The following is a 54,904-nucleotide window of genomic DNA, read 5'->3' as shown; positions in this document are numbered from 1 at the left end:
GACGCGCGGCGTCGATGTCGGCGCCATCGAATTCATCCACCGGCGCATCATCGAGATGCGTGATCAGGGCAAGGCCGTGCTGCTGGTCTCCGTCGAGCTCGACGAAATCCGCGCGCTCTCCGACCGTATTCTCGTGATGTTTGCCGGCCGCGTCGTCGGCGAGCGCGCCCCGGATGCCACCGAAGGTGAACTTGGTCTGCTGATGGCCGGTGTGGAAGGTCCGAAGGAGACCGCGGAATGAGTGTTCCCTATGCAAAACTGCCGGCCTGGGCCGAATATGGCCTGATCCCGCTCGTCAACCTCGCCGTCGCCTTCCTGATTTCCGGCCTCGTCGTGCTGGTCGTCGGCGAAAGCCCGCTGGAGGCCGCCTATCACATGATCAACGGCGCCTTCGGCCGGGGCGAATATATCGGATTCACGCTCTACTACACGACGACCTTCATCTTCACCGGCCTTGCGGTCGCCGTCGCCTTCCATGCCGGTCTGTTCAACATCGGCGGCGAAGGCCAGGCCTATGTCGGCGGCATCGGCGTGGCGCTCGCCTGCCTTGCGCTCGACCGCACGCTGCCCTGGTATCTCGTCTTCCCGATCGCCATCCTGGGTGCGGCCTTCTTCGGCGCGCTCTGGGCGATGATACCCGGCTGGCTGCAGGCCAAGCGCGGCAGCCATATCGTCATCACGACGATCATGTTCAACTTCATCGCCGCCAGCCTGATGAACTACCTGCTCAACAAGGTGTTCAAGCCGCTCGGCTCGATGTCGCTGGAAACCCGCACCTTCGATGCCGGCGGTCAGTTGCCGAAGCTCGACTGGCTGATGTCGATCTTCGGCCTTTCGGTCGGCAATGCGCCGTTCAACATCTCCTTCCTGCTCGCGCTCCTCGCCGCCTTCGGCGTCTGGGTGCTGATATGGCGCACCAGGCTCGGCTACGAGATGCGCACGATGGGCCACAGCCCCGCCGCCGCGCGCTATGCCGGCATCAAGGAAGCCAAAATCATCGTCATCACCATGATGATCTCGGGCGCTCTCGCCGGCATGATGGCGCTGAACCCGATCATGGGCGAGCAATTCCGCATGCAGCTCGAATTCGTGCAGGGCGCGGGCTTCGTCGGCATCGCCGTGGCGCTGATGGGCCGCTCGCATCCGGCCGGCATCATTCCCGCCGCACTGCTCTTCGGCATGCTTTATCAGGGCGGAGCGGAAATCTCCTTCGAGATGCCCTCCATCTCGCGCGACATGATCGTCATCATCCAGGGTCTGGTGATCCTCTTTGCCGGCGCGCTCGAACACATGTTCCGCCCCGCCATCACCCGTCTCGTCATGGGCCTTTCGCCGAAGACGCGCGACGTCGCGGCCACCAAGGGAGCCTGATGCATGGATTTCTTTCAGGTCTTCATCGAACTTGCGCAATCGACCGTCCGCGTCTCGACCCCGCTGATCCTCGCCGCCCTTGCCGGCCTGTTCACCGAACGCGCCGGCGTCTTCGACATCGGGCTGGAGGGCAAGATGCTCGGCGCGGCCTTCGCCGCCGGCTGCGTCGCCTACATCACCCAGTCGGTCACCATGGGCCTGCTGGCGGCGATCCTCGTCTCCGTGCTGCTTTCGCTGGTGCACGGTTATGCCTCGATCACCCAGCGCGGCAGCCAGATCGTCTCGGGCGTCGCCATCAACTTCGTCGTCGCCGGCTCGACCGTCATTCTCGGCGAGGCCTGGTTCAAGCAGGGCGGCCGCACGCCGGCCCTTTCCGAAGACGGCCGCTTCGGCACGGTCCACCTGCCCTTTGCCGATGCCGTTCGGGACATACCGATCCTCGGTCCGATCTATTCCGGCCTGCTGTCGGGCCATTCGCCGCTGACCTATCTCGCCTTCCTGATGGTGCCGGCGAGCTGGTGGATCCTCTACCGCACGCGCTTTGGTCTTCGGCTGCGCGCCGTCGGTGAAAATCCGGGTGCGGTCGATACGGCCGGCATCTCGGTCATCTGGCTGCGCTACCGCGCCGTCATCTGCTGCGGCATTCTCTGCGGCATTGCCGGCGCCTATCTCTCGCTTTCGGCCGGCGCCGGCTTCACCAAGGGCATGACGGCGGGCAAGGGCTATATCGCGCTCGCCGCCCTCATCTTCGCCAAGTGGCGGCCGAAGAACATCCTCTTCGCCTGCCTGCTCTTCGGCTTCCTCGATGCCTTCGCCATCCGCTATCAGGGCTTCGCCTTCCCGCTGATCGGCAAGGTGCCGGTACAGTTGATGCAGGCGCTGCCCTATATCCTCACCGTGATCCTGCTTGCGGGCTTCATCGGCAAGGCCATTCCGCCGAAGGCCGGCGGCGTGCCCTATGTCAAGGAACGATAACATGTCCCACGACCTCTTCGAGGCGGCCCGCGCGGCCATGGCCTTCGCGCATGTGCCCTATTCCCACTTTCCCGTCGGCGCGGCCATCCGCGCCGAGGACGGCAAGATCTATACCGGCGCCAATATCGAGAACGTGTCCTTCCCGCAGGGCTGGTGTGCCGAGCCGACCGCGATCAGCCACATGATCATGGCCGGCAACAGGAAGATCGTCGAAATGGCCGTGATCGCCGAAAAACTGCCGCTCTGCTCGCCCTGCGGCGGCTGCCGACAGAAGATCGCCGAATTCGCCACGGCGCAGACCCCGGTCTATCTCTGCGACGAGACGGGCGTGAAGAAGACCATGACCATGGACGCGCTTTTGCCGCACAGTTTTACCACGGATATTCTCGGATGAGCGTTCAGACCACGGACTTCCTGATCTCGCGCCTTGCCGGTGTGCTGCCGCGCTACGGCATCGTGCTCGGTTCCGGCCTGGGCTCCCTGGTGGAGGCCGTGCAGAACCCGTTGCGCATTCCCTATGCCGACTTGCCGAGTTTTCCCGTCAGTTCCGTCTCGGGCCATGCCGGCGAACTCGTCATCGGCTATCTCGGCGCGGTGCCCGTCATCATGCTGTCCGGCCGCGTGCATTACTACGAAAGCGGCGATGCGAACGCCATGCGCGCGCCGATCGAGGTGCTGAAGGGGCTTGGCGTGACCTCGCTGATCCTCACCAATTCGGCCGGCTCGCTGCGCGAGGACATGCCGCCCGGCTCGGTGATGCGCATTTCCGACCACATCAATTTCTCCGGCACCAATCCGCTTGTTGGCCTCGACAGCGACGACCGCTTCGTCGGCATGACCAACGCCTATGACGCGGATCTTGCCGCGCGCATGGAAGCGGCTGCGAAGAAGCTGGAGATCCCGCTGTCGTCCGGCGTCTATATGTGGTTCTCCGGCCCGAGCTTCGAGACGCCGGCGGAAATCCGCATGGCACGCGTCTTCGGCGCGGATGCCGTGGGCATGTCGACCGTGCCGGAGGTATTGATCGCCCGCCATCTCGGCCTGAAGGTCGCGGCCGCCTCGGTCATCACCAATTTCGGCGCCGGCATGACGGGCGGCGAACTCAGCCATCACGAAACCAAGGACATGGCCCCGATCGGCGGAAAGCGGCTCGCCGCCATCCTCGCCGAGATGATCGCGGGCGGAGGCAACGACCATGCTTAAGGACACCGCGCGAAAGGCGCTCTCGCTGCTCGACCTGACCGACCTCACCGACACCTGCGACGCGGCGGCCATCGAAAAGCTCTGCGCGCAGGCGCAGACCCCGTTCGGCACGACGGCCGCCATCTGCATCTGGCCGCGTTTCGTCGCGCAGGCGCGCGGCATTCTCGGCAAGGGCCATGCGGTGAAGATCGCAACCGTCGTCAACTTCCCCGCCGGCGATCTTGCCGTTGAAGAAGTGATTGCCGAAACGAAACAGGCAATCGCCGACGGCGCCGACGAGATCGACCTCGTCATCCCCTACCGCGATTTCATCACCGGCGATGAAGCGGCGGTGACGGAGATGGTCGAAGCCGTAAAGGCCGTCTGCACGCCGCCGGTGCGTCTCAAGACCATTCTGGAAACCGGCGAACTGAAGGACCCCGCGCTGATCCGCGAGGCCTCGGACCTTGCGATTGCCGCCGGCGCCGACTTCATCAAGACCTCGACCGGCAAGGTTGCCGTCAACGCCACGCTGCCGGCCTCCGAGATCATGTTGAATGCCATCAAGTCCAGCGGCAGGCCTGTCGGTTTCAAGCCGGCCGGCGGGGTGCGCACGGTGGGCGACGCCGCCGACTATCTCGCGCTGGCCGCGAAGATCCTCGGCGAGGGCTGGGCGACGCCGCAGACCTTCCGCTTCGGCGCCTCGGGCCTGCTCGGCGACATCCTCTCCGTGCTCGGCGACCAGGCCGCGCCGTCGGCGCCCGCGAGCTACTGAACGATGCTGCCGCAGGAGACGATCCTTCGCAAGCGCAGCGGCGAGCCCCTCACTCGTGATGAGATCGCCCGCTTCATCGCCGGCGTGACGGATGGCAGCGTTTCCGAAGGCCAGGTGGCGGCCCTTGCCATGGCCATCTGGTTCAACGGCATGGCGCGCGACGAGACGGTGGCGCTGACGCTTGCCATGCGCGATTCCGGCGATGTGCTCGACTGGTCGGATATCGACCGGCCGATCGCCGACAAACATTCGACCGGCGGCGTGGGCGACAATGTCTCGCTGATGCTGGCACCGATCGCGGCGGCCTGCGGCCTTGCCGTACCGATGATTTCGGGCCGTGGGCTTGGCCACACCGGCGGCACGCTGGACAAGCTGGAATCCATCCCCGGCTATACGATCATGCCCTCGGCCGACCTCTTTCGCCGCACGGTCAAAAATGTCGGCTGCGCGATCATCGGCCAGACCACCGCACTCGCTCCCGCAGACAAGCGCATCTATGCGATCCGCGACGTGACGGCGACGGTCGATTCCGTGCCGCTGATCACCGCCTCCATTCTCTCCAAGAAACTCGCCGCCGGTCTGCAATCGCTGGTGCTGGATGTGAAGGTCGGCAACGGCGCCTTCATGACGGATACGGCGGAGGCCGAGACACTCGCCCGCTCGCTGGTCGAGGTGGCGAATGGCGGGGGCGTGACGACCTCGGCCCTCATCACCGACATGAACCAGCCGCTGGCCGATGCCGCCGGAAACGCCGTCGAGATCGCCAATTGCATCGCCTTCCTGAAGGGCGAGAAGGCCGGCACGCGGCTGGAACACGTCGTGCTCGCTTTCGCCGCGGAGATGCTGGTGCTGTCGGGCCTTGAGCCGAACAGGCCGGCTGCCGAAAAACAGGCGGCAAAGGCCCTTTCCAGCGGCGCGGCCGCAGAGGTTTTCGGGCGCATGGTGCACGCGCTCGGCGGTCCCGCCGATATCGTCGAGAGATCGGAAACCTATCTGCAACCGGCACCAGTCATCCGGCCCGTCCTCGCAAAACAGGCCGGCTATCTCAGCGCCTGCGACACGCGCGGCGTCGGCCTTGCCGTCATCGCGCTGGGCGGCGGGCGCAGCCGGCCGGACGACGCAATCGACCACCGCGTGGGCTTCGACCGACTTCTGCCGCTGGGCACGAAGGTGGAAAAGGGCGACGAGATCGGCCGCGTACATGCCGCCAATGCCGAGGACGCGTCGCGGGCGGCCGAACGGCTTGCGGCACTTAACACGATTGCGCCGGAGGCCCCTGCGCTGTCGCCGGATATCCTGGCGCGGATCAGCGCGTGAGGTGCAGGCGGCCGTCCTCGACCTTGTAAGAGGCGAGGCCTTTCAGGAAGCTCATGCCGATCAGCGTGCCCGAAAGGGCCTTGTCGTCCATCACCATGGCGCCGACATTCTCGACCCTGATCGGCCCGATCTCAACCTTATCGAGCTTGACATAGGCCGCGCGCGCCCGCCCGTTCGCCGTGTCCACGGCGTAGCGGAAATTGAGGTTGGCCTTGTCGATGCCGAGCCGCTGAGCGGTCGTGACATTGAGCGCGATCATGCTGGCGCCCGTATCCACGAGGCCCTCTTCCTTGCGGCCGTTGATGGAGAACAGGCCGGTAAAATGGCCGTTGGCATCGGCGTCGATCACGGCGCTGCGATTGCCGGTGTAGCGCGCGGCATCCTGGCCTGCCGGCACGGACGCCTTCTCGACCGTCGCTTCCGGCGTCTTGCTGTTCGTTCCCTCGAGATAACGGGTCGCAACGCCGGGCACGACGGTGGCCGCGACGACAACGGAGCCGACGAGAAAAACGAGGCTGCGAACAAACATGGACAAGTCTCCGGAAGGATCTGTCCCGAAATAACACGCTTGCGGCTAACGGACGGCAAAAGGGGCGCTCGATGGCGCCCCTCTCCACGATCTTCGATTGGTGTGGTGAACAGCCGGTTAACGGCTCACTTCGTGCCGTACATACGGTCGCCGGCATCGCCGAGGCCCGGCACGATATAACCCTTCTCGTTGAGCTGGCGATCGATGGAGGCCGTATAAACAGGCACGTCGGGATGGTGGGCGCGGAAACTCTTGATGCCCTCGGGGGCGGCGAGCAGGCAGAGGAAGCGGATATTCGTCGCGCCGCGACTCTTCAGCGTATCGATTGCGGCAATTGCCGAATTGCCGGTCGCCAGCATCGGATCGACGACGATGACGAGGCGTTCGTCGATGCTGTCGGGCGCCTTGAAGAAATATTCGACCGCTTCCAGCGTCTCGTGATCGCGGTAGACGCCGATATGGGAGACGCGAGCCGACGGCACCAGCTCCAGCATGCCTTCGAGCAGGCCGTTGCCGGCGCGCAGGATCGAGGCGAAGACCAGCTTCTTGCCCTCGAGAACCGGCGCGTCGATCTCCTCGAGCGGCGTCTTGATGCGCGCGGTCGTCAGCTCCAGATCGCGCGTGACCTCGTAGCAGAGCAGCGTCGAGATTTCACGCAGCAGGCGGCGGAAACTGCCAGTGGACGTCTCCTCCTTGCGCATGATGGTCAGCTTGTGCTGCACGAGCGGGTGATTGATGACTGTAACGCCGTCCATGGCCAACCTTCCGAAAGTAAGTAAGTGCGTACTTCTTCCACGGAACGGCCGGGACCTGCAAGAGAAGACAGCCGACCGCGGGCAACATCCCCACAGCCGGCTCGTCTCCTAGAGCTTGGCCAGCAGCTTTTGCCGCGTCGGCTCGTCGACGAAAGCCGCCTCGATGGCCGTGCGCGTCATGCCGAGGATGTCGGCGTCGCTGAAGCCCATCACGGTCGAGGCAACCTCATATTCGCGGGCAAGCGACGTGTGGAAGAACGGCGGGTCGTCGGAATTGAGCGTGACACGCACACCGGCTGAATGGAGAGCGCGCAGCGGATGGCTCTCGAAATCCTTGAAGACGCCAAGTGCCACATTCGAGCCGGGGCAGACTTCCAGCACCGTGCCCTCATCCGCCAGACGCTTCACGAGATCTGCATCCTCGATGGCACGAACGCCGTGGCTGATGCGCGACGGCCTGATGTGATCCAGCGCATCGCGTACGCTGAACGCGCCCGACAATTCGCCGGCATGGATGGTGATACCGAGGCCGGCATCGCGGGCGATGTCGAAGGCGCGGGTGAAATCGGCGACGCGGTGCAGGCGCTCCTCGCCGGCGAGGTTGAAGCCGGTGATCAGCGGATGCGGCCGCCGTGCGGCATATTCGGCCGCCTTCACCACCCGCTCGGGGCCGAAATGGCGGATGCCGACGACGAGAAGACGCGTCTCGATGCCGGTTTTCACCTTGGCGCGTTCGGCACCCTCGGCCAGCCCGCGCATGTAGGCATCCGCGCCGATGCCCACGGCATCGCCCTGATCGGGCGAGGCGATCAGCTCGCTATAGATGGCGCCGGCCTCGGCGATCTCGGTCAGATAGGTCTCGGCGAGCAGCGCATAATCCTCCTCCGTGCGGAAGAGGTTGGCCGTCGCGTCGTAGCTCTGCACGAAGCTCGTGAGATCTTGCCAGGAATAGGCGCCGTCCTCGATGAAGGCGGAGGTGTCGATGCCGTAGCGTTTTGCCTGGGCGACGGCGAGTGCGGGCGGGGTGGCGCCTTCGATATGGCAGTGCAGCTCGGCCTTGGGCATGGATCTGGTCACAAAAAGCTCCTTCCGTGCGGGCCGGGCGCGATGGCGAGATGGCGGGCAACGGTTTCGCCGATATCTGCGAAGGTCGTGCGGGTTTCGATGAGGCGCGAGCGCAGACCCGGCCCGAAACTCAGGATCGGTACGCGCTCGCGCGTGTGGTCCGTGCCACGCCAGGTCGGATCGCAACCGTGATCGGCGGTGAGGATGACGATGTCGCCCGGCTTCAGCTTGCGGTCCACTTCCGGCAGGCGCCGGTCGAAGGCTTCCAGTGCTGCGGCGTAGCCGGCGACATCGCGGCGATGGCCGTAGAGCATGTCGAAATCGACGAAATTGGTGAAGACGAGATCGCCATCCTTGGCCTCGTCCATCACGGCGAGCGTCGCATCGAACAGCGCCATGTTGCCGTTCGCCTTGGTTAGCGTGCCGATGCCCTGGTGGGCGAAGATGTCACCGATCTTGCCGACGGCATGCACCGTGCGGCCGGCCTCCGTCAGCCGGTCGAGCAGGGTCGGCTCCGGGGGCAAAACGGAATAGTCGCGCCGGTTGCCGGTGCGCTCGAAGGTCTCGGGCGTCTCGCCGATGAAGGGCCGCGCGATGACGCGGCCGATGCGCCCGCCCGGCCGCTCATCGAGGATCTTGCGCACGGCCTCGCAGAAGGAAAGCAGCCGGTCGAGGCCGAACGTGCCTTCATGCGCGGCGATCTGGAAAACGCTGTCGGAGGAGGTGTAGCAGATCGGCTTGCCGCTGCGCCGATGCTCCTGCCCGTGCCGGGAGATGATATCCGTGCCCGAGGCATGGCAATTGCCGAGGATGCCGGGCACGTTGCCGGCCGCGCAGATCGCCTCCACCAGTTCGGGTTCGAAAGCGTCGCCCTCCGACGGGAAATAACCCCAATCGAAAGTAACGGGCGTGCCGGCGATCTCCCAATGGCCCGACGGCGTGTCCTTGCCGTTCGAGACCTCGCTCGCCGCACCGTGATAGCCGAAGACGCGCGGCGGCACGTCCATGCCCTCGGGAAAGCGGCCGGTCGCCGCGCGAGCGGCGTGCAGCAGGCCGAGCGCCGACATGTTGGGCAGCTTCAGCGGGCCTTGCCTGAGGCCGGGCCTGTCGGCGACGCCGGCGGCGCAGAATTCGGCGATATGGCCAAGCGTGTCGGCACCGAGATCGCCGAAGGCCGCCGCATCCGGTCCACCGCCGATGCCGAAACTGTCGAGAACGAAGAGAAAGGCTCGCGCCATCAATCACCTGCCGTCTGTCCGCATCCCCTCGCGGGGCGATGGGAATGAACCGCCAGACATGGCACGGGCGGCAAGACGGGTTCAAGAAAAATCGCGAAAGCGCGCGCCTCAGCAATCGCTGCAGGTGATCTTATCGCCGGTCCGCTGACGGAAGTAGCTCGTCTTGGAAAGATTGATTTTGTTGAAGGAAGAGGCAAGGCTGGGCATCATCGAGAGCAGCGTATAGGGTACGACGAGTTCCGTGCGCACGATGAAAGTGCTCCTGGCTTCCAGCGTCGAAGGCAGCGTGACAACGAGGCCAGGCGCATAGGGCTGCTGCGCATTCTGATCCCGCGACCAGGCGACCGTCGCTTTACCGTCCGCCGCAATAGCAATGCCGGTGATCTTCAGCGAATAACCGTCCTCGGAGAAGGGTGCGATCACGGTCTTCGTGACCGTCTTCATCGTGTCGAGCGTCGCCTTGTTTGTGCTCTGGCTCTGCGTGAGAAGGTCGGACACCGTCGCAGAGGCGCGGTTGACCTTGCGCGACATCGTCACGGCAACGGAAATCTCGAAGGAGCAGACATAGAACATGATCAGCAGCGGAGCGGCGATCGCAAACTCGATGGCGCCGACACCGCGGCGATCCATGATAAAGCGGCGAAATTGGCAAATCACGCCCCCCTTGACCGGCCGCTCGTTGCGGATGACATCCCTGCTCGTGACCAGGCTTTCCATCTCTAGTAAGCCTCGTTCTGGATCACGACGTTCGCGACCATCAGGTAGTTCTGCCGCGAACCGTCCGCCGACTTGATGTTCGAGAGAAAGGGACGGACGAGGTCCGTGACGATATCCCACCGATAATAGGCTCTGACGATGTTGATCGACTTGCTGCCGCCGGGCGCGAACTTGAAATCGTTGATGTTCAGATCCGTACCGCTATGCGGGATCGTTTTCGGGATGTCCGTGAATTTCGCGAAGGTGCGCACGTCGAGATAGAGTTTGTCCGGCGTCTTCAGCTCATTGGCCGAGCAAGGCATCAGGAGTGCGATCTCGTCGCAGAAAAGCTTTCGAAACTGAACCGGGGTCTTATCCGTGTTGATCTTGCCGAGGTTAAAGGTGATCTCGCCGGTGCGGATCTTGCGCGCCATCGTCTCCGTGGCATTGGCGAGGAGCTGCTCGGCCGAGAAGGCAATGAACGTCTCGATCGAGGCAATGACAATCAGGAAGAACGGCAGACTGAGCAACGCGAATTCGATCGCCGTCGCACCGTCGCGCCGAACGAGGAAGCGACGGAGCAGGCCTTTCATCGACCGCCGTCGAGTGTCTGTCGTATGATCGAATATCATCGCGATCCATTCCCATATGCTGGATGGCCCACATGCTGGATGGAAGGAGACTAGACCGTCGACCGTTTATTTTTCGTATGTATGCATATGAAGAATTGAAGGGTTTCCCGCTTCTGGCCAACCGAAGCGGCCCACCCCGTCACCCGCCCGTCTGGTCGCTGCTGGCATGCTCTTCGCAATTGGGCGTGCAGGAAAGGACGGAGCGCTCCGTCTGGCGGAAGACGCGCACGGTGTTGCCTTCGTCGATCGACACCAGAATCCGTTCATCGACGATCGCATTGCCGTCGGCGTCGAGCAGAACGATGTTAGTGGTGCCGAAGCTGCGGCCCGTCAGCACGATCGTCCTGGCATCGGCCACCGTCGCATCCGCCACCTTGGCATTGCCGACGATCACCTTGCTGACCGGGCGATCCAGGCGAAGTACCCGCGCATGATCCATGTAGACGCGCATGAAGGGCTCCTCCGCGACAGCCGTACCAGCCATCGGCAGCACAATGCAGGCGCCCGTCACAAGCCATGTGGCCCTCGCGGCAAAGTTCCAGTCGCGTCCCATAATCACTCATCCCGGCAAGAATACCAGGACAGCATCGCCGGGAATGGTGAATGAAGACTTAAGGCAAGACACCGTATTTCAATCTGCGGGAGCCGCAGGATGACACACTGTCCCGAGGCAGGCCTTTCAAATTAGGCAGAATACGCGTGTAAGGAGATTAACACTTTTGACACCCTATTTCCGGGAGCCGAAGATATAGGAAAAATTAACTGACTTCCTTAAGTCGATAGCAATCGCCCGACGCTAGGTTGCAGTCATCCGAACAACGGAAACAGTTGGCGGACGTGCTGAACCAACACTCGTGGAGCTAGGAGAATACCATGACCAAGATTTTTGCTCGCCTTATGAAGGACGAATCTGGCGCAACCGCCATCGAATACGGCCTGATCGCAGCCCTGATCTCCGTCGCCCTCATCGGCGGCGCAACCGCCCTCGGTAGTGGCCTGAACGCCCAGTTCAACTTCCTGAACGAGCGGCTGACGGAATCCCAGAACTAAGATCCGTTCGGGACGTTTCGAAACGGAAGCCGCCATCCTCGGAGGGCGGCTTCTTCATTCCAGGATTTCACCGGTCGCAGCCAGACCGACTGGCAGGAGGACGTCGCGTGACCCAGGCTCTGATCTTCGTGATCTTTCCGTTCTGTCTTGCAGTCGCAGCATTTTCCGACCTGTTCACGATGACCATTCCCAACCGGGTCTCGGCCATTCTGCTTGGCGCCTTCCTCCTCGCCGCGCCGCTCGCCGGCCTAGGCCCGTCGGCTATCGCGATGCATCTCGGTGCCGGCCTGCTCATCTTTTCGGTCGGCTTTGCGCTCTTCGCGCTCAATGTCATGGGTGGAGGCGACGTGAAGGTTCTGTCGGCAAGCGCCGTCTGGTTCGGCCTTAACGCATCGCTTCTCCAATACATCGTTCTGGTGTCGTTCTTCGGCGGACTTTTGACCGTGGCCATTGTGATGCTCAGGGGAAAAAGCACTCAGATTTACGCTGCGGGCCTGCCCGTGCCGACACATGTCCTATCCGGCAATAAGGTGCCTTACGGCATCGCGATCGGTGCTGCGGCCTTTGCCGCCTACCCCTCTTCGCCGCTGATGCTTGCCGCTCTCGGCTGACGGTCGTTCCTTAAAAAGAACATGTATTGACCGGGATGGCCTTGCCTCCCGGTTTCTCTTTGGGCTGCGGCAGCATTACTGCCCGCCCATTAGCCTGGCGTTAACCATACCCGTAAGGCGCTTATTAACCATAATTATACCATTGCCGGTCAATGTGGGTGGATAGAAGTGTCCGCAGCCCCAGGGAATCCATATGAGACCGGCGCGAATCATCATTCTGGCAGTGGCCGTCGTCTCCGCCGGCGTCGCGGGGTTGCTTGCGCTGCAGGTCGCCCGCGGCGGCAAGACGACCATCGTCCAGGGCGATCCCGTCATCGAGCGAGAACCGACCATAAACGTGCTTGTCGCACGCGAAAGCCTGCCGGTCGGCTCGCGCCTCAAGCCCGATTCGCTCAGCTGGGTGGCTTGGCCGCAGGGCTCCGTCGTCGAAGGCTTCATAACCGATCAGAACCGGCCGGATGCGATGGAAAGCCTCGACGGCGCCATCGCCCGCATGCCGATCTTCGACGGGGAACCGATCCGCCAGGAAAAGATCGCGGATTCGAGCAACCGCATCATGTCCTCGTTGCTGCCCGCCGGCAAACGGGCAGTCGCCACCGAAATCTCCGTTGCGACGGGCGCCGGCGGCTTCATCCTGCCGAACGACCGCGTCGACGTGATCATGGTGCGTAAGGCCGACACGGGCTCGTTCCTCACGGAGACCGTGCTGTCGAACGTGCGCGTGCTCGCTATCGACCAGCAGATCCAGGAAAACCCCGATGGCTCGAAATCGGCCGTCGGCACCACCGCCACGCTGGAACTGACGCCGGACCAGACCAAGGTGATCACCGTCGCCCAGCAGATGGCCGAGCGGCTGCAGCTGGCCCTGCGCAGCATTGCCGATGCCCAGGAGCCCGACACGATCGCCGCCGACTACCTGCTTTCCGGCGGTGACGGCGTGCCGCTCGTCACGGTGATCAAGAGCGGCGAAATCGTCAACGGCACGAATGCCGCCAAGCAGTGACCAGGAGCTGACCGTGTTTGGACTCGCTAAGACTTTTCGAGCTTCTGTCGCCGGCGGGCTGAGCGTCTGCCTCGCCTTGTCCGGCTTTCCGCTCGCCCCCGTCGCGACCGCAGAGGCGGCGACCGCCTCGGTCATCCGCATCAGCGAGAGCGGTCCCGGCGCCCGCAAGGCCGTCAAGCTCGGCCTCAACAAGGCGATCGTGGTGGACCTGCCGTCGGACGCGCATGACATTCTGGTCGCAGACCCGATCAAGGCGGATGCCGTGACGCGCAGTTCACGCCGCATCTATCTGTTCGGCAAGGAAGTCGGCCAGACCAATATCTTCATCTTCGGGCCTGGTGGCGAGGAGATCGTCAGCATAGACCTGACCGTCGAACGCGACATCGACGGTTTGCAGGCGAACCTGCGCCGCTTCATCCCGGATTCCGATATCCAGGTCGAGATCATCTCCGACAACATCGTGCTGAACGGCACGGTGCGCACGCCGCAGGATGCCGCTCAGGCGACGCGGCTCGCCGAAATCTTCCTGAAGGGCGGCGAGGCGACGACACGCAACATCACGGCGCAGGGCAACAACGGCGATGCCGCGATCTTCGGCGAAGACCGCCAGCGCTCCCAGGTCGTCAACATGCTGAAGATCGACGGCGAAGACCAGGTCACCCTGAAGGTGACGGTTGCGGAAGTCAGCCGGCAGGTGCTCAAGCAGCTCGGCTTCAATGGCTCCGTGCAGGGCTCGTCGGGCGGCATTTCCTTCCGCAATCCGACCAATCTCGGCGGCGCCGCCGACTGGGTGTCCAACGGCGCCCTGACCGGCAGCGTCGGCGGGCTCAACCTCGCAAGCTATGTCAGCGCGATGGAACAGGCCGGCGTCATGCGCACGCTGGCCGAACCGAGCCTCACCGCCATCTCCGGCGAAGAGGCCAAGTTCTATGTCGGCGGCGACTTCCGTATCCCGACGGAACAGGAAATTGCCAAGGACGACAACAATGACACCACGGTCAAACGTACCATCGATGAAGTCGAATACGGTATCCGTTTGAATTTCCGGCCGGTCGTCCTTTCACCGGGGCGGATCAGCCTGCGCGTTCAGACGGAAGTGTCGGAACCGACCTTCGAGGGATCGGCGACCTGGGGCGGCACCAGCACCATTCCCGGCATGACGGTCCTCGGCATCCGCCGGCGCGAGGCGACGACCAGCGTCGAACTGCCGTCCGGTGGCTCCATCGTGATCGCCGGCCTCGTCAAGGACGATATCCGCCAGGCGATGTCGGGCCTGCCGGGCCTGTCGAAGATCCCGATCTTCGGCACACTGTTCCGCTCAAAGGACTTCGTGCGCAACGAGACGGAAATGGTGATCATCGCCACGCCCTATCTCGTGCGGCCGGTCGCGCGCACCGCACTGTCGCGCCCCGACGACAATTTCAACGCGACCAACGACGCTGCGAGCTTCTTCCTCGGCAGGGTGAACAAGGTCTACGGCCGCAAGGAAGATGCGATGCCGGCGGGCAGTTACCACGGCTCCATCGGCTTCATCTACAAATGACGGACAGATCCATGAGCGACACGATTCAGAACCTCCGTCCTTCCGCAAGGAGCCGTCCGATGCGCATCGCGTTCGCCGCCACCCTCGTTCTGTCAGCCGCCGCCCTCTCCAGCTGCGGCACGAAGCCGGACCGCAACGCCACCGGCTCGATCCCGGACGATTACCGCACGCGCCACCCGATCGTGCTGACCGAGGACGCCCAGACGCTGGACATCCCGATCGCTACCGGCGACCGGTCGCTGACGACGGGTGTTCGCGACAACATCCGCGGCTTTGCTTCTGATCATGCCGCGAAATCGCGCAGCGCCGTGCAGATCATGCTGCCGCGCGGCTCGGCCAATGCGGCCACGGCCGACCATATGCGCAAGCAAATCCGCGCGACCCTGATTGCGGCCGGCGTCAAGCCCGACATGCTGATCGAGACGGCCTATGACGCCGCCGCCTACGGCCCGAACGCGCCGATCCGGCTTGCCTTCTTCGCCATCACCGCAAAGGCCGGTCCCTGCGGCGAATGGCCGGAAGATCTCGTCGAAAACACGATGGAAAACAAGAACTACCACAATTTCGGCTGCGCGACGCAGGCCAATCTCGCCGCGCAGGTCGCCAATCCGATGGATCTCGTCCAGCCGCGCGGCATGAGTGCGATCGACGCCGAGCAACGCAACGTGGTGATCCAGGACTATCGCAAGAACGGCCAGCCGGATTTCTGACGGCAGGCACGCGAAACCACTCCCACCGGTCCGCCGGATACCAGGAACGGGCATGACGATGAGCACAGTAGACTACACCATTGAGCGTGCCCACGACGGAATGGCGGACGAGGCGGTCCGGCCGACCGATCTGGAGGCCGTGCGCCCGCTGCCGCGCATCTCCGTGCATGCTTTCTGCGAAAGCGAGGCGATGCTGCGCACCATGGAGCGCTGCGGCCAGGACCGCCGCATGGCCAAGGTGAGCCTGCGCATATCGAGCGCCAGCATCGCAGCGGCCGCCAACATGTTCGCCTCAGCGCCAACGCCCAACCTGCTGATCCTGGAAACCGCGACCGAGCCCGGCGGTATCATGGACGAGCTTGCCCCGCTCGCCCAGGTCTGCGACCCCAGCACCAAGGTCGTCATCGTCGGCCGCTACAACGACATCCCGCTTTATCGCGACCTCATCCGCAACGGCATTTCCGAATATATGGTCGGTCCCGTCGGCATGGCCGAGGTGCTGAACGCCATGGCGGCGATCTTCATCGATCCGGACGCCGAGCCGCTCGGCCGCACCGTCGCCTTCATCGGCGCCAAGGGCGGCTGCGGCTCCTCGACGATCGCGCATAATTGCGCCTTCGACATTTCCAACCTTTTCCAGACCGAGGTCATCCTCGCCGATCTCGACCTGCCCTATGGCACCGCCAATATCGACTTCGACCAGGATCCGCCGCAGGGTATTTCCGAAGCGATCAGCGCGCCGGAACGGCTCGACGAGGTCTTCCTCGACCGCCTTTTGACGAAATGCTCGGATCACCTGTCACTGCTGGCCGCCCCCTCCATGCTGGACCGCGCTTACGACCTCGAACGCGGCTCCTTCCAGCCGATCATCGAGGTGCTGCAGCGCAGCGCGCCCGTGACGGTGCTGGACGTGCCGCACGCCTGGTCGGAATGGACGCGAACGCTGCTTTCGGAGGTCGACGAGGTGATCATCACCGCGGTGCCGGACCTCGCCAACCTGCGTAATGCGAAGAACATGCTGGATGCGCTGAAGAAGCTCCGGCCCAACGACAAGCCGCCGCATCTGGTGCTTAACCAGGTCGGCATGCCGAAGCGCCCGGAAATCGCGCCCGACGACTTCTGCGAGCCCCTCGGCGTCCAGCCGATCGCGGTCATTCCGTTCGACGCGCAGCTCTTCGGCACGGCCGCGAACAGCGGCCGTATGATTGCGGAAATGGACAAGAAATCGCCGACGGCGGAGACCTTCTCACAGCTCGCCCATATCGTGACGGGCCGCTCGACAGTGAAGAAGGCCAAGAAGGCCGGCCTCGGCAAGATGCTGGGCCTGCTCGGCCGGAAGTAAGCCTCTAGAGGCATCAACAGACTGGATGACAAGGCATGTTCGGCAAACGCGGCAATGAAGGTTCAGGCAAAGGCAGCCCGGTCGGCCAACCGGCGCACGCCACCCAAACCGCGACGGCGGAACGGCCGGTCAGTGCCGCGCCGGCCCAGCCCGTCTTCGAACCGGCCCCGGCGCCGGTGATCGCGCCGGCACCTGCCACGACCGCGCGCCGACGCACGCCGCGCACCGAGGACTATTACGACACGAAGAGCCAAGTCTTCTCGGCGCTGATCGACACGATCGACCTGTCGCAGCTCGCCAAACTCGACACCGAGAGCGCGCGCGAAGAAATCCGCGACATCGTCAACGACATCATCACGATCAAGAACTTCGCGATGTCGATCTCCGAGCAGGAGGAACTGCTCGACGACATCTGCAACGACGTTCTCGGTTATGGCCCGCTCGAGCCGCTGTTGGCACGCGACGACATCGCCGACATCATGGTCAATGGTGCGGGCAAGACCTATATCGAAGTGGGCGGCAAGGTGCAGGAATCGGAAATCCGCTTCCGCGACAACGCCCAGCTTCTCTCGATCTGCCAGCGCATCGTCAGCCAGGTCGGCCGCCGCGTCGACGAATCGAGCCCGATCTGCGACGCGCGCCTTCCCGACGGCTCGCGCGTCAACGTGATTGCCCCGCCGCTTGCCATCGACGGCACCGCGCTCACCATCCGTAAATTCAAGAAGGACAAGCTGACGCTTGACCAGCTCGTCAAGTTCGGCTCGATCACGCCGGAAGGCGCGACCCTGCTCCAGATCATCGGCCGCGTGCGCTGCAACCTCGTCATTTCAGGTGGTACCGGCTCGGGCAAGACGACGCTGCTCAACTGCCTGACCAACTATATCGACCGCGACGAACGCGTCATCACCTGCGAAGACTCCGCCGAACTCCAGCTGCAGCAGCCGCATGTCGTGCGTCTCGAAACCCGCCCGCCGAACATCGAAGGCGAGGGCGAGATCACCATGCGCGATCTCATCAAGAACTGCCTGCGTATGCGCCCCGAACGCATCATCGTCGGCGAAGTGCGCGGACCCGAGGTCTTCGACCTCTTGCAGGCGATGAACACCGGCCACGACGGCTCGATGGGTACGATCCACGCCAACACGCCGCGCGAATGCCTGAGCCGTATGGAATCGATGATCGCCATGGGCGGCTACACGCTGCCGGCCAAGACCGTGCGCGAAATCATCGCCGGCTCCATCGACGTCATCATCCAGGCCTCGCGTCTGCGCGACGGCTCGCGCCGCATCACCCACATCACCGAAGTGGTCGGCATGGAAGGCGACGTCATCGTCACCCAGGACCTGATGCGCTTCGAGATCCAGGGCGAGGACGCCAACGGGCGTCTCATCGGCCACCATTCCGGCACAGGCATCGGCAAGCCGCATTTCTGGGACCGCGCCCGCTACTTCAACGAAGACAAGCGCCTGGCGGCAGCGCTCGACGCGATGGAAAAACCGTAAGGGAGCGGGCGATGTTCGGACTGGATATCACCATCGTCGCCATTTTCGCGCTGGCCGCGCTCTCGACGGCGGGCCTCGCCTACGGGGTGCTCTTCTCGCGCATCGAGACGGAGAAGAAGGCCGAAAGCCGCGTGCGGCGGGTTCAGGCGGCGGAAACGGACCAGTCAAAGGCCAAGGCTGCGCGCGACCGCATGCAGGAACTTTCCAAACGGCGCAAATCCGTGCAGGATTCGCTGAAGGACCTCGAAAAAAAGCAGCAGGAGCAGACGAAGCGCGTCGCCACCACGCTGAAGGCCAAGCTTACCCAGGCGGGTATGTCGACGACGGTCTCGCGCTTCTATGTCTATAGCGGCCTCTTCGGCCTCTTCGCCTTCGTGCTGTCCGTGATCGCCGGCACCGGACTGCTTGTCGGTCTCGGCGTTGCGGTCATCGCGGCGCTGGGCGCGCCGCGCTGGTTCGTCGGCTTCATGATCAAGCGCCGCCTGAAAAAGTTTCTGGCCGAATTTCCGAACTCGCTCGACGTCATGGTGCGCTCCATCAAGTCTGGCCTGCCGCTGACCGACGCGCTTCGCCTCATCGCGGCCGAAGGCCAGGAACCGGTGCGCACGGAATTCCGCAAGATTGTCGAGGCGCAGCAGGTGGGCTTGAGCGTGCCGGAAGCCTGCGCACGCATGTTCACCAGCATCCCGCTGCAGGAAACCAATTTCTTCGCCATCGTCATCGCCATTCAGAGCCAGGCCGGCGGCAATCTTTCCGAAGCGCTCGGCAACCTGTCGCGCGTGTTGCGCGAGCGGCGCAAGATGCGCGACAAGGTGAGCGCACTCTCGATGGAGGCGAAGGCGTCGGCCGCCATCATCGGTGCGCTGCCCTTCATCGTAACCCTCCTCGTCTATCTGACCTCGCCCGACTACATCATGATCCTGTTCACGGACCCGCGCGGTCTCATGATCCTGGGCCTCGGCCTCGGCTGGATGTCCATCGGCATCCTCATGATGCGCAAAATGATCAACTTCGACATCTAGGAGCGCAGGGCATGTCCGGACTCGTCAGCACCCTCACCGACCCGACCGTTCTCCTGCCGGCCTTCGTCATGATGGCGGTGCTCGCGACCGTCTACACATTGGCCGCGCCCTATCTCGACCGCGGCGATCTCGACAAGCGCATGAAATCGGTGGCGCTCGAGCGCGAGCAGATGCGTGCCCGCGAACGCGCCCGCCTGAATGCGGAGGCCGTCGCGAGCAAGGCTTCGCTGCGCACCCAGCACAACACCTCGGTGCGCCAGATCGTCGAGCGGCTGAACCTGCGCGAAGCGCTCGTCGACGCCAACACGATGAACCGACTGCGCCAGGCCGGCTACCGTTCGCAGAACGCCCTCAACATCTTCCTGTTCGCCCGCTTCGCGCTGCCCTTCGTCTTCGGAGCCGTCGGCGCCTTCTACATCTTCTATCTCGGCTATCTCGGCGAAAAACCGTTCTTCATGCGGCTTCTGGCGGCCCTTCTCAGCGCCTATCTCGGCTTCTATGCGCCGAATATCTTCATTAGCAACAAGATCAACAAGCGGCAGAGTTCGATCCGCCGCGCCTGGCCGGATGCGCTCGACCTCATGCTGATCTGCGTGGAATCGGGTATTTCCATCGAGGTGGCCTTCAAGCGCGTGGCCGATGAAATCGCCATGGCCTCGCCCGAACTCGCCGAAGAGCTGGTGCTAACGACCGCCGAGCTTTCCTTCCTGCAGGAGCGACGCGCGGCCTATGAAAACCTCGGCACCCGCATCGGCCTCGATACGGTCAAGGCCGTCGGACAGGCGCTCATCCAGGCCGAACGTTACGGAACGCCGCTTGCCCAGGCGCTGCGGGTGCTCGCCCAGGAATGCCGCGACCAGCGCATGAACGAAGCGGAGAAGAAGGCGGCCGCCCTGCCGCCGAAGCTTACCGTGCCGATGATCCTGTTCTTCCTGCCCGTGCTGGTCGCCGTTATTCTCGGTCCCGCCGGCATCCAGGTGTCCGACACCTTCAAGTAAGGTTTCTTCCGCCCTCCCAAAAAAACGCCCCGGTCAGGAAAAAATCCTGCCGGGGCGAAGGCGTCCTTGGGAGGGACTATTCGAAAAGTCGATATCCGGTCAGTTCGTACCGTTGTCGTCGGCGGCGAGCTTCTTCCAGGAATTCTGCTGGGCGAGCATGGCGCGCAGATATTTGACATTGGCTTCCGCCTGCTCGGCCGTCAGCTCCTGCCGCGCGATGTTTTCCGCCTCCTGGAAGCGGCCCTGCAGGCCGATGGTGAGCGCCAGGTTCTGGCGCACGCTGCTGTCGGCACCGGGCTGCGAGGCGGCGGAGCGCAGATAGGTTTCCGCAGTCTTCAGGTCCTTCGAAAGCAGGTAGGACATGCCGAGATTGGAGAGAACCGACGGTTCGTTCTGGTTGATGTCGAGCGCCTCGCGGTAGCGCTGGCGTGCCTCGCCGGAGCGGCCGAGCTGGTCGAGAATGGCGCCTTCGGCCGACTTCAGCCGCCAGTCGGGCCGGTCGGGGGTCTGGGCGCGTCCAATGGTGTTCAGCGCCTGCTCCAGCTGGCCGGCGGCGGCCTGCGCCTTGCCGTAGGCGGCCAGCACGTCGCGGTCGCTCGGGAAGTTGATGGCGACCTGCTGCATGACGGCGAGCGCCTGGTCGTTGCGCCCGTTCATGCGCAGCACATTGGCGTAGTTGAGGCCAATATTGCGGTCCTTCGGGTTTTTCGCATAGGCTTGACCGATACTGTCGGCGGCACCGCGAAGTTCCGTCGCGTTCATCTGGTCGATGGGCTTTCCGCTGCGTGAAATCGAGCCGGTAGTGAGGTTGCTCTTGCCGCCCGCACAGCCGGCCACCGCCACGGCGATGGCGACGAGGGCGGCCCTCCTCAGGAGCCCTTTGCGAAGTGACGAGCGCGTGCGGTAAGCGGTCATGATCAGTCCCCGAAGCGATTTCCGCCTGACGCGGCGGTTAAGGAATCACGCCGCAATCTCCGCACCAGCAATAATCTGTTAACCCTAACAGAGTGTTAATTGGCCGATTCTCGCGGCTTACTCCAAAGGTTCCCAATGGCCCCCTTCCAGTTCATCGACCGGCCCTCTCCCTTCAACACGAAGAACGGGAAAACGTTGCCGATCTTTGCGATCACGCCGGCCCATATCGAGACCGGCACGATCGATCCGATCGCCTTGGACTGGGCAAAGAAGGCGGGCTTCAAGGCGGATTCGGGCGCGCTGCTGATGGTACCGACGGCGGACGGCCATCTTGGCGGCGCACTCTTCGGCCTGGGCAAGAACCCGTCCGACGCCCCCTTCCTGGCAGGCAAGCTCGCCCGTGCGCTGCCGGCCGGCGACTGGCATGTCGAGACGGCGCCGCTGACGGCAAACCGCCTGGCGCTCGGCTACGGCCTCGGCAGCTACCGCTTCGAACGCTACAAGGCCTCCGCCTCCGAAGCCCCGACGCTGCTCATTCCAAGCGACGCCGACGCTACCGACATCAAGCGCCAGCTGGCCGGCGTCTTCCTCGCCCGCGACCTGATCAACACGCCCACCAACGACATGGGCCCGGACGCGCTGGAAGATGTGTTCCGCGCGCTCGGCGAGCACTACAAGGCGAAGGTCTCCGTCATCTCGGGCGACGATCTTCTCAAGGAGAATTTCCCGCTCGTGCACACGGTCGGCCGCGCCTCCGAACAGGCACCGCGCCTGCTCGAACTGCGCTGGGGCAAGAAGGGCCACAAGCGCGTGACGCTGGTCGGCAAGGGCGTGACCTTCGACACCGGCGGCCTCGACATCAAGCCGGCCTCCTCCATGCTCCTGATGAAGAAGGATATGGGCGGTGCGGCCAATGTCATGGGCCTAGCGCTGATGATCATGGACGCCAAGCTGAAAGTGGACCTGCGCGTGCTGGTGCCCGTCGTCGAGAACTCGATCTCGTCCAATGCCTTCCGCCCCGGCGATATCTACAAGAGCCGCAAGGGCCTGACCGTGCAGATCGACAACACCGACGCCGAGGGCCGGCTGATCCTGGCCGACGCTCTGGCCTATGCCGACGAGGAAGAGGCCGATCTGATCGTCGATATGGCAACGCTGACGGGTGCAGCCCGCGTGGCGCTCGGCCCCGATCTGCCGCCTTTCTTCACCGACGACGAGGATCTGGCGCAGGATCTCACCGAAGCGAGCCTGACGGTGGACGACCCGCTATGGCGCATGCCGCTCTACATGGGCTACGACAAGGACGTCTCCGCCCGCATCGCCGATCTCACCAATGCGCCCTCGGGCGGCATGGCGGGCTCGATCACCGCGGCACTCTTCCTGAAGCGCTTCGTCACGCGCAACAAGCACTGGGCGCATTTCGACATCTATGCTTGGGCGCAGGCCGAGCGGCCGCATTCGCCCGTCGGCGGCGAGGCGCAGGCCATTCGCGCGCTCTATCACCATCTGCGCACGATCACGGCCTGACTTCCGTTTCGGGAACCGATACGGTAGCGTAACGAAACGCTAACGCAAATGCGGGATAACTGCCTGACCCGCCCTTTCACCGGGGCGGACAGGCTCATCCCCGGAGGCGCCGTGCCGGTAGATTTGACCCCATCGCAGGCGCTCGGCCTCTGGCACGAGGTGACCGTGCAGCAGGTGCATGCGGATGGCCGCGACCTGACGCTGCGCCAACTCGCCATCCTGCTCGAAATCTACCTCGTGCCGCCGCCGCACACCGTGCGCGGGCTGGCCGCCAAGCTCGGCGTGACCAAGCCCGTCATCACGCGCGCTCTTGACACGATGGGCGAACAGGGTCTCGTTACCCGCATGCGCGACGACCGCGATCGCCGCAATGTCATCATCAAGCGCACCGTGGACGGTGCGCTTTATCTCGAACGGCTCGGCGACCTCATCATCGCCCGGGGCCATACGCTCGTTCCGTGAGACGCCCATGAACGCCCTGCCCGACCGCCGCCTCAATGCCTACCGTTCCGACCTCGCCGAGGAGGCGCTGCGCGGCAGCGTGGAGGCGCCGCATTACGTGTCCGGCACGCCAGCCTATGTCGCCGTGCCCGTCGCATCGCTCCGGCCCCGGCCGGATGCCGCCGCCGGGATCGATACGCAGGTGCTGTTCGGCGAGGCCGTGCAGGTGCTCGACCGGGCGAACGGCTGGGCCTGGGTGAAATCCGGCTTCGACGGCTATGTCGGCTATGTCGAGGAGACGGCGCTCTCTCCGGAGGATAGCAATCCCACCCATATCGTCGCCGTTCCCCGCACGTTTGCCTATAGCGGCGCGGATCTTCGGACGCCCGCCGCCTTCGCCCTTTCGGTCGGAAGCCGGCTAACGATTATCGACGAGAGCGAGACGCGCGGCACGCGTTACCTGACGCTGGCGGCCGGCCAGTCCGTCGTCGCCGGCCATTGCCTTGCCATCGGCACTACGGCAAGCGACGACTACGTCGCCATCGCCATCCGCTTCCTCGAAGCGCCCTATCTCTGGGGCGGCCGCTCCGGCTTCGGGCTCGACTGTTCGGCACTGGTGCAATTGTCGATGATGATGACCGGCCGCACGGCACCGCGCGATTCCGACATGCAGGCCGCCGGTCTCGGCACGCCGATCAGCCGTGAAGAGCTGCGCCGCGGCGATCTCGTCTTCTGGAAGGGTCATGTGGCGATCATGGAAGACGAGAAGACCATCCTCCACGCCAACGGCCACACGATGAGCGTGGCGCGCGAGGGGCTGGATGCGGCAATCGAGCGGATCGGCTGGCTCTATGAGCGGCCGACGGGTTACCGCCGGCCCTAAGCATTTTCAGCAAAAGTACGAAGCGATTTTGCGTCCGGAAATGCGCAAAACAAAAAGACCTCAGTAGCCGGCGCTCCGATCGACGAGATGTTCGAGCGGCTTGCCGCTTTCGAGACGCGTGATCTGCTGTTCCACATGGCGGAAGAGGGCCGCGACATCCGAGGCGGCCGCGGCATGCGGGGTCAAAAACACCTTGTCCATCGCCCAGAACGGGCTTTCGAGGGGCAGCGGCTCCTGCTCGAACACGTCGAGCGAGGCACCGTGGAGTGTGCCGTCGTTGAGGCTCGCGACGATATCGGCCTCCACCTGGCTACCGCCGCGCCCGGCATTGATGAAGACGGGCGCGCCAAACGGCCCCTTGCGGCTGAGGCGCGTGAAGAGGCCGGTGTTGAAGATGCCCTTCGTGTCCGGCGTCAGCGGCAGCAGCCCGACGAGGATGTCGCTCCTGCCGAGGAAGGCATCGAGACCGCTGTCGTCGAACGTCTCGAAACCCTCGACCTTTCGGCCGCTCTTCGACCAGCCGATGACGTTGAAACCGAGTGTCTTCAACTTTTTCGCCGCATCCTGTCCGAGCACGCCGAAGCCCATGATGCCGACGGTAAAATCCTTGGCCTCCGGCTGGGAAAGCTCGCGCCAGATGCGCTTGCCACGCTGCTCCTCGTAAAGACGATGCTGGCGCATATGCAGGAGGCACTGCATGACCACCCATTCGCTCATCCGGGTCGTCAGCGTCTCGTCGACGAAGCGGACGAGCGGCACATCCGGCAGGCCCGGCAGCGTCAGCACGTGGTCGACGCCCGCGCCGCCGGAGAATACGACCTTCAGATCCTTCGCCCGCGAAAAGAGATCGGCGCCCGGCTTCCAGACCACGGCATAGTCGATGCCGGAGAGATCGCGCTTGCGGCTGCCCGGATGCAGGAGATTGACGACCTCGCGGTCCGGAAAGGCCCCCTTTAACGCCGCCGCGACCTCCTCCTGATCGAATTTCAGATCGATGATCACGGGGCTTTTCATGGGCAGTCTCTTCTTGGCTACTGATGGATGCTCTCGGCCCTGACGGCTTCGAGATTGAAGGCGGCGGCCATGAGGGCCTTGGTATAGGCCTCCGCGGGGCGCTCGATGATGTCTTTCGCCGGCCCCTTCTCCACGACGCGCCCGGCGCGCATGACGATGATGTCATTGGCAAGCGCTCGCACGACCTTGAGATCGTGGCTGATGAAGAGATAGGCGAGATTGTGCTTGGCCTGGAGATCGCGCAGCAGCTCGACCACCTGCGCCTGCACGCTCATGTCGAGCGCGGAGGTCGGCTCGTCGAGCATCACGAATTCGGGCTTCAACACCATGGCGCGGGCAATCGCGATGCGCTGGCGCTGGCCGCCGGAAAATTCATGCGGATAGCGCCAGCGGGTCGAGGCATCTAGGCCCGTTTCCTCCAGTGCTGCGGCCACGCGATGGTCGCGCTCGGCTTCCGACAAGGCGGGCTCGTGGATCTTCAGGCCCTCGGCGACGATATCGGCGACCGACATGCGCGGCGAGAGCGATCCGAAGGGATCCTGGAAGACGATCTGCATGCGCCGGCGCAGCGGTCGCATCTCGGCGAAAGAGTGGCCGGCAATGTCCTGCCCGATGAAGGCGATGCGGCCTTGCGAGGCGATAAGACGCGTCAGCGCGAGACCGAGCGTCGTCTTGCCAGAACCGGATTCGCCGACGACGCCGAGCGTGTGGCCGGCACGCAGCGTCAGGTCGATACCGTCGACCGCCTTCACATGATCGACGACGCGGCGCATAAAGCCTGCCTTGATCGGGAACCAGACCTTGACGTCGTCGGCTTCGATGATGACGGGCTGGCTTACATCGCCCGGCCGCGGCTCGCCCTTCGGTTCGGAGGCGAGAAGGTGGCGCGTATAGGCATGCTGCGGGTTGGAGAATATCTCCTCGACCGGGCCGGTCTCGACGATCTTGCCCTTGGTCATCACGCAGACCCGGTCGGCGAACTTTCGCACGATACCGAGATCATGGGTGATGAAGAGCATGGACATGCCGTGCTCGTCCTTCAGGGTCTTCAGGAGTTCGAGGATCTGCGCCTGCACGGTCACGTCGAGCGCCGTCGTGGGCTCGTCGGCGATCAAGAGTTCCGGGCGGTTGGCGAGCGCCATGGCGATCATGACGCGCTGGCGCTGGCCGCCGGAGAGCTCATGCGGATAGGCCGCGAGGCGCTTTTCCGGCTCGCGGATGCCGACTTGGTTCAGCAGCTCCAGAATTTTTGCGCGTGCGGCCACACCTTCGATACCTTGGTGCAGTTTCAGGATCTCGCCGATCTGCCGCTCGATCGAATGCAGCGGATTGAGCGAGGTCATCGGTTCCTGGAAGATCATTGTGATGTCGTTGCCGCGCACCGCGCGCAACGTCGCATCCGATGCGTTCAGCAGGTCCTTGCCGTTGAAACGAATCTCGCCCGAGGGGTGGCTCGCGGCAGGATAGGGCAGGAGCTTCAGGATGGAATTGGCCGTCACCGATTTGCCGGAACCGGACTCACCGACCAACGCCACGACCTCGCCGCGGTGGATGTCGAAGGACACCTGATCGACGGCAAGCGACGTCTTGCCGCCCTGATGGAAGGCGACCGACAGGTCTTTGACGGACAGGAGGATTTCGCGTGTGCTCACCGGAAGGTCTTCCTCGGATCGAAGGCGTCACGCGTGGCTTCCCCGACGAAGATCAGAAGCGACAGCATGACGGACATGACGACGAAGGCGGTGATGCCGAGCCACGGCGCCTGAAGGTTGTTCTTGCCCTGCGCGATCAGCTCGCCCAGAGACGGCGAACCCGGTGGCATGCCGAAGCCCAGGAAGTCGAGCGAGGTGAGCGTGGTGATCGAGCCCGAGAGGATGAAGGGTAGGAAGGTCAGCGTCGCCACCATCGCGTTCGGCAAAAGGTGCCGGTACATGATCGTGACATTGCCGACGCCGAGCGCGCGCGCCGCCCGGACATATTCGAAATTGCGGGCGCGCAGGAATTCCGCACGCACCACGCCGACGAAACCGACCCAGGAGAAGAGCAGCATGATGCCGAGCAGGATCCAGAAGCCGGGCGGCAGGATGGCGGCGATGATGAGCAGGATGTAGAGCACCGGCATCGACGACCAGATCTCGATGAAGCGCTGCATCAGGAGGTCGGTCCAGCCGCCGAAATAGCCCTGCACGGCCCCGGCCGTCACGCCGACCACGGCGGATGCAATGGTGAGCGCCAGGCCGAACAGAACCGAGATGCGGAAGCCGTAGATGGCGCGGGCGAGCACGTCGCGCGCCTGGTCGTCCGTGCCGAGCCAGTTGAGATTGCTGATCGTGCAGTTCGGGTCGTTCACGCCGCCGGGATAGCCGGCGCAGCGCTCTTCCTTCGACATCAGCCAGAAGGGTTTCGTCGGCGCGGAATGCGGGATGTTGGAATTGGTCGAGCTGTAGGAATAGCGGATCGGCGGCCAGAGCATCCAGCCGTTGGCATTGACCTCGTCTTGGATGAAATCCGAGCGGTAATCGGTCTCGGCCAGGAAGCCGCCGAACTTTTCTTCCGGGTAATCGACCACGACGGGGAAGAGCAACTCGCCCTTGTAGGAGGCGATGATCGGCCGGTCGTTGGCGATGCCCTCGGCAAAGAGCGAGAGCACGAAGATGACCAGAAAAATCCAGAGCGACCAGTAGCCGCGCCGGTTCGCCTTGAAATTCTCCCAGCGCCTAAGATTGGTCGGGTTGAGCAGCCCCTTGCGCGGGGGTGCGGCCGGCTTTGTATCCGTCACGGCACTCATCATACGTCCCTCCGGTCGAAATCGATGCGGGGGTCGACCCAGGTATAGATGAGGTCGGAGATGAGGCTGACGACGAGGCCCATCAGCGAAAAGATGAAGAGCGTCGCGAAGACGATCGGGTAGTCGCGCCGCACGATGGAATCGTAGCCGAGACGGCCGAGGCCATCGAGCGAGAAGATATATTCGATGAGCAGCGATCCCGTGAAGAAGGCCGAGATGAAGGCGCCGGGGAAGCCGGCGATGATGATCAGCATGGCATTGCGGAAGACATGGCCGTAGAGCACCTGCCCCTCCGTCAGCCCTTTGGCGCGCGCCGTCGTGACATACTGCTTCTTGATCTCGTCGATGAACGAGTTCTTGGTGAGCAGCGTCGTGGTGGCGAAGGCCGAAAGCAGCAACGTGATCAGCGGCAGCGTCATGTGCCACATGTAATCGAGCGGCTTCTGCCACCAGGCGAGGCTGTCGAAATTGTCCGAAACGATGCCGCGCAGCGGGAACCAGTCGAGGAAGGACCCGCCGGCGAAGAGCACGATGAGCAGGATGCCGAACAAAAAGCTCGGTACCGCATAGCCGATGATAATGATACCCGAGGTCCAGACGTCGAAAGCCGAGCCATCCGACACCGCCTTCTTGATGCCGAGCGGGATGGAGATGGCGTAGGAAAAGATCAGGATCCACACGCCGAGCGAGATGGAAACCGGCATCTTTTCGGCGATGAGATCGACGACCGAGGTGTTGCGGAAGAAGCTCTCGCCGAAATCGAAACGCATGTAATCCCACATCATCGTGAAGAAGCGCTCGAGCGGCGGCTTGTCGAAACCGAACTGCTTTTCCAGCTTGGCGATGAATTCGGGATCGAGCCCCTGCGAGCCGCGATAGGCGCCCTCGCCGCCGGCATTCTGCAGCATGTCGCCGCCGCCGGAGAGGCGGTCGCCCGCGCCCTGGTTGGTGAGGTCGGAAATGACCTGCTCCACCGGGCCGCCCGGCGCGAACTGCACGATGGCAAAGGAGATCGCCATGATGCCGAAGATGGTCGGGATCATGAGCAGAAGACGACGCAGGATATAGGCGCCCATCAGCGACGCTCCACCGGAAGGACGCGCCCGTCTGCGGCACGCCGCCGCTTCGATATCCTGTCGATCAAGCCCAAACCTTCTCGTTTTGCCACCGCAGCCGGCAGCGGTGATTCGCTGTCGCTATATGGAGCCCAGCCGGCTGTGCGGCGCAAGCCCCGGCTCATTTCGCAGCGTTCTTCGACCACCAGACATTCGGGAAGCCGAGCCCATAATAGGGCAGCTCCGCCGGACGCACGAGATTGTTCCAATAAGCGATGCGCTGCGCCTTGGCATAGAACAGCGGCACGACATAATGATGGGCGAGCAGCACGCGGTCGAGCGCATGGGTGGTCGCCACCAGCTCCTCGCGGTTCGGCGCGAAGATGATGCGGCGGATAAGCTCGTCGATCGCCGGATCGGAAATGCCGGCATAGTTCTTCGAGCCCGGCTGGTTGGCCGAGGCCGAACCCCAATAGTCGCTCTGTTCGTTGCCCGGAACGAGCGATTGCGCCCAGATGCCGTAGATCATGTCATAGTCGAAGCTGCGCGTGCGGTTGGTATATTGCGAGGCATCGACGGTGCGGATGCGCGCATCGACGCCGATCTTCTTCACGCTGTTGACGAAGGGCGTGACCGTGCGTTCGAAGGAGGGATTGGAGAGCAGGATCTCGAAGCCGAAGGGCTCGCCCGTCTTCACGTTGACCAGCTTGCGATCCTTCAGCTCGTAGCCGGCCTCCTTGAAGAGATCCAGCGCCTTGCGCAGGTTGGTGCGCACCTTCTGCGGGTCGCCATTGACGGGGTTGGTATAGGGCGTGGTGAAAACGTCGGCGGGAACCTTGTCCTTCAGCTCCTCGAGGATTTCCTTCTCACGCCCTTCCGGCAGGCCGGAGGACGCCAGTTCCGTGCCCCAGAAATAGCTGTCGACGCGCTGGAACGCATTATAGGCGAGGCTGCGGTTCAGGTCCTCGAAATCGAAGGCGTAGTTCAGCGCCTCGCGCACCTTCTGATCCCTAAACTTGTCGCGGCGCAGGTTCGGCACGAAGGCCTGCATGATGCCGGTGGCACGCAGCGGGTTCTCGATCTCCTCGCGCACCACGCGCCCGTCCTTGGCAGCGGGGAAATCGTAGGAGGTGGCCCAGTGGCTGGCGCTGTTGTCCTGGTAGAACTGGACATTGCCGGTGCGGAAGGCTTCGAATTCGACGGTCCTGTCGCCGAAGAACGTATACGTGATCGTGCCGAAATTGTTCTGGCCGACATTCACGTTGAGGTCCTTGCCCCAATAGTCATCACGCCGCTCGAAGCGAATGGAGGCGCCGGCCTGGAACGCGCCGATCTTGTAGGGGCCGGAGCCCATCACCGGCTCCAGCGTGGTGCGGCTGATATCGCGCTTGTTGCCCTTGGCGTCCGTTCCCTCCCACCAGTGCTTGGGGATGACCGGGAACTGGCCGAGAATGTTCGGCAGTTCGCGGTTGTTCTTCTCGTCGAAGCGGAAGGTGATGTCACGGTCGCCGGTCTTTTCGGCGGACGTCACATGGCGGTAATAGTTGGCATAGAGCGGATTGTGCTCCTTCAGCTTTTCGAAGGAATAGACGACATCCTCCGGCGTCACCGGCTGCCCGTCCGCCCATTTGGCCTCCGCACGCAGGCGGAAGGTCGCCGACGAGAAGTCGTCGGGATAAGAAACGCCCTCGGCGAGCAGGCCATAGGAGGCAGTGATCTCGTCTTCGGCCGATTTCAGCAGCGTGTCGAAGACGAGCGAACCGACACCCGTCGCCGCCTCGCCCTTGGAGAGGATGAGGTTGAACGTGTCGTAGGTGCCGGTTTCGGAGAGTTTCAGCTCGCCGCCCTTCGGCGCATCGGGATTGACATAGTCGAAATGCGCAAAGCCGTCCGGATGCTTCAGCTCGCCGATGGTCGAGATGCCGTTGCGCCAGACCGGGCCTGCAGCATCCTGCGCGGCCGCTCCTGTTACGAGGGCAAGCGCCAAAGTCGCTGCGACCCATGTTTTCCCGAAGGCTGCCTGCATGCCACTTCCCTTTCCATGCGTTTGCCGAAGCATGCAGCGGAGAATAGGCAAAATCCGGGCAATTGACAGGCCTGCCATGAAAGCGGCGGTTTTTGCCGTCCCTATCCGGCACGACGATTCACCTCCGCGAAAGGATGATCCTTTAACCTTTCGTGAGCGATTGCGACTTCGAGACCTGCCAATGCCCCTGCCTTCCAAGCCTATCCGCCTCATCCCGTGCCTGATGGCCGCCGGCCTCGCGCTGACCGCCCTTGCCGCTCCCTCCGCCGCCGAGGACCGGCCGGCCAAGGAACTGTTCGGCGCCAAGCGCCTGCCGGCGAAAATGGCGACCAATCCTTACGGTTCCTATGCCAAGGGCTGCATTGCCGGCGCGGTGGCGATCCCGACGGACGGGCCGGCCTGGCAGGCGATGCGCCTGTCGCGCAACCGGCGCTGGGGTCATCCGCAGATGATCGCGCTCCTGGAGCAGTTTTCTCAGGATGCGCGGAAGATCGGCTGGCCGGGCCTGCTGCTCGGCGACATCTCGCAGCCACGCGGCGGACCGATGCTGTCGGGTCATGCCTCGCACCAGGTCGGCCTCGACGCCGATATCTGGTTCACGCCGATGCCAGATCATCGCCTGTCGGCCGAGGAGCGCGAGAAGATGCCCTTCACCTCCATGCTCGACAAGAGCAAGTTCCTGACCGTCGATTCGCGTCGCTGGACCTCGACCCATGCCAAGCTCGTCATGCAGGCGGCGAGCTACCCGCAGGTCGATCGCGTCTTCGTCAATCCGGCGATCAAGAAGAAGCTCTGCGACACCTGGCAGGGCGACCGGTCGCTGCTCGGCAAGGTGCGGCCGATCTACGGCCATGACGAGCACTTCCACATCCGCATCAAGTGCCCGGAGGGGGCGGCCGGCTGCAAGCCCCAGGCCCGCGTACCGGCCGGCGATGGCTGCGATGCATCGCTTGCCTGGTGGTTCACCAAGGAGCCCTGGTCCAAGCCGAAGCCGAAGAAAGACGACAAGCCCGTAAAGCCCTGGTATCTGACGATGGCAAACCTGCCGAAAGCCTGCGGCACGGTGCTTGCCAGCGCCTCGCCGGCCTCCGAGCAGGAAGTGACCTATCAGGGCAATGGCGGCGTCTCCTCCACCGCGCTCGCCTTCTCGGGCGGCGGTGACACGCCGGCGAGCAGCATCGAGGCTGTTATCGCCAACGACACGGCCCTGCCGGCCGTCGTGCCGATCCCGATCCCGCGTCCGTTCCAGTAAGACACCTCTCGCGACGGGCTTTTCAAGGCCCCGCCGCTTTTGTATAAGGCGATCAAATCGATTTAAACTTCCCCGTCGCGCCTTACGAGGAACGCCATGTCCCGCCGCAGATGCATCGCCCTCATCGCTCATGACGAGAAAAAGGACGACATGGCGGCCTTTGCGCAGCGCAATGAAAAGGTGCTCTCGCAGGCGAAGATCGTCGCGACCGGCACCACCGGTGGCCGCGTACTGGAAGCTTGCCCCGGCCTCGACATTACGCGCCTCAAGAGCGGCCCGCTCGGCGGCGACCAGCAGATCGGCGCGCTGATTGCGACCGGCGAAGTGGACGTGTTGATCTTCTTCGTCGATCCGCTCACCCCCATGCCGCACGATGTCGACGTCAAGGCGCTGATGCGGCTTGCCATCGTCTACGACATTCCGATGGCGCTGAACCGCGCCACCGCCGAACACCTGCTCGACTTCGCCGCCGATTGACGGCACTGTTGAGCCCGGATAGGCGATATGCAAAATGACGACGCGAAGAACGGGATAGCTTGATGGCAAGGCCGAGCGATAACGAGACCAACTTCCCCTTCCCCATTCTCGTCGGCGATATCGGCGGCACCAATGCGCGTTTCGCGCTGCTGCTGGATGCCTTTGCCGAACCCAAGCAGTTTCCGATCGTCCAGACCGCCGATTTCGCCAATATCGACGACGCGCTGCAGAAATGCATCCTCGACACGAGCTCGGTGCAGCCGCGCTCGGCGATCCTGGCGCTCGCCGGCCCGATCCAGGGCGACGAGGTGCCGCTGACCAATTGCCCCTGGGTGGTGCGCCCGCGCGACATGATCGCCAATCTCGGCTTCGAGGACGTTCTGCTCGTCAACGATTTCGAGGCGCAGGCGCTCGCCGTCGCCTCGCTTGGCGACACCGACCGGGAAAAGATCGGCCCCGGCATCGAGCGCAACGCCGCCTCGCGCACCGTGCTCGGCCCCGGCACCGGGCTTGGCGTCGCCGGCCTCGTCTATGCCCGCCACAGCTGGATCCCGGTTCCCGGCGAAGGCGGCCATGTCGATGTCGGCCCGCGCAGCGAGCGCGACTACCGCATCTGGCCGTTCCTCGAGCCCATCGAGGGCCGCATCTCCGCCGAGCAGCTGCTTTGCGGGCGCGGCATCATGAACATCTATCGCGCCATCTGCGCGGCCGACGGCGTAGACGCGACGCTCGCCAAACCGTCCGACGTGACGGGCAAGGCGCTGGCGCAGGAAGATCGTGCGGCCGTCGAGACCGTCTCGCTGTTTTCGACCTATCTCGGCCGCGTGGCCGGCGACATGGCGATGATCTTCATGGCCAAGGGCGGCGTGTTCCTGGCCGGCGGCATCTCGCAAAAGATCCTGCCCGCCCTGCGCGGCCCGGAGTTCCGCGCCGCCTTCGAGGACAAGGCACCGCACAGCGCACTGCTCAAATCCATCCCGACCTATGTCGTCACCCACCCGGTCGCAGCGCTTGCCGGTCTCGCCGCCTTTGCGCGTATGCCGGACAGGTTTGGTGTTGCAACCGAGGGACGCCACTGGAAAAGGTGAGACCTTCGGCAACGCTTGACACCGCCGCGGACTCGCCAAAGGCCGACCGACACCCTATAGAGCGGCCAAAGCGCCACTTTTAGCCGGCGCCCGTGAGATCGTGCAGGAAAGTCAGTCTATTGGCCGATAAGAGTCGTCCCGAGCGCCCCCACGTCAGCTCCGACACCGTCACCACCGTGCTGAAGCGCGTCATCGCCGAGAACGGCCGTGACCACATCAAGGGCTACGGCCTTGCCGTGCTCAGCCTCGCCATCGTGGCCGCGACCACGGCGTTCACGGCATGGATCATGGAATCCGTCGTCAACGAGGCCTTCGCCAACAAGCGCGCCGACCTTGTCATCCTGATCTGCGGCTCGATCTTCGTCGCCTTCGTGCTGCGCGGCTTCGCCACCTATTTTCAGGCCGTCATCCTCTCGAAGATCGGCAACAACATCGTTGCGCGCTACCAGCGTCGCCTCTATTCGCATCTGATGGCGCTCAGCGTCGGCTTCTTCTCGGAATCGCGCTCGGCCTATCTCGCGGCCCAGATCAGCCAGAACGTTACCGGCATCCGTGACGTGCTCAACATGACTGTGACATCGGTCGCGCGCGATTTCCTGACGCTCGTCGCGCTCATCGCGGTGATGCTGTCGAAGGACTGGATCCTGACGCTGATCGTGTTCTTGGTCGCGCCGCCGCTGCTGATCGGCCTGCGCTACGTTTCCAAGCGCCTGCGCAGCGCCACACGCGAATCCGTCGAACTGAACAGCCACGTGCTCGGCGCCATGCAGGAGACGATACAGGGCATCACCATCGTCAAGGCTTTCACGATGGAAGCCCAGCTGAAGGACAAGGTCGAGGGCATCATCGCGCGGGCGGAAAACCGCTCGAACCGTATCGCCCGCCTGTCGGAGCGCACCGCGCCGATGACGGAAGCCTTTGCCGGTTTCGCCATTTCGGGCGTACTCGGCTATGCCGCCTATCGCTCGATCTATGGCGGCATTCTGCCGGGTGCCTTCTTCTCCTTCGTCACCGCGCTTCTGATGGCCTATGAGCCGGCCAAGCGTCTCGCCCGCCTGCAGGTCTCGCTGGAGCGCGCGGTCGTCAACGCCCGCATGATCTACGAGATCCTCGACCTCAAGCCGCGCCAGGCCGATCGGCCGGATGCCAAGCCGCTGGCCGTGACCGATGCCACCATCACCTTCAAGGACGTGCGTTTCGGCTATTCGGAAACCGAGACGATCCTCAAGGGCCTGAACTTCACCGCCGAGGGCGGTAAGACGACTGCCCTCGTCGGTCCCTCGGGTGCCGGCAAATCCACGGTCATCAGCCTCATTCCGCGCTTCTACGATCCGGCGGAGGGGCAAATCCTGATCGACGGGCAGGACATCGCCCATGTGACCAAGCAGTCGCTGCGCAACGCCATCGCCTATGTCTCGCAGCAGCCCTACCTCTTCGAAGGCACGATCCGCGACAACATCCGCTATGGCCGCCCGGACGCGACAGATGCCGAGATCGAGGAAGCCGCGCGCCATGCCTATGCGCATGACTTCATCCTCGCCCAGCCGCTCGGCTACGACACGCCGGTCGGCGAAAATGGCGTGACGCTATCCGGCGGCCAGCGCCAGCGGCTGTCGATCGCCCGCGCGCTGGTGCGCAACGCGCCGATCCTGCTGCTCGACGAGGCGACCTCCGCGCTCGACACCGAATCCGAACAGGCCGTGCAGAAGGCGCTGGACGAGGCGATGAGCGGGCGCACCGTCGTCGTCATCGCACATCGTCTCTCGACCGTCGTGCGCGCCGACAAGATCATCGTGATGCAGGACGGTGCAGTCGTCGAGGAAGGCTCGCACACGGCGCTTGCGAGCCGCGAAAACGGCCTTTACGCTCGCCTCAACAGCCTGCAGGCTCCGGCCGGCAACAAGTAACAGGGACAAGACATGAGCGGCACCGCAATGAAGCTGGTCGTCGTCGGCGCCGCCGGCCGTATGGGCCAGACGCTGATCCGCACCATCCACGCCATCGAGGGCGCAGAGGTGTTCGCCGCCGTCGAGCGCGAGGGATCGCCCTTCATCGGCCGCGACGCGGGCGAACTCGCCGGCCTCGGCCCGATCGGGGTTGCCATCACCGACAAACCGCTCGAAGCCTTCGTCGCCGCCGAAGGCGTGCTCGATTTCACCGCGCCCGCTGCGACCGTCGACTTCGCCGGGCTGGCCGCGCAGGCCCGCATCGTGCATGTCATTGGCACCACCGGCTGCTCGGCCGCAGACGACGAGAAGATCAAGGCGGCCGCCCGCCATGCCCGTATCGTCAAATCGGGCAATATGAGCCTCGGCGTGAACCTGCTCGGCGTGCTCACCGAGACCGCCGCCCGCGCGCTTGGCCCCGCCGACTGGGATATCGAGGTGCTGGAAATGCACCACAGGCACAAGGTCGATGCGCCCTCCGGCACGGCGCTGTTGCTCGGCCAGGCCGCCGCCAAGGGGCGCGGCATATCGCTGGCCGACAATTCCGTGCGCGTGCGCGACGGCCATACCGGCGCGCGGCCCACCGGCACGATCGGCTTTGCGACGCTGCGCGGCGGCTCGGTCATCGGCGAACATTCCGTCGTCATCGCCGGCGAAGGCGAGCTGGTGACGCTGTCGCACAGCGCGACCGACCGCTCGATCTTCGCCCGCGGCGCCGTGCAGGCAGCACTCTGGGCGCGCGACAAGAAACCCGGCCTCTATTCCATGCTCGACGTGCTCGGGCTCAACTGATCTTTTTCAATCGGGAGAACACTTCATGAGCGGAACCCTCGTCCTCGTTCGCCACGGCCAGAGCGAATGGAACCTGAAAAACCTCTTCACCGGCTGGCGCGATCCCGACCTGACCGAACTCGGCGTCGAGGAAGCCAAGACCGGCGGCAAGGCGATCGCCGAGACGGGCATCAAGTTCGACATCGCCTTCACTTCGGACCTTTCCCGCGCCCAGAAGACGCTGAAGATCATCCTCGACGAGATCGGCCAGCAGGGTCTGGAAACGATTCGTGACCAGGCGCTCAACGAGCGCGACTACGGCGATCTCTCCGGCCTCAACAAGGACGACGCCCGTGCCAAGTGGGGCGAGGAGCAGGTGCATATCTGGCGCCGGTCCTACGACATCCCGCCGCCGGGCGGCGAGAGTCTGCGCGACACCGGTGCCCGCGTCTGGCCCTATTACCTCACGGAAATCCTGCCCCGCGTGCTGCGCGGCGAAAAGGTCCTCGTCGCCGCGCACGGCAATTCGCTGCGCTCGCTGGTTATGGTGCTCGACAAGCTGACCAAGGACGAGATCCTGAAGCTCAACCTCGCGACCGGCGTTCCCATGGTCTATACGCTGAACGCTGATTCGACCGTCAAGACCAAGGACGTCCTCGGCGACATGTCGGGCGCGCACTGAGCGATCCCAAGACCTCCCAATGAAAAGGCCGGCATCTCTGCCGGCCTTTTTCGTTTCAGGCCTTGCCCGATTCCCAGCCGAGCATCGCCCGCTTGCGCGTCAGGCCCCAATGGTAGCCAGTGAGCGCGCCGCTCTTGCCGAGCGCACGGTGACACGGCACGACGAAAGAAATGGGGTTGCGGCCGACGGCAGCGCCGACGGCGCGCGAGGCGGTGGGCTGGCCGAGCGTTTCGGCAATCGACGAATAGGTGACGGCGCAGCCCATGGGGATGCGCAGCAGCGCCTCCCAGACGCGGACCTGGAAATCCGAGCCGATCAGCACGATGCGCAGCGGCGCCTTCGGGTCCCAGCGGGTCGGATCAAAGATGCGCGTGGCATAGGCGGCGGTCGCCTCGCTGTCCTCCACATAATGAGCATTGGGCCAGCGAGAGGACATGTCCTCGAAGGCATCCTGCCCACCGGGCTCGTCGGCGAAGGCAAGCCCGGCAAGACCACGGTCGGTGATCATGACAAGCGCACGGCCGAAGGGCGACGGATGAAACCCGTAGCGGATCGTCAGGCCGGCACCGCGCGCCTTCCATTCGCCCGGCGACATGGCTTCATGCGTGACGAACAGATCGTGCAGGCGGCTCGGTCCGGACAGGCCGACCTCGAAACTGGTTTCCAGCAGCGGCAGCTCTTCCTGGCGCAGCAGGCGCTTGGCGTGATCGAGCGTCACGGCCTGCAGAAAGGCTTTCGGCGAGAGGCCAGCCCAGCGGGTGAAGGTTTTTTGCAGCTGCGTCGGCGACTGGCCGAGGCGACCGGCAATGTGCTCCAGACCAGGCTGGTCGCGATAGTCGTCCGTGATCATTTCGATGACCTGGCGGACGGTCGTGTAATCGTCGCCCTCGGGCGTGATGTCGGTTTGCAAAGTCGCGGCAATGTTCATCGCTTTTCTCCTGTGCCGCCAGAAAAGCATGGCGCGCGCGGGCTCGCCACCCGATTCCTGCCAAGTCAGTCAGTAGCCGCGCTTGACCCGCGCCAGCGCTCCGGAAAAGGCCGAGGCGAAACGCTCGCGATCGTCGAGCGGCAGGAAGGTGCCGACGTCGGTCTCGCGGCCGTTGCCGCGCACATGCATGGCGGTGATGCCAATCTTGGCCTTGCGCGACACCTGGAAACGCGCCCAGAACGGGTTGAAGACATGCTCCGTTTCGCGGCCGGACGGACTGATCTTGCGGATGGAAATGTTGGTGCGCGACAGCGAGACCACCTCGCGCGCCCTGGCGGCGCGGTTGTTCAGCCAGAAGGCGCCGAAGAGGATCAGGAAATCCGCCCCGAAGAACAGCACGACAGGCCAAGCGCCCGAGATCAGGAACACCGCCATATGAGCAAAGCTGAGCGCGCCGGCGATGAGGAAGAAGATGCGGTGGCCGTTGCGTCCGAGCGACCGGTAGGGGTGCAGCTCGGCCGAGAAGACCGGTTGGTCGTTCATCGTGATGTCAGCGTTGCCTTGCGTCATGGGCGAGGATTATAAGCATGTCGCGCAAAAGTGTGTAGCGGTTTTGCGGCCACGATATGCGCCCTGCGGAAGCACCATGGAAAACGGAAAGATCAAAAAGACGACGCCCCCGCGCCGCAAGGCGCCCGCCCGGCCGAAAAGCCTCTATTCGCAGGACGAGCTGAAGGAGATCTTTCGCCGCTTCTCCATCCAGCGGCCGGAGCCGAAAGGCGAGCTCGAACATGTGAACCCGTTCACGCTCGTCGTCGCCGTCGCGCTTTCCGCGCAGGCGACCGATGCCGGCGTCAACAAGGCGACCCGCGCGCTCTTTGCCGTTGCCGATACGCCGGAAAAGATGCTCGCGCTCGGCGAGGAGAAGGTGCGCGACTACATCAAGACGATCGGCCTCTATCGCAACAAGGCGAAGAACGTCATCGCGCTCAGCCAAATGCTGGTCGACCGCTTTAGCAGCGAGGTGCCGCGCACCCGCGAGGAGCTCATCATGCTGCCGGGCGTCGGCCGCAAGACGGCGAATGTCGTGCTCTCCATGGCCTTCGGCCAGGCGACGATGGCGGTGGACACGCATATCTTCCGCATCGCCAACCGGCTGCGCCTAGCCCCCGGCAAGACGCCCGACGAGGTGGAGGAGAAGCTGATGCGCCTCATCCCCGACGAATATCTCTACCACGCCCATCACTGGCTGATCCTGCACGGGCGCTACTGCTGCAAGGCCCGCCGGCCCGAATGCGAGCACTGTGTCATCGCCGATCTCTGTCGCGCGCCGGAAAAGACCTGCGACGTGCCGGCGCCCCTGGTAGAACTGCCGCCGCAGCTGTTCGGCCCTACGCCCTGAGGCCGCCGATGAGGTCGGCAATCGCCGCCTCATAGGCCTTGCGGTCCGCTCCCCTCTCGATGGCGATGGCGGCCCGATCGAAGGCGGCGGAGAGCAGGTCCGTCAGCGCCTGGAGTTTTCCGGCATCCACCTCCGGCCCGAGCAGGTCGGATAGGCCCCTTTCGAGGGTATTCTCAGCATTGTCGCGCTCGATGGCGCCCATGGCCTCGAAGCCGATAACGGCGGGGGCCTCCAGCAACAGAAGCCGCGTGCGGCCGGGTTCGGCCATCGCGTCGAAATAGGCGCTAGCACCGGAAAGCAGCGCCTCGCGCGGCGTGCCGGAAGCGGCCGAGATCGTCTCGATCCGCGCGGCCACGGCCTCCGCCTCGCGCTCCAGCGTGGCGCGAAACAGCGCCCGCTTGTCCTCGAAATGATGATAGAGCGCGCCGCGCGTCACGCCCGCCTCGGCCACGATGTCGGGCGTCGCCGTTTCCGCGTAGCCCTTTTCCACGAACAGCCGCCGCGCCGCCGCGATCAGAGCCAGCCGCGTCGCTTCCGTACGTTCCTTGTTGCTGCGTGCCATCTCGCCCCTTTACATACAAACTGAATGTATGTTAATTCATAAAAACATACGGACTGTATGTTTATTTTCACGAAAGGGAAAGCGATGAAAACGACCAGCTACTATCCGGTCATTATGACCGACGATGTCGCCGGCACCGCAGAATTCTACACGGCGCATTTCCGTTTCGAGGCGCTCTTCACCAGCGACTGGTATATCCATCTCCAATCGAAGGAGGATGAGAAGGTGACGCTTGCGGTGCTCGACGGCAGCCATGAGACCATCCCGGCCGTGGGGCGCGGCAAGGTCTCGGGGCTTCTGTTGAATTTCGAAGTCGAGGATGTTGATGCCGTCTATAACGCCGTGCGCGCCGCCGGGCTGCCGATCCTGCGCGAGATCAGGGACGAGGATTTCGGCCAGCGCCATTTCATCACGGCCGATCCGAACGGCGTGATGATCGACGTGATCAAGCCGATCCCGCCGAGCGCCGACTTCGCGGCCATGTATGACGCGTCAGTTCTGCCGCGGTGAGAAACCGGAGTCCTTGCGGCTCAAGGCCTTGTGGAGATGCACCATGAGGCCGGCCGCAAAGAGCGGCGTCAGCAGGTTGACGATGGGAATCGCCAGGAAGGCCGCGATCAACAGGCCGGCGAGCAGCACCGTCGACCCATGCTTGGCGCGAAACAGTCGCGCCTCCTGCGGCGGGCGATAGCGCATGGCGGCGAATTCGAAGAATTCCCGGCCGAGCAGGTAGCCGTTGACCACGAAGAAAGCAACGAGATTGACGCCCGGAATGAACAGCAGGAACAGCGCGACGAGGTTGCCGAGGATGACGATACCGAGGAATTTTATCGAACCGGCGATGGCTTGCCCCATCGGCAGCGCGACGCCCGGCTTTTCTACGGGATAATCGCGTTTCTCGATGACCTCGGCGACATCGTCGAGGAAGAAGCCGGCGATGATGGCCGTGACGGGCGCCAGAAGCAGCGCCAGTCCGAGCGCAAGCCCGATGCTGGCCAGGATGCCGAAGGCGAAGGTGAGCCAGCCCGCCCAGTCCGGCAGGTCGGGCATGAAGGCGCCCGAAAGCCACGGCCAGGCAAAGGCGATGAAGGTCTCGCGCAGCCCGAACCAGACGACGACGAGGGCGAGCAGCGTGAGGCCCAGAACCTTCCAGAAGACGCCGCGCGTCTCGGGGGCAAAGAGATTGGCCAGCGAAAGCCGGGCAGCGTCGAGGATCATCGCAAACTCCTGTTCGCCACCGCATGTAGGGTGTGGAAAAGCGCCCGGCAAGGCAGGTGCTTGGAATGCTCCATTAAGCCGGCGTTAAACGACGATCCCTAGACTTTCGCGCACTCGCAAGCGGCCGTGCCGCCACCAGAATTCAGGGAACCGTCATGCGCAATGTCCGGATCAGCAGGCTGCTACCCGCCCTCTTCCTCCTGATGGTGGTGCTGGGCGGCCTGCAGGGTGCCGTCGCCTTCCGTTCGCTTTCGGCGATGACCGGCCATATCGAGCGCATCGGCACGGACCGCATGCCGCAGATGAGCAGCATCCTGCAACTGAGCCACGCCTTTTCCGAGCTGAACGCCACCTATTCCGAACATCTGCTCTCGATGGATCCGGACGAGATCGGCCGCATCGAGGCGCGCATCAAGGAACGCGCCGATGCATTCGCCGGCATGGTCGACAGCTATGGCGCGGCCAATACCGGCGACGCGGCGACGACGACCGAGGTGGAGGACATCAAGGCGACGCTTAAGACCTATCTCGGTGAATCCGCCAAGCTCATCCAGTTCTCCGCCATAGCCGCCAAGGGGCCAGCGCTGGAGGTTTACAAGGGCCCGATGCAGGCGAGCGCCGATGCGATCACCGCCTCGCTGAACGACCTCGTCGCCCGCACCCAGAAGGTGACGGACGAAACGATCCTGTCGGCCCGCGCCGAGGAAGGCTCGGCCTTCGCGCTGACCTGGGCGTCGCTTGCCGCCGCCATGGGCATCGCGCTTGCCGCCATTTTCCTCGTCAACCGCCGCGTCGTGACGCCGCTCACCGGCCTGGGTGCCGCAATGAAGCGGCTGGCCGAAGGCGACACGACCGTTTCCATCCCGCATGCCGACCGCACCGACGAGATCGGCGAAATGGCCGGCACCGTCGCCGTCTTCCGAGACAATGCGGCCGACCGCCAGCGCCTGGAGCGCCAAAGCGAGGACGACCGCCGCCGCGCCGATGGCGAGCGCCAGGCCCGCGACGCCGAGCGTACCCGCGACAGCGGTCGGGTGCAGGAGGCCGTCGCCAGCCTTGCCGACGCGCTCGGAAAGCTCGCCTCCGGCGACATGACCTGCCAGATCGAAAAACCCTTCGACGGCGATCTCGACCGGCTGCGCGAGGACTTCAACGCCTCGGTCTCGCGCCTCGGCGATGCGTTGCGGGAAGTCGGCGAGAATGCGCGGGCCATTGATGCCGGTGCAAGCCAAATCCGCGCCGCCGCCGACGACCTGTCGCGCCGCACCGAGCAGCAGGCCGCCTCCGTCGAGGAAACCGCCGCCGCGCTTGAAGAGATCACCACCACCGTCAAGGATTCCACCCGGCGGGCGGAAGAGGCCGGCGCGCTGGTCGGGCGCACCCGCACGGGAGCGGAAAAATCCGGCGAGATCGTGCGCCGCGCCGTCGCTGCCATGCAAGAGATCGAAAAGTCCTCCAGCGAGATCACCAGCATCATCGGCGTGATCGACGAGATCGCCTTCCAGACCAACCTGCTGGCGCTGAATGCCGGCGTCGAGGCGGCACGTGCCGGTGAAGCCGGTAAGGGTTTTGCCGTCGTCGCGCAGGAAGTGCGCGAACTCGCCCAGCGTTCCGCCAAGGCCGCCAAGGAGATCAAGGGGCTGATCACCACCTCCGGCGAGCAGGTGCGCACCGGCGTGTCGCTGGTCGGCGATACCGGCCGGGCGCTTCAGACCATCGTCACGGAGGTGCAGGAGATCAACAGCCATGTCGCGGCGATCGTCGAGGCCGCGCGCGAACAGTCGACCGGCCTTCAGGAGATCAACACCGCCGTCAACGCCATGGATCAGGGCACGCAGAAGAACGCCGCCATGGTCGAGGAGACGACGGCGGCAAGCCATGGCCTCGCTTCGGAAGTGCAGGCGCTGAACGCCCTGATCGGCCGTTTCAATGTCGGCGGCGGCGCGGCTGCCGGCCGCTCCATGCAGGCGCCGCACCTCCATGTCGTGCCCTCCACCCCCGCCCCGCCTGTTGTTTCCGCGCCGGAGCCGGCCGTCGCCCGCAAATCGCCCGGTCAATGGAACGTCAAGACGGCCAGCGCCAGATCCCGCCCGGTCAGCTCGCCGGCCCTCGCCCTCAGCGAAAAGCTCGCCGGCGCACTGGGCGTGCGACAGGACAAGGGCAATGACGGGGACTGGGAGGAGTTTTGAGAAAGGCTTTTAAGGCCTAATTCTCTTCCGGCGGATAAAAATGCGTCTCGCCGCGAAAATCGCGCAGGCGGAAACAGCCGTCGCCCGCCTCTTCCACCGCCATGGAATCCGCGCGCACCTTTCCATGGCCGCCGGGGATGTCGAGGATATAGGCGGGCTGACACAGGCCGGAGACGCGACCGCGCAGGCGCTCCACCAGCGCCCGGCCTTCGGCGAGCGACAGGCGAAAATGGGACGTGCCGGGCGCGAGGTCCGGGTGATGCAGGTAATAGGGCTTTATCCGGTTCTCGACGAAGCTGCGCATCAGCGCGGTCAGCACATCCGCGTCGTCGTTGACACCCTTCAGGAGCACCGTCTGGCTGATCATCATCATGCCGGCATCGACGATACGGGCGACGGCGGCGCGGGCGTCTTCCGTGAATTCACGCGGATGGTTGGCGTGCAGTGCCACATAGGTGGTCTTGCCGGAGGCTTTCAGCGCGTCGATCAGCGCGGCATCGATGCGGGCGGGATCGACGACTGGCACGCGGGTGTGGAAGCGCACGATCTTCACGTGATCGATCGCGGCAAGCCGCTCCATCATGTCGCGGAGGCGGCGCGGTGACAGCACGAGCGGATCGCCGCCCGTCAGGATCACCTCCCAGACTTCCGGGCGGCCGGCGATATAGGCGATGGCCGCGTCGAGTTCTGCCGGCGTCAGCGTGCCGAGGCCTTCCGGCCCGACCATCTCGCGGCGGAAGCAGAAGCGGCAATAGACGGGGCAGACATGCACCGCCTTCAGCAACACACGATCGGGATAACGGTGCACGATGCCCTCGACGGGGCTGTGCGCGAGGTCGCCGATCGGGTCGGCGCGCTCTTCCGGCAGCGTCACCAGCTCGGCGGCATCGGGCACGAACTGGCGGGCGATAGGATCATCGGGATCGTCTGCATCGATGAGCGCGACGAGCGGCGGCGTGACGGCAACCGCATAACGCTCGGCGACGGCGGCGGCTTGTGCGCGCCTGTCCTCCCGCACGAGGCCGGCCGCGACGAGATCGTCCACGGTGGAGAGGCTGCGCGCCGCCGTCACGGCGCGGTCTCTGCGACGGGCGCCCAGATCACCTGATCGATGCGCGACGCGCCCATCGCCAGCATGACCAGCCGGTCGAAGCCAAGCGCGATGCCGCTTGCCTCGGGCATCACCGCAAGGGCCGTCAGAAAATCCTCGTCGAGCGGATAGGTCTCGCCATAGACGCGGGCTTTTTCCGCCATTTCCAGCTCGAAGCGGCGGCGCTGCTCGGCTACGTCCGTCAGTTCGCCAAAGGCGTTCGCCAGTTCCACGCCGCAGGCGTAGAGCTCGAAGCGCTCCGCGACGCGACGATCGTGCGGCGCGGGGCGGGCCAGCGCGGCCTCGGCTGTCGGGTATTCACAGAGAATGGTGGCACGGCCGAAGCCAAGCTCCGGCTCGACCTTCTCCACCAGCACGCGGCTGAACAGATCGGCCCAGGTGTCGTCTTCGGCAACCCGCAGGCCCGAGGCGCGCATGGCCGTGGCAAGCGCCTCGCGGTCCGTCGCGCCATCGGGAGCGATCGTCGCCAGAAGATCGATGGCGGCGTGACGCTGGAAGGCCGCCGCGACCGTCAATCGTTCGGGCGCTAGCTTTGGATCGCAGGTGGCGCCGCGGTAGGTCAGCATGGAAACGCCGACGATTTCAGCAGCGAGCACCAGCATGGCGCCGCAATCCTCCATCAGCACGTCATAGGTCTCGCCGGCGCGATACCATTCCAGCATGGTGAATTCCGGATGGTGCAATGGGCCGCGCTCGCGGTTGCGATAGACATGGGCAAAACAGGCGATGCGCCGTTCGCCGGCCGCAAGCAGCTTCTTGCAGGCGAATTCCGGCGAGGTGTGCAAGTAGAGCGGCGTTTCAGTACCGGAATGACCGATAGCGGCTGTCTGGAAGGCGTGCAGATGCGCCTCGTTGCCGGGGGAAACCTGCAGCGTCGCCGTATCGACCTCGACGAAATCACGCGCGGCGAACCAGCCGCGCAGCGCCGCCTGAATGCGGTTGCGGGCCATCAGGAACGGCCGGCGATCGGCATGGACGTCAGGCGTCCACCAGGGCGAGGGTCTTTGGCTTGTTACGCTCATATGACAGGTTTCTTGGGCCTTGCCGGCGGGAAGACTGGTCTTTTGCCGTGATATAGGGTAGTTGCGGCCCCGAATACAGATTTTCAGCGTCCGGGAAGCGTCCTTAAGCGGTCCTCTACGACGCGAACCAGTCACTTACAAGGAAGACTTATGGTAAAGATCATCGCCTCTTCCGTCCGCAAGGGCAATGTCCTCGAGGTCGAAGGCAAGCTCTATGTCGTGCTGACGGCGCAGAACTTCCACCCGGGCAAGGGCACGCCTGTCACGCAGGTCGACATGCGCCGCATCTCCGACGGCGTGAAGGTCTCCGAACGCTACCGCACGACCGAGCAGGTCGAGCGCGCCTTCGTGGAAGACCGCGAGCACAACTTCCTCTACGAGGACGGTGAAGGCTACCACTTCATGAACCCGGAGAGCTACGACCAGCTCACCATGTCCCACGAAGACATCGGCGACCTCAAGGCCTATCTCCAGGAAGGCATGACGGTCATCCTGTCGGTACACGAAGGCGTCGCCATCGCCATCGACCTGCCGCGTCACGTCACGCTCGAAATCGCCGAGACGGAACCGGTCGTGAAGGGCCAGACGGCCTCGTCGTCCTACAAGCCGGCGATCCTGTCGAACGGTGTTCGCACGCTGGTGCCGCCGCACATTTCGGCCGGCACGCGCGTCGTCATCGCCACCGAAGACGGTTCCTACGTGGAACGCGCCAAGGATTGATCCGCTTTCGCGGATATCAAGCCGCCCGCCGGAAACGGCGCGGCGGCTTTTTTTCTTCCAACTGCCGGAAAATCCGTTAAGACCGAATACCGGCTCTTACTTTTTTGACGCATGCCGTTGCCGCAAAACCGCTGAACACTTTTGCGCGGCAGGCTTATCGAGACGGATACCCCGCATGACCAAATTCGACGTGCTGACGGTCGGCAATGCCATCGTCGACATCATCGCGCGCTGCGACGAAACCTTCATCACGGACAACGGCATCATCAAGGGGGCGATGAACCTCATCGATGCTGAACGCGCGGAACTGCTCTATTCGCGCATGGGCCCCGCGCTCGAAGCCTCCGGCGGCAGCGCCGGCAACACCGCCTCGGGCGTTGCGAGCTTCGGCGGCAAGGCCGCCTATTTCGGCAAGGTCGCGGGCGACCAGCTCGGCGACATCTTCATCCACGACATCCGCGCCCAGGGCGTGCATTTCGAGACGAAGCCGCTCGCCGGCCCGCCGCCGACCGCCCGCTCGATGATTTTCGTCACCCCGGACGGCGAACGCTCGATGAACACCTATCTTGGCGCCTGCGTCGAGCTTGGCCCCGAGGATGTCGAAGAGCAGGTCGTCGCCGAGGCCAAGGTCACCTATTTCGAAGGCTATCTATGGGATCCGCCGCGCGCCAAGGATGCGATCCGCGCATGCGCCCGCATCGCGCACGCGCACGGCCGCGAAATGTCGATGACGCTGTCGGACAGTTTCTGCGTGCACCGCTACCGCGGTGAGTTTCTTGACCTGATGCGCTCCGGTACCGTCGACATCGTCTTCGCCAACAAGGCGGAAGCGCTGGCGCTCTACGAGACGGAAGACTTTGAAGAAGCCCTGACGAAGATTTCACAGGATTGCCGCCTTGCGGCGGTGACGATGAGCGAGGAAGGCTCGGTCATCCTGTCGAAGGGCGAACGCAGCAAGGTGGAGGCGATCAGCATCCCCTCGGTCGTCGACACGACGGGTGCCGGCGATCTCTATGCCGCCGGCTTCCTTTACGGCTATACCGCTGGCCGCACGCTTGCCGATTGCGGCCGCCTCGGCAGCCTTGCCGCCGGCCTCGTCATCCAGCAGGTCGGCCCCCGGCCGCTGCAATCGCTGGCGGCGGAGGCCAAGAAATCAGGCCTTATTTGAAGGCTTCGCCGGGATAGGCACCCCAGATCTCGTTCTGCGAGACCCAGCCGGCCGTGCCGTCCACTTCGGCACGGCACCAGTCGCCGTTGCACTCGCCGACCTTGACGACGACGCCGGGCTGGATCTTGGCCACCAGCGTCGCGTTCGACATGCCCTCGCGGCGCATGTTGACGAAGACCCCCTCGCCCTTGCCGCGCATCCACGGCGCGGTGACGGCCGTGCGCTCGCCCGACAGCAGCGCTTGGTTCACCCAGCCTTCCGTGCCATCGGCATCGCGGATGCGGCGCCAGTTATCGTATTCCTGGATGATTTCAACCGGCACGCCGGATTTCAGATAACGCCAGGACACGGCATAATCGACGCTCGGGCCGACACGCAGGTTGACGCTCTTGGCCTTGAGGCTGACGAAGCGCGGCAGCGGCAGGCCGCTTGGGCCCTTGGCCGCCTGGGCATGGGCCGACTGAAGGCCGGCGACGGAAAGGATGATGCCCGCAAGGGCGACGAGGCTGAGACGCACGACAAGGTTACGCATGGACGATCCGCACAGATTTTGAGGGGGCATCGGGCTGCCATGCCGGTCAGCGGTAGCAAATCGCGGGGACCGCACGACGGGCGGATTGTCTTCGCGACCGGGTCTGGTAGAAAATGCCCCTGATGAAGCAATCCTTGCCCAACTTGGTTAAGGACCCGTCAACAGGACGCCGGAACATCCCATGACGCAGAAGAAAAAACCGAAGGTCTATATCACTCGCCGCCTGCCCGAGGTGGTGGAGACCCGGATGCGCGAACTGTTCGACGCAGAACTCAACATCGACGACACGCCGCGCAGCCAGCCGGAACTCGTCGCCGCAGTGAAGAGCGCCGACGTTCTGGTGCCGACGCTCGGCGACCGGATTGATGCCGCGCTGATCGAACAGGCCGGTCCGCAGTTGAAGCTGATCGCGTGTTTTTCCAACGGCGTCGACAATGTCGATGTGGAGGCGGCTGCCAAGCGCGGCATTACCGTCACCAACACGCCGAACGTCCTGACCGAAGACACCGCCGACATGACGATGGCGCTGATCCTCGCCGCGCCCCGGCGTCTCGCAGAAGGCGCGCATATCCTGACCGACCGCAAGGGCGACTGGGCCGGCTGGTCGCCGACCTGGATGCTCGGCCGCCGCATCTGGGGCAAGCGGCTGGGCATCATCGGCATGGGCCGCATCGGCACGGCGGTCGCCAAGCGCGCCAAGGCCTTCGGCCTCTCCATCCACTACCACAACCGCCACCGCGTACGCCCGGACACGGAAGACGCGCTGGAAGCGACCTATTGGGACAGCCTCGACCAGATGCTGGCACGCGTCGATATCGTCTCGGTCAACTGCCCCTCGACGCCCGCCACCTTCCACCTGCTTTCCGCCCGCAGGCTCGAGCTGATGCAGCCGACGAGCTATATCGTCAACACGGCGCGCGGCGGCATCATCGACGAGACGGCGCTGATCAAGTGCCTGCGCGAGGGCAAGATCGCCGGCGCCGGCCTCGACGTCTTCGAAAACGAACCCTCGGTCAGCCCGAAGCTCCTGAAGCTCGCCGCCGAGGGCAAGGTCGTTCTGTTGCCGCATATGAGCTCGGCCACGATCGAGGGCCGCGTCGACATGGGCGAGAAGGTCGTCATCAACATCAGGACCTTCTTCGACGGCCACCGCCCGCCGGACCGTGTGCTGCCGAGCCGGATCTAAAGCATTTCCAGTCGAAGCGATTTTGCTTCGACGTCGGATAATGCGATAAAAACAAAGAGTTAGAGCACTTCCGGTGAACCGGAAATGCTCTAACTGAGGCGCTTGCGCATTTCGATCGCGGTGATGCGGTCGAAACCGGGATGGGCGTATTCGCCCGTCCTCACAAATCCCCAACGCGCGAAGGCGGCGTGATTTCCCGTCAGTTCCACGCGCGTTTCAAGGCGCAGCTCCGGCAAGCCCAGCTCGCGCGCCAGTTGCTCGGCCATTTCAAGCAACAGCCGCCCGGCGCCCCGGCCCTGGAAACCCGGCGCGACCGCGAGCTTGCCGATATAGAGCGATCCGGCCTCCGGCCGGCAGAAGATACAGCCGAGCAGCGTCTGCCCCTCCATGGCCGCGTAGGCGATTTCGGCTTGAGCCTTCGTCGCGAGCGAGATCGGGGTCAGCCGGTGCGCGGAAGACGGCGGGTCGATGACGCCATCCATATAGGCGAAGGCACCGAGGATAAGCGCCAGGAGGTCCTCCCACCGGGAAAAATCCGGTCCGAGGCGGACAATTGCCGTCACGGATTGCCCCTCCGGCGGGTATATTTCAGCGTCTCGAAACGGGCGGCCAGCCCGTCATAGAGCAGCAGCCGGCCGACCAGCGGCTCACCGGCGCCGGTGACGAGCTTGATGACCTCCATCGCCATCAGCGTGCCGACGACGCCGGTCAGCGCGCCGACGATGCCGGCCTCCGCGCAGGCCGGCACGACGCCCGGCGGCGGGGCACTCGGGAAGAGATCGCGGTAACCCGGATGGAGCCGGCCATCCGCATTGGTCTCATAGGGCTTCAGCACGGTCAGCGAACCATCGAAGCGGCCGACGGCGCCGGTCACAAGCGGGATATGCGCGGCCTCCGCCGCATCGGCGGCGGCATAGCGTGTGTCGAAATTGTCGGAGCCATCGACGAGAAGATCATAGCCGGCTAACAAGCGAGCCGCATTCTCCGTCGTGAGCCGCTCGGCGATACCGGAAAACCGAACATGCGGATTGAGGCGGGCGACAGCAGCCTCGGCACTCTCGATCTTCGGCGCGCCCAGGCCCGCCGTGTCGTGGATCACCTGGCGCTGGAGGTTGGAGAGCGAGACGGTGTCGTCGTCGGCGACGCCGATATGGCCGATGCCGGCAGCGGCGAGATACTGGATGACCGGCGCTCCGAGACCGCCCGCGCCGACGATCAGGACATTCGCCGCCTTCAGTTTTTGCTGGCCGGAACCGCCGATCTCGGCGAGCACGATATGGCGGCGGTAGCGGTCGATTTCTTCGGGGCTCAGCGGATCGGTCATGCCAGAATGCCTCCGTTCGAAACGGTGAGGAATTGCGCCCGGTCGCCGAGCGCATCGAACATCGACCGGTCGGTGCCGGTCATGAAGGACTGGCCGCCGAGGGCATCGACCCGGTCGAACAGCGCGGCGCGCCGGCCTTCGTCGAGATGGGCGGCGATCTCGTCAAGCAGCAGCACCGGCGCATGGCCGGTCATGCCGGCGACAAGCCCGGCATGGGCAAGGATCAGGCCGATCAAGAGCGCCTTCTGCTCGCCTGTCGAGCAGCGTTCGGCCTCCATGTCCTTCTCGCGGTGGCGGATCAGCAGGTCTGCGCGGTGCGGCCCGTCCAGCGTGCGGCCGGCGCTCGCGTCGCGGTAGCGCCCGCTTTGCAGCATGCCGAGATAGATTTCTTCGATCTCGTAGGCCGGGCGCTGCCATTCTTCATCGAGGAAGCCGGAGAGGCGCAGCGTGGCGGAGGGGAACGGCCCGTCGTCGCGGGCGGCCTCCACCAGGCCTGAGAGCAGGCTGACGAGTTCGTGGCGGGCATGCGCCATGGCGATGCCGAGTTCGGCCATCTGCTTTTCCAGTGCCGTCAGCCAGGCGGGGTCGGGCCGGTGATCGGACAGAAGCCGGTTGCGGCCGCGCATCGCCTTTTCGAAATCCGCCGCGCGGCGGCCATGTTCGGGGTCGAGCGACAGCACCAGCCGGTCGAGAAAACGGCGGCGATCGGCCGAAGGGCCGGTGAAGAGGCCGTCCATGGACGGTGTCAGCCAGACGACGCGCAAATGATCGAGCAGTTCATCGACGGTTTTTACCGCCGTGCCGTTGAGGCGCAGTTTCCGCGCCGTGCCCTCGTCGCCACCTTCCGTGCCCGTGCCGATATCGACCTCGCCCATCATGCCGTCGAGCGTGGCGAAAACGGAGAAACCGCCATCGCTTCCCGCGCGCGGCACATCCGCATAGGCAGCACGACGCAGGCCCCGGCCGGGAGAGAGGAAGGAGACGGCCTCCATGAGGTTCGTCTTGCCTGCCCCGTTCTGCCCCGTCAGCACGACATGCCGGCCGTCGAGCGACAGCGACAGGCCCGCATAATTGCGGAAATCCGTAAGCTTGAGGCGGGAGAGGGAAACCTTGTGCGGCATGGTTCGAGAGCTAGAGTATTTTTTCGCGAAGGGGAATCGTTTGTCGGCGCATTCTGCCGGGAGAAACAGAAAGATGGGGTCGCGGGTGCGCCGCAGCAACATCGCGGGCGCTGCGCGGGACACGAAGGCGTGAAGCCGGTTGCCTGCCCGGGCGGGAGCGGGTAATTCAAAACTCCCGCCGCGCTTTGCGCCCCCCTCCCCGGCCCGCAGGTTTCATCTTGTCCCTTTCAGCCCGTCCCGTTTTCGACCGCAGCTTTTCCGCCTTCCTGTTCGACATGGACGGCACGATCATCAATTCCATTGCGGCGACGGAACGCGTCTGGAGCAGATGGGCGCTGAAGCACGGGCTCGATGTCGCAACCTTCCTGCCGACCATGCACGGCAAGCGCGGCATCGACACGATCACCAACCTCAGCCTGCCGGGCGTCGATCCGCTTGCCGAGGCCAAGGAGGTCGAGCAGGGCGAGATGGACGATGTCGACGGCGTGGTGCCCATTGCCGGCGCAATCGCATTCCTGTCGGCTATCCCGGCCGGCCGCTGGGGCATCGTCACCTCGGCACCCGTCAAGCTTGCCCACCGCCGCCTTGCCGCCGCCGGCATTCCGCTGCCGTCCGTCATTATCACGGCCGAAGACGTCACCCGGGGCAAGCCGGCGCCAGACGGCTATATCCTCGGCGCCAAGCGCCTCGGCTTCGACCCGACCGATTGCCTGGTTTTCGAAGACGTGCCCGCCGGCATTCTGGCGGGCGAAGGGGCCGGTGCGGATGTGGCCGTGATAACGGCGACGCATCACCATTCCATCGAAACCAGCCATCCGCTTTTGAAGTGCTATGAGGGCGTGACATCCGAAGTGGATGCCGACGGCAAACTGCGCCTTCTGCGCACAGCCGGCTAAACGCTATGCGGCCGGCCGCGTGACGATGCCGACCAATACCGTATCGATCACGGCGTCGATCTCCGCGTCGGTCACGTCGAGCCGTTCCGTCAGCAATCGGCCCCAGGCGAAGCTGGAGATGAGTTCCGTGGTCAGCGTGGGGTTCACGTCCGCACGCACCTCGCCGCGCGCCTGCGCCTTCTCGATGATCTTGCCGCTCTGGCTGCGGCGATCGACCATATAGGCCGAAAGGGCGGCCAGCGCATCGCGATCGCCTTGCGCCTTGGCCACCACGCAGCGAAAGACTTCGCCGCCCGTGCCCTCCCGCCAGGTCGCCAGGATGCCCGTCAAATAGGCGCGCAGGTCCTCACGGATGTTGCCCGTGTCGGGGAAAATGAAGCTCGTGCGCTTGCGGCAATGGTAGACATCGAGCAGCAGCGCGGCCTGCGACGGCCACCAGCGATAGATCGTCGGTTTACCGGCCCGCGCACGCTTGGCCACCGCCTCGATCGAGAAACCGTTCAGGCCGTTTTCCAGGAGCACCGCTTCGGCCGCCGCGAGGATCGCAGCCTCACTCTCGGGATTGCGGGTGGCGCCAATCGAGCGGCGGGCCGGCTTGGTTTCGGTAACTTCGGCAGTTTCGGACACAGGGATTTTCCTTTTTTACTTTTCTAGCAGGAAACGTACTTGAACGGAACGTTTCGTTTCTATATAAACGAAACGTTCCGTTTTATAAAGGTTCTCCCATGACCGTTGCCTCCGCTCCCAGAAAGCTCTCCCGCGTCCATCTCGCACTCGCCACGCTCGTGCCCGTCTATCCGCTGATCACCACGATCCTCTACATCGTGCTGCCGCTCACCGAAGGCTGGACGATCTGGCAGCGCACGGCCGTCATCACCCCCATCATGGTCTTCGCCATGGTCTTCGTCGTCTCGCCCTTCGTGCAGAAGCGTTTTTCGAGCTTCTTTCTGCGTTCGGCATGAAAAAAGCCGGGGTGTTTCCACCCCGGCTCTGTCTTAGTCTCTCAAAGAGATCAGCCTTCAAAAAATTCCTTCATCCGCGCGAAGAAACCCGCGGATTCCGGGTTGTTGTCCTTCGAGGAAATCTCCTCGAACTCCTTGAGCAGTTCGCGCTGGCGCTTGGTCAGCTTCTGCGGCGTCTCGATCTGGATCTGGATATAGAGATCGCCGACCTGGTTGGAGCGCAGCACCGGCATGCCCTTGCCCTTGAGGCGGAACTGTTTGCCGGCCTGCGTGCCCTCCGGCACCGAGACACGCGACTTGGTGCCGTCGAGCGTCGCGACGTCGAAGGTGCCGCCAAGCGCCGCCGTCGTCATCGAGATCGGCACGGCGCAATAGAGATCTGCCCCATCGCGCTGGTAGAATTCATGCGGCTTGACCGACAGGAAGATATAGAGATCGCCCGCCGGACCGCCGCGCACGCCGGCCTCGCCCTCGCCCGACAGGCGGATGCGCGTGCCGTCCTCGATGCCGGCCGGAATGTTCACCGACAGCGAGCGCTCTTCCGTGACGCGGCCATTGCCGTGGCACTTGGTGCAGGGATCGGTGATCGTCTGGCCGCGGCCGTGACAGGTCGGGCAGGTGCGTTCGATGGAGAAGAAGCCCTGTGCGGCGCGCACGCGGCCGGAGCCCTGGCAGGTCGCGCAGGTCTTCGGGCTGGTGCCGGGCTTGGCGCCGGTGCCGGTGCAGACGTCGCAGATGATCGACGTCGGCACGCGGATCTGCGCGGTCTTGCCGGCATAGGCCTCTTCCAGCGAGATTTCCATGTTGTAGCGCAGGTCGCCGCCGCGCTCGCGGCCACTGGCCGAGCGCCGCTGGCGCCCGCCGCCCATCATTTCGCCGAAAATGTCCTCGAAGATGTCGGAGAAACCGCCGCCCTGGAAGCCGCCGCCACCGCCGCCCATGCCGCCCTGCTCGAAGGCGGCGTGGCCGTAGCGGTCATAGGCCGCGCGCTTCTGCGGGTCCTTCAGCGTCTCGTAGGCTTCGTTGACTTCCTTGAACTTCTGCTCGGCAGAGGCATCGCCCGGATTCTTGTCCGGATGATACTTCATCGCCATCTTGCGGAAGGCGCTCTTCAGCTCCTTCTCGTCGGCGGTCTTGGAGACACCCAGCGTCTCGTAAAAATCAGCTTTTGCCATTCGGGTTCACATCCGTTTCGCGGGAACGGTCTTCTTGTTATGGATGAGCAAACTTGCCTTCAGCCTGCGCGCCAGAAAAGCGCGCATGAAAAAAGGCGGGAGCGTGCGAAAGACAGGGCCAGGACGTCGTCACCGCTGAAAACGGGCGTGATCATCTCGGCCTTGTTCCCTTCGCGCTGACTTCCGCCTTTTCGCTGTCCAAGTGCA

At 64.2% G+C, this 54,904-nt stretch carries 58 protein-coding genes (1 of these 58 cut by a window edge); 33 read left to right on the top strand and 25 right to left on the bottom strand.

What is annotated here, in order from left to right; all coding sequences use genetic code 11:
- The 7 genes in view from ACOZKU_RS13075 to deoA are tightly spaced (at most 3 nt apart) and all read left to right on the top strand, a layout consistent with a single transcriptional unit that may run on beyond the window.
- Positions 1-241, top strand: the end of a protein-coding gene (locus ACOZKU_RS13075) for an ABC transporter ATP-binding protein (protein WP_421579247.1). It extends 1,295 nt beyond the left edge of the window; the window shows 241 of its 1,536 coding nt (coding positions 1,296-1,536); its start codon lies off the left edge, out of view; the stop codon is at positions 239-241.
- Positions 238-1,371, top strand: coding sequence for an ABC transporter permease (locus tag ACOZKU_RS13070; protein WP_421579246.1), 1,134 nt, complete (start codon positions 238-240; stop codon positions 1,369-1,371). Before ACOZKU_RS13075 ends, ACOZKU_RS13070 begins: the two co-directional genes overlap by 4 nt.
- A 3-nt stretch (positions 1,372-1,374) precedes the next feature.
- Positions 1,375-2,346, top strand: a complete 972-nt coding sequence (locus tag ACOZKU_RS13065; protein WP_421579245.1) for an ABC transporter permease — start codon at positions 1,375-1,377, stop codon at positions 2,344-2,346.
- A 1-nt stretch (position 2,347) separates the two neighbouring features.
- Entirely contained in the window at positions 2,348-2,740 is a 393-nt protein-coding gene (locus ACOZKU_RS13060; protein ID WP_421579244.1) for a cytidine deaminase, read from the top strand.
- On the top strand, positions 2,737-3,549 hold the full coding sequence (locus ACOZKU_RS13055) for a purine-nucleoside phosphorylase (protein ID WP_421579243.1): 813 nt from the start codon (positions 2,737-2,739) through the stop codon (positions 3,547-3,549). The genes ACOZKU_RS13060 and ACOZKU_RS13055 overlap by 4 nt, the downstream gene beginning before the upstream one ends.
- Positions 3,542-4,303: a deoxyribose-phosphate aldolase gene (deoC, locus tag ACOZKU_RS13050; protein ID WP_421579242.1), complete on the top strand. Its 762-nt coding sequence runs from the start codon at positions 3,542-3,544 to the stop codon at positions 4,301-4,303. Before ACOZKU_RS13055 ends, deoC begins: the two co-directional genes overlap by 8 nt.
- Before the next feature lie 3 nt (positions 4,304-4,306).
- A complete protein-coding gene (deoA, locus tag ACOZKU_RS13045) occupies positions 4,307-5,620 on the top strand; it encodes a thymidine phosphorylase (RefSeq protein WP_421579241.1) in 1,314 nt (437 codons plus the stop codon).
- Here the strand turns inward: deoA and ACOZKU_RS13040 are convergent.
- The 7 genes from ACOZKU_RS13040 to ACOZKU_RS13010 all read right to left on the bottom strand — a co-directional run bounded on the left by ACOZKU_RS13040 (position 5,610) and on the right by ACOZKU_RS13010 (position 11,019).
- The gene (locus tag ACOZKU_RS13040; protein ID WP_421579240.1) at positions 5,610-6,149 is read right to left on the bottom strand and encodes a TIGR02281 family clan AA aspartic protease; all 540 of its coding nucleotides are present in this window, start codon (positions 6,147-6,149) and stop codon (positions 5,610-5,612) included. The genes deoA and ACOZKU_RS13040 overlap by 11 nt on opposite strands.
- A 125-nt stretch (positions 6,150-6,274) precedes the next feature.
- On the bottom strand, positions 6,275-6,904 hold the full coding sequence (gene upp, locus ACOZKU_RS13035) for a uracil phosphoribosyltransferase (protein ID WP_117367370.1): 630 nt from the start codon (positions 6,902-6,904) through the stop codon (positions 6,275-6,277).
- Positions 6,905-7,012: 108 nt separating this feature from the next.
- The gene (locus ACOZKU_RS13030) at positions 7,013-7,969 is read right to left on the bottom strand and encodes an adenosine deaminase (protein ID WP_421579345.1); all 957 of its coding nucleotides are present in this window, start codon (positions 7,967-7,969) and stop codon (positions 7,013-7,015) included.
- Between the two features lie 8 nt (positions 7,970-7,977).
- The gene (locus ACOZKU_RS13025) at positions 7,978-9,207 is read right to left on the bottom strand and encodes a phosphopentomutase (protein WP_421579239.1); all 1,230 of its coding nucleotides are present in this window, start codon (positions 9,205-9,207) and stop codon (positions 7,978-7,980) included.
- Positions 9,208-9,315: 108 nt separating this feature from the next.
- Positions 9,316-9,924 carry a TadE/TadG family type IV pilus assembly protein gene (locus tag ACOZKU_RS13020; protein ID WP_421579238.1) on the bottom strand — a complete coding sequence of 203 codons (609 nt, stop codon included), beginning with the start codon at positions 9,922-9,924 and terminating at the stop codon, positions 9,316-9,318.
- A gap of 2 nt (positions 9,925-9,926) precedes the next feature.
- Positions 9,927-10,496, bottom strand: a complete 570-nt coding sequence (locus tag ACOZKU_RS13015) for a TadE/TadG family type IV pilus assembly protein (protein WP_421579237.1) — start codon at positions 10,494-10,496, stop codon at positions 9,927-9,929.
- Between the two features lie 178 nt (positions 10,497-10,674).
- Positions 10,675-11,019, bottom strand: coding sequence for a pilus assembly protein N-terminal domain-containing protein (locus tag ACOZKU_RS13010; protein WP_421579344.1), 345 nt, complete (start codon positions 11,017-11,019; stop codon positions 10,675-10,677).
- A 389-nt stretch (positions 11,020-11,408) separates the two neighbouring features.
- Here ACOZKU_RS13010 and ACOZKU_RS13005 point away from each other — a divergent pair, with 389 nt between their 5' ends.
- The 9 genes from ACOZKU_RS13005 to ACOZKU_RS12965 all read left to right on the top strand — a co-directional run bounded on the left by ACOZKU_RS13005 (position 11,409) and on the right by ACOZKU_RS12965 (position 20,316).
- Positions 11,409-11,585, top strand: coding sequence for a Flp family type IVb pilin (locus tag ACOZKU_RS13005; RefSeq protein ID WP_421579236.1), 177 nt, complete (start codon positions 11,409-11,411; stop codon positions 11,583-11,585).
- Between the two features lie 107 nt (positions 11,586-11,692).
- Positions 11,693-12,196, top strand: coding sequence for an A24 family peptidase (locus ACOZKU_RS13000; protein WP_421579235.1), 504 nt, complete (start codon positions 11,693-11,695; stop codon positions 12,194-12,196).
- A gap of 193 nt (positions 12,197-12,389) precedes the next feature.
- Complete coding sequence (gene cpaB / locus ACOZKU_RS12995) at positions 12,390-13,199, top strand: Flp pilus assembly protein CpaB (protein WP_421579234.1); 810 nt, start codon at positions 12,390-12,392, stop codon at positions 13,197-13,199.
- The gene (locus ACOZKU_RS12990) at positions 13,183-14,742 is read left to right on the top strand and encodes a type II and III secretion system protein family protein (RefSeq protein WP_421579233.1); all 1,560 of its coding nucleotides are present in this window, start codon (positions 13,183-13,185) and stop codon (positions 14,740-14,742) included. Before cpaB ends, ACOZKU_RS12990 begins: the two co-directional genes overlap by 17 nt.
- A 59-nt stretch (positions 14,743-14,801) precedes the next feature.
- Entirely contained in the window at positions 14,802-15,452 is a 651-nt protein-coding gene (locus tag ACOZKU_RS12985; RefSeq protein WP_314090914.1) for a CpaD family pilus assembly protein, read from the top strand.
- 58 nt (positions 15,453-15,510) lie between these two features.
- Positions 15,511-16,794 carry an AAA family ATPase gene (locus ACOZKU_RS12980; protein ID WP_421579343.1) on the top strand — a complete coding sequence of 428 codons (1,284 nt, stop codon included), beginning with the start codon at positions 15,511-15,513 and terminating at the stop codon, positions 16,792-16,794.
- Positions 16,795-16,829: 35 nt separating this feature from the next.
- The gene (locus tag ACOZKU_RS12975) at positions 16,830-18,296 is read left to right on the top strand and encodes a CpaF family protein (protein WP_421579232.1); all 1,467 of its coding nucleotides are present in this window, start codon (positions 16,830-16,832) and stop codon (positions 18,294-18,296) included.
- Between the two features lie 11 nt (positions 18,297-18,307).
- Positions 18,308-19,318: a type II secretion system F family protein gene (locus tag ACOZKU_RS12970; RefSeq protein WP_421579231.1), complete on the top strand. Its 1,011-nt coding sequence runs from the start codon at positions 18,308-18,310 to the stop codon at positions 19,316-19,318.
- An 11-nt stretch (positions 19,319-19,329) separates the two neighbouring features.
- Positions 19,330-20,316: a type II secretion system F family protein gene (locus tag ACOZKU_RS12965; protein WP_314090922.1), complete on the top strand. Its 987-nt coding sequence runs from the start codon at positions 19,330-19,332 to the stop codon at positions 20,314-20,316.
- Between the two features lie 99 nt (positions 20,317-20,415).
- Here the strand turns inward: ACOZKU_RS12965 and ACOZKU_RS12960 are convergent, their stop codons facing one another.
- Positions 20,416-21,231, bottom strand: coding sequence for a tetratricopeptide repeat protein (locus ACOZKU_RS12960; protein ID WP_421579230.1), 816 nt, complete (start codon positions 21,229-21,231; stop codon positions 20,416-20,418).
- Positions 21,232-21,366: 135 nt separating this feature from the next.
- On the opposite strand from ACOZKU_RS12960, the gene ACOZKU_RS12955 reads away from it, so the two are divergent.
- The 3 genes from ACOZKU_RS12955 (at position 21,367) to ACOZKU_RS12945 (ending at position 24,082) form a co-directional block, all read left to right on the top strand.
- Positions 21,367-22,758, top strand: coding sequence for a leucyl aminopeptidase family protein (locus ACOZKU_RS12955; protein ID WP_421579229.1), 1,392 nt, complete (start codon positions 21,367-21,369; stop codon positions 22,756-22,758).
- Between the two features lie 111 nt (positions 22,759-22,869).
- Positions 22,870-23,220, top strand: coding sequence for a MarR family winged helix-turn-helix transcriptional regulator (locus ACOZKU_RS12950; RefSeq protein ID WP_314090928.1), 351 nt, complete (start codon positions 22,870-22,872; stop codon positions 23,218-23,220).
- Between the two features lie 7 nt (positions 23,221-23,227).
- Entirely contained in the window at positions 23,228-24,082 is an 855-nt protein-coding gene (locus ACOZKU_RS12945) for an NlpC/P60 family protein (RefSeq protein WP_421579228.1), read from the top strand.
- Positions 24,083-24,142: 60 nt separating this feature from the next.
- On the opposite strand, the gene ACOZKU_RS12940 is transcribed toward ACOZKU_RS12945, so the two are convergent.
- From ACOZKU_RS12940 to ACOZKU_RS12920, 5 genes are all read right to left on the bottom strand, one after another.
- On the bottom strand, positions 24,143-25,102 hold the full coding sequence (locus ACOZKU_RS12940) for a 2-hydroxyacid dehydrogenase (protein ID WP_421579342.1): 960 nt from the start codon (positions 25,100-25,102) through the stop codon (positions 24,143-24,145).
- 11 nt (positions 25,103-25,113) lie between these two features.
- Positions 25,114-26,748 (bottom strand): ABC transporter ATP-binding protein, encoded by a 1,635-nt coding sequence (locus ACOZKU_RS12935; RefSeq protein WP_421579227.1) that lies wholly within the window; start codon positions 26,746-26,748, stop codon positions 25,114-25,116.
- Entirely contained in the window at positions 26,745-27,884 is a 1,140-nt protein-coding gene (locus ACOZKU_RS12930; protein ID WP_421579341.1) for an ABC transporter permease, read from the bottom strand. Before ACOZKU_RS12930 ends, ACOZKU_RS12935 begins: the two co-directional genes overlap by 4 nt.
- On the bottom strand, positions 27,884-28,960 hold the full coding sequence (locus ACOZKU_RS12925; RefSeq protein ID WP_298100117.1) for a microcin C ABC transporter permease YejB: 1,077 nt from the start codon (positions 28,958-28,960) through the stop codon (positions 27,884-27,886). Before ACOZKU_RS12925 ends, ACOZKU_RS12930 begins: the two co-directional genes overlap by 1 nt.
- 160 nt (positions 28,961-29,120) lie before the next feature.
- Positions 29,121-30,965: an extracellular solute-binding protein gene (locus tag ACOZKU_RS12920; RefSeq protein WP_421579226.1), complete on the bottom strand. Its 1,845-nt coding sequence runs from the start codon at positions 30,963-30,965 to the stop codon at positions 29,121-29,123.
- 181 nt (positions 30,966-31,146) lie between these two features.
- Between ACOZKU_RS12920 and mepA the strand changes: the two genes are divergently transcribed.
- The 6 genes from mepA (at position 31,147) to ACOZKU_RS12890 (ending at position 37,181) form a co-directional block, all read left to right on the top strand.
- Positions 31,147-32,217 carry a penicillin-insensitive murein endopeptidase gene (mepA, locus tag ACOZKU_RS12915; RefSeq protein WP_421579225.1) on the top strand — a complete coding sequence of 357 codons (1,071 nt, stop codon included), beginning with the start codon at positions 31,147-31,149 and terminating at the stop codon, positions 32,215-32,217.
- A 96-nt stretch (positions 32,218-32,313) separates the two neighbouring features.
- The gene (locus ACOZKU_RS12910; RefSeq protein WP_314090942.1) at positions 32,314-32,694 is read left to right on the top strand and encodes a methylglyoxal synthase; all 381 of its coding nucleotides are present in this window, start codon (positions 32,314-32,316) and stop codon (positions 32,692-32,694) included.
- A gap of 62 nt (positions 32,695-32,756) precedes the next feature.
- On the top strand, positions 32,757-33,782 hold the full coding sequence (locus tag ACOZKU_RS12905) for a glucokinase (RefSeq protein WP_314090945.1): 1,026 nt from the start codon (positions 32,757-32,759) through the stop codon (positions 33,780-33,782).
- Between the two features lie 119 nt (positions 33,783-33,901).
- Positions 33,902-35,689, top strand: a complete 1,788-nt coding sequence (locus tag ACOZKU_RS12900) for an ABC transporter ATP-binding protein (protein WP_421579224.1) — start codon at positions 33,902-33,904, stop codon at positions 35,687-35,689.
- Between the two features lie 12 nt (positions 35,690-35,701).
- Positions 35,702-36,520: a 4-hydroxy-tetrahydrodipicolinate reductase gene (gene dapB / locus ACOZKU_RS12895; RefSeq protein WP_421579223.1), complete on the top strand. Its 819-nt coding sequence runs from the start codon at positions 35,702-35,704 to the stop codon at positions 36,518-36,520.
- Positions 36,521-36,545: 25 nt separating this feature from the next.
- Entirely contained in the window at positions 36,546-37,181 is a 636-nt protein-coding gene (locus ACOZKU_RS12890) for a 2,3-bisphosphoglycerate-dependent phosphoglycerate mutase (protein WP_117367316.1), read from the top strand.
- A gap of 55 nt (positions 37,182-37,236) precedes the next feature.
- Here the strand turns inward: ACOZKU_RS12890 and ACOZKU_RS12885 are convergent, their stop codons facing one another.
- Together ACOZKU_RS12885 and ACOZKU_RS12880 are read right to left on the bottom strand one after the other, a co-directional pair.
- Positions 37,237-38,109: a methylated-DNA--[protein]-cysteine S-methyltransferase gene (locus ACOZKU_RS12885; RefSeq protein WP_421579222.1), complete on the bottom strand. Its 873-nt coding sequence runs from the start codon at positions 38,107-38,109 to the stop codon at positions 37,237-37,239.
- A 69-nt stretch (positions 38,110-38,178) separates the two neighbouring features.
- Positions 38,179-38,679: a DUF2244 domain-containing protein gene (locus ACOZKU_RS12880; RefSeq protein ID WP_421579221.1), complete on the bottom strand. Its 501-nt coding sequence runs from the start codon at positions 38,677-38,679 to the stop codon at positions 38,179-38,181.
- A 76-nt stretch (positions 38,680-38,755) separates the two neighbouring features.
- Between ACOZKU_RS12880 and nth the strand changes: the two genes are divergently transcribed.
- Complete coding sequence (nth, locus tag ACOZKU_RS12875) at positions 38,756-39,511, top strand: endonuclease III (protein ID WP_421579220.1); 756 nt, start codon at positions 38,756-38,758, stop codon at positions 39,509-39,511.
- On the opposite strand, the gene ACOZKU_RS12870 is transcribed toward nth, so the two are convergent.
- The gene (locus tag ACOZKU_RS12870) at positions 39,501-40,073 is read right to left on the bottom strand and encodes a TetR/AcrR family transcriptional regulator (RefSeq protein ID WP_421579219.1); all 573 of its coding nucleotides are present in this window, start codon (positions 40,071-40,073) and stop codon (positions 39,501-39,503) included. The two genes, nth and ACOZKU_RS12870, sit on opposite strands and share 11 nt — an antisense overlap.
- An 84-nt stretch (positions 40,074-40,157) precedes the next feature.
- Here ACOZKU_RS12870 and ACOZKU_RS12865 point away from each other — a divergent pair, with 84 nt between their 5' ends.
- Positions 40,158-40,583 carry a VOC family protein gene (locus tag ACOZKU_RS12865; RefSeq protein WP_421579218.1) on the top strand — a complete coding sequence of 142 codons (426 nt, stop codon included), beginning with the start codon at positions 40,158-40,160 and terminating at the stop codon, positions 40,581-40,583.
- Here the strand turns inward: ACOZKU_RS12865 and ACOZKU_RS12860 are convergent.
- Positions 40,566-41,291 carry a sulfate transporter family protein gene (locus tag ACOZKU_RS12860; protein ID WP_421579217.1) on the bottom strand — a complete coding sequence of 242 codons (726 nt, stop codon included), beginning with the start codon at positions 41,289-41,291 and terminating at the stop codon, positions 40,566-40,568. The genes ACOZKU_RS12865 and ACOZKU_RS12860 overlap by 18 nt on opposite strands.
- Positions 41,292-41,446: 155 nt before the next feature.
- Between ACOZKU_RS12860 and ACOZKU_RS12855 the strand changes: the two genes are divergently transcribed.
- Positions 41,447-43,480 (top strand): HAMP domain-containing methyl-accepting chemotaxis protein, encoded by a 2,034-nt coding sequence (locus ACOZKU_RS12855; RefSeq protein ID WP_421579216.1) that lies wholly within the window; start codon positions 41,447-41,449, stop codon positions 43,478-43,480.
- 16 nt (positions 43,481-43,496) lie between these two features.
- Here ACOZKU_RS12855 and ACOZKU_RS12850 read toward each other — a convergent pair whose 3' ends face one another.
- Entirely contained in the window at positions 43,497-44,552 is a 1,056-nt protein-coding gene (locus tag ACOZKU_RS12850; protein WP_421579215.1) for a lysine-2,3-aminomutase-like protein, read from the bottom strand.
- Entirely contained in the window at positions 44,549-45,613 is a 1,065-nt protein-coding gene (gene epmA, locus ACOZKU_RS12845) for an EF-P lysine aminoacylase EpmA (protein WP_421579214.1), read from the bottom strand. Before epmA ends, ACOZKU_RS12850 begins: the two co-directional genes overlap by 4 nt.
- Before the next feature lie 150 nt (positions 45,614-45,763).
- Between epmA and efp the strand changes: the two genes are divergently transcribed.
- Positions 45,764-46,333, top strand: coding sequence for an elongation factor P (gene efp, locus ACOZKU_RS12840; protein ID WP_313530963.1), 570 nt, complete (start codon positions 45,764-45,766; stop codon positions 46,331-46,333).
- A gap of 175 nt (positions 46,334-46,508) precedes the next feature.
- Positions 46,509-47,501, top strand: coding sequence for an adenosine kinase (locus tag ACOZKU_RS12835; RefSeq protein ID WP_421579213.1), 993 nt, complete (start codon positions 46,509-46,511; stop codon positions 47,499-47,501).
- On the opposite strand, the gene ACOZKU_RS12830 is transcribed toward ACOZKU_RS12835, so the two are convergent.
- Positions 47,494-48,033 carry an SH3 domain-containing protein gene (locus tag ACOZKU_RS12830; RefSeq protein ID WP_314090990.1) on the bottom strand — a complete coding sequence of 180 codons (540 nt, stop codon included), beginning with the start codon at positions 48,031-48,033 and terminating at the stop codon, positions 47,494-47,496. The two genes, ACOZKU_RS12835 and ACOZKU_RS12830, sit on opposite strands and share 8 nt — an antisense overlap.
- A gap of 181 nt (positions 48,034-48,214) precedes the next feature.
- On the opposite strand from ACOZKU_RS12830, the gene ACOZKU_RS12825 reads away from it, so the two are divergent.
- On the top strand, positions 48,215-49,219 hold the full coding sequence (locus ACOZKU_RS12825; RefSeq protein ID WP_314090993.1) for a D-glycerate dehydrogenase: 1,005 nt from the start codon (positions 48,215-48,217) through the stop codon (positions 49,217-49,219).
- 89 nt (positions 49,220-49,308) lie between these two features.
- On the opposite strand, the gene ACOZKU_RS12820 is transcribed toward ACOZKU_RS12825, so the two are convergent.
- Genes ACOZKU_RS12820 through recF form a run of 3 tightly spaced genes read right to left on the bottom strand, consistent with a single transcriptional unit; the run spans position 49,309 to position 51,664 of the window.
- Entirely contained in the window at positions 49,309-49,782 is a 474-nt protein-coding gene (locus tag ACOZKU_RS12820) for a GNAT family N-acetyltransferase (protein ID WP_421579212.1), read from the bottom strand.
- Entirely contained in the window at positions 49,779-50,543 is a 765-nt protein-coding gene (gene moeB / locus ACOZKU_RS12815; RefSeq protein ID WP_421579211.1) for a molybdopterin-synthase adenylyltransferase MoeB, read from the bottom strand. Before moeB ends, ACOZKU_RS12820 begins: the two co-directional genes overlap by 4 nt.
- Positions 50,540-51,664, bottom strand: a complete 1,125-nt coding sequence (gene recF / locus ACOZKU_RS12810) for a DNA replication/repair protein RecF (RefSeq protein ID WP_421579210.1) — start codon at positions 51,662-51,664, stop codon at positions 50,540-50,542. The genes moeB and recF overlap by 4 nt, the downstream gene beginning before the upstream one ends.
- 218 nt (positions 51,665-51,882) lie before the next feature.
- Between recF and ACOZKU_RS12805 the strand changes: the two genes are divergently transcribed.
- Positions 51,883-52,560 carry an HAD-IA family hydrolase gene (locus ACOZKU_RS12805; RefSeq protein ID WP_421579209.1) on the top strand — a complete coding sequence of 226 codons (678 nt, stop codon included), beginning with the start codon at positions 51,883-51,885 and terminating at the stop codon, positions 52,558-52,560.
- A gap of 3 nt (positions 52,561-52,563) precedes the next feature.
- Here the strand turns inward: ACOZKU_RS12805 and ACOZKU_RS12800 are convergent, their stop codons facing one another.
- On the bottom strand, positions 52,564-53,187 hold the full coding sequence (locus tag ACOZKU_RS12800) for a TetR/AcrR family transcriptional regulator (RefSeq protein WP_421579208.1): 624 nt from the start codon (positions 53,185-53,187) through the stop codon (positions 52,564-52,566).
- A gap of 98 nt (positions 53,188-53,285) precedes the next feature.
- Here ACOZKU_RS12800 and ACOZKU_RS12795 point away from each other — a divergent pair, with 98 nt between their 5' ends.
- The gene (locus tag ACOZKU_RS12795) at positions 53,286-53,522 is read left to right on the top strand and encodes a hypothetical protein (RefSeq protein ID WP_314091009.1); all 237 of its coding nucleotides are present in this window, start codon (positions 53,286-53,288) and stop codon (positions 53,520-53,522) included.
- A gap of 50 nt (positions 53,523-53,572) precedes the next feature.
- On the opposite strand, the gene dnaJ is transcribed toward ACOZKU_RS12795, so the two are convergent.
- Positions 53,573-54,697, bottom strand: coding sequence for a molecular chaperone DnaJ (gene dnaJ, locus ACOZKU_RS12790; protein WP_421579207.1), 1,125 nt, complete (start codon positions 54,695-54,697; stop codon positions 53,573-53,575).
- Positions 54,698-54,904 lie beyond the last annotated feature (207 nt).

The sequence above is a fragment of the Shinella sp. M31 genome (genome assembly GCF_049199205.1).
In the GTDB taxonomy this organism is placed as follows: Bacteria; Pseudomonadota; Alphaproteobacteria; order Rhizobiales; family Rhizobiaceae; genus Shinella.
Note: the sequence above shows the minus strand (reverse complement) of the source record. Positions and strands in the feature narration are given on the sequence as shown.

What these genes read in the sequence shown, in the direction of transcription:
- recF (WP_421579210.1), bottom strand. Translation starts at nt 51,664, where the DNA reads ATGCCGCACAAGGTTTCCCTCTCCCGCCTCAAGCTTACGGATTTCCGC.
- ACOZKU_RS12835 (WP_421579213.1), top strand. Translation starts at nt 46,509, where the DNA reads ATGACCAAATTCGACGTGCTGACGGTCGGCAATGCCATCGTCGACATC.
- ACOZKU_RS13065 (WP_421579245.1), top strand. Translation starts at nt 1,375, where the DNA reads ATGGATTTCTTTCAGGTCTTCATCGAACTTGCGCAATCGACCGTCCGC.
- ACOZKU_RS13040 (WP_421579240.1), bottom strand. Translation starts at nt 6,149, where the DNA reads ATGTTTGTTCGCAGCCTCGTTTTTCTCGTCGGCTCCGTTGTCGTCGCG.
- deoC (WP_421579242.1), top strand. Translation starts at nt 3,542, where the DNA reads ATGCTTAAGGACACCGCGCGAAAGGCGCTCTCGCTGCTCGACCTGACC.
- ACOZKU_RS13060 (WP_421579244.1), top strand. Translation starts at nt 2,348, where the DNA reads ATGTCCCACGACCTCTTCGAGGCGGCCCGCGCGGCCATGGCCTTCGCG.
- ACOZKU_RS12925 (WP_298100117.1), bottom strand. Translation starts at nt 28,960, where the DNA reads ATGGGCGCCTATATCCTGCGTCGTCTTCTGCTCATGATCCCGACCATC.
- ACOZKU_RS12975 (WP_421579232.1), top strand. Translation starts at nt 16,830, where the DNA reads ATGTTCGGCAAACGCGGCAATGAAGGTTCAGGCAAAGGCAGCCCGGTC.
- ACOZKU_RS12870 (WP_421579219.1), bottom strand. Translation starts at nt 40,073, where the DNA reads ATGGCACGCAGCAACAAGGAACGTACGGAAGCGACGCGGCTGGCTCTG.
- ACOZKU_RS12885 (WP_421579222.1), bottom strand. Translation starts at nt 38,109, where the DNA reads ATGAACATTGCCGCGACTTTGCAAACCGACATCACGCCCGAGGGCGAC.
- ACOZKU_RS12980 (WP_421579343.1), top strand. Translation starts at nt 15,511, where the DNA reads ATGAGCACAGTAGACTACACCATTGAGCGTGCCCACGACGGAATGGCG.
- epmA (WP_421579214.1), bottom strand. Translation starts at nt 45,613, where the DNA reads ATGAGCGTAACAAGCCAAAGACCCTCGCCCTGGTGGACGCCTGACGTC.
- ACOZKU_RS12955 (WP_421579229.1), top strand. Translation starts at nt 21,367, where the DNA reads ATGGCCCCCTTCCAGTTCATCGACCGGCCCTCTCCCTTCAACACGAAG.
- dapB (WP_421579223.1), top strand. Translation starts at nt 35,702, where the DNA reads ATGAGCGGCACCGCAATGAAGCTGGTCGTCGTCGGCGCCGCCGGCCGT.
- deoA (WP_421579241.1), top strand. Translation starts at nt 4,307, where the DNA reads ATGCTGCCGCAGGAGACGATCCTTCGCAAGCGCAGCGGCGAGCCCCTC.
- ACOZKU_RS12990 (WP_421579233.1), top strand. Translation starts at nt 13,183, where the DNA reads ATGCCGCCAAGCAGTGACCAGGAGCTGACCGTGTTTGGACTCGCTAAG.
- cpaB (WP_421579234.1), top strand. Translation starts at nt 12,390, where the DNA reads ATGAGACCGGCGCGAATCATCATTCTGGCAGTGGCCGTCGTCTCCGCC.
- ACOZKU_RS13020 (WP_421579238.1), bottom strand. Translation starts at nt 9,924, where the DNA reads ATGGAAAGCCTGGTCACGAGCAGGGATGTCATCCGCAACGAGCGGCCG.
- ACOZKU_RS13005 (WP_421579236.1), top strand. Translation starts at nt 11,409, where the DNA reads ATGACCAAGATTTTTGCTCGCCTTATGAAGGACGAATCTGGCGCAACC.
- ACOZKU_RS12860 (WP_421579217.1), bottom strand. Translation starts at nt 41,291, where the DNA reads ATGATCCTCGACGCTGCCCGGCTTTCGCTGGCCAATCTCTTTGCCCCC.
- ACOZKU_RS12855 (WP_421579216.1), top strand. Translation starts at nt 41,447, where the DNA reads ATGCGCAATGTCCGGATCAGCAGGCTGCTACCCGCCCTCTTCCTCCTG.
- upp (WP_117367370.1), bottom strand. Translation starts at nt 6,904, where the DNA reads ATGGACGGCGTTACAGTCATCAATCACCCGCTCGTGCAGCACAAGCTG.
- ACOZKU_RS12945 (WP_421579228.1), top strand. Translation starts at nt 23,228, where the DNA reads ATGAACGCCCTGCCCGACCGCCGCCTCAATGCCTACCGTTCCGACCTC.
- efp (WP_313530963.1), top strand. Translation starts at nt 45,764, where the DNA reads ATGGTAAAGATCATCGCCTCTTCCGTCCGCAAGGGCAATGTCCTCGAG.
- ACOZKU_RS13070 (WP_421579246.1), top strand. Translation starts at nt 238, where the DNA reads ATGAGTGTTCCCTATGCAAAACTGCCGGCCTGGGCCGAATATGGCCTG.
- ACOZKU_RS12965 (WP_314090922.1), top strand. Translation starts at nt 19,330, where the DNA reads ATGTCCGGACTCGTCAGCACCCTCACCGACCCGACCGTTCTCCTGCCG.
- dnaJ (WP_421579207.1), bottom strand. Translation starts at nt 54,697, where the DNA reads ATGGCAAAAGCTGATTTTTACGAGACGCTGGGTGTCTCCAAGACCGCC.
- ACOZKU_RS13030 (WP_421579345.1), bottom strand. Translation starts at nt 7,969, where the DNA reads ATGCCCAAGGCCGAGCTGCACTGCCATATCGAAGGCGCCACCCCGCCC.
- ACOZKU_RS12910 (WP_314090942.1), top strand. Translation starts at nt 32,314, where the DNA reads ATGTCCCGCCGCAGATGCATCGCCCTCATCGCTCATGACGAGAAAAAG.
- ACOZKU_RS12830 (WP_314090990.1), bottom strand. Translation starts at nt 48,033, where the DNA reads ATGCGTAACCTTGTCGTGCGTCTCAGCCTCGTCGCCCTTGCGGGCATC.
- ACOZKU_RS12985 (WP_314090914.1), top strand. Translation starts at nt 14,802, where the DNA reads ATGCGCATCGCGTTCGCCGCCACCCTCGTTCTGTCAGCCGCCGCCCTC.
- ACOZKU_RS12880 (WP_421579221.1), bottom strand. Translation starts at nt 38,679, where the DNA reads ATGACGCAAGGCAACGCTGACATCACGATGAACGACCAACCGGTCTTC.
- ACOZKU_RS12960 (WP_421579230.1), bottom strand. Translation starts at nt 21,231, where the DNA reads ATGACCGCTTACCGCACGCGCTCGTCACTTCGCAAAGGGCTCCTGAGG.
- nth (WP_421579220.1), top strand. Translation starts at nt 38,756, where the DNA reads ATGGAAAACGGAAAGATCAAAAAGACGACGCCCCCGCGCCGCAAGGCG.
- ACOZKU_RS13010 (WP_421579344.1), bottom strand. Translation starts at nt 11,019, where the DNA reads ATGGCTGGTACGGCTGTCGCGGAGGAGCCCTTCATGCGCGTCTACATG.
- ACOZKU_RS13015 (WP_421579237.1), bottom strand. Translation starts at nt 10,496, where the DNA reads ATGAAAGGCCTGCTCCGTCGCTTCCTCGTTCGGCGCGACGGTGCGACG.
- ACOZKU_RS12865 (WP_421579218.1), top strand. Translation starts at nt 40,158, where the DNA reads ATGAAAACGACCAGCTACTATCCGGTCATTATGACCGACGATGTCGCC.
- ACOZKU_RS12970 (WP_421579231.1), top strand. Translation starts at nt 18,308, where the DNA reads ATGTTCGGACTGGATATCACCATCGTCGCCATTTTCGCGCTGGCCGCG.
- ACOZKU_RS12905 (WP_314090945.1), top strand. Translation starts at nt 32,757, where the DNA reads ATGGCAAGGCCGAGCGATAACGAGACCAACTTCCCCTTCCCCATTCTC.
- ACOZKU_RS12930 (WP_421579341.1), bottom strand. Translation starts at nt 27,884, where the DNA reads ATGAGTGCCGTGACGGATACAAAGCCGGCCGCACCCCCGCGCAAGGGG.
- mepA (WP_421579225.1), top strand. Translation starts at nt 31,147, where the DNA reads ATGCCCCTGCCTTCCAAGCCTATCCGCCTCATCCCGTGCCTGATGGCC.
- ACOZKU_RS12795 (WP_314091009.1), top strand. Translation starts at nt 53,286, where the DNA reads ATGACCGTTGCCTCCGCTCCCAGAAAGCTCTCCCGCGTCCATCTCGCA.
- ACOZKU_RS12825 (WP_314090993.1), top strand. Translation starts at nt 48,215, where the DNA reads ATGACGCAGAAGAAAAAACCGAAGGTCTATATCACTCGCCGCCTGCCC.
- ACOZKU_RS13025 (WP_421579239.1), bottom strand. Translation starts at nt 9,207, where the DNA reads ATGGCGCGAGCCTTTCTCTTCGTTCTCGACAGTTTCGGCATCGGCGGT.
- moeB (WP_421579211.1), bottom strand. Translation starts at nt 50,543, where the DNA reads ATGACCGATCCGCTGAGCCCCGAAGAAATCGACCGCTACCGCCGCCAT.
- ACOZKU_RS12920 (WP_421579226.1), bottom strand. Translation starts at nt 30,965, where the DNA reads ATGCAGGCAGCCTTCGGGAAAACATGGGTCGCAGCGACTTTGGCGCTT.
- ACOZKU_RS13055 (WP_421579243.1), top strand. Translation starts at nt 2,737, where the DNA reads ATGAGCGTTCAGACCACGGACTTCCTGATCTCGCGCCTTGCCGGTGTG.
- ACOZKU_RS12890 (WP_117367316.1), top strand. Translation starts at nt 36,546, where the DNA reads ATGAGCGGAACCCTCGTCCTCGTTCGCCACGGCCAGAGCGAATGGAAC.